The 57,185-nt window shown below is 71.8% G+C and carries 51 protein-coding genes and 1 riboswitch (2 of these 52 cut by a window edge); of the genes, 25 read left to right on the forward strand and 26 right to left on the reverse strand.

What is annotated here, in order from left to right:
• On the reverse strand, positions 1-1,332 hold the 5' portion of the coding sequence (gene glnA / locus KHP12_RS36045; RefSeq protein ID WP_086885880.1) for a type I glutamate--ammonia ligase. The gene continues 78 nt to the left of window position 1, outside the view; only the first 1,332 of its 1,410 coding nucleotides appear in the window; the start codon lies at positions 1,330-1,332; its stop codon lies beyond the left edge, outside the window.
• 255 nt (positions 1,333-1,587) lie between these two features.
• On the opposite strand from glnA, the gene KHP12_RS36050 reads away from it, so the two are divergent.
• Positions 1,588-2,055, forward strand: coding sequence for an RDD family protein (locus KHP12_RS36050; protein ID WP_086885879.1), 468 nt, complete (start codon positions 1,588-1,590; stop codon positions 2,053-2,055).
• A 120-nt stretch (positions 2,056-2,175) separates the two neighbouring features.
• Here KHP12_RS36050 and KHP12_RS36055 read toward each other — a convergent pair whose 3' ends face one another.
• The 4 genes from KHP12_RS36055 to lipB form a co-directional block, all read right to left on the reverse strand.
• A complete protein-coding gene (locus KHP12_RS36055) occupies positions 2,176-2,856 on the reverse strand; it encodes a DUF4191 domain-containing protein (RefSeq protein WP_037964028.1) in 681 nt (226 codons plus the stop codon).
• 10 nt (positions 2,857-2,866) lie between these two features.
• On the reverse strand, positions 2,867-3,064 hold the full coding sequence (locus KHP12_RS36060) for an SCO2195 family GlnR-regulated protein (protein ID WP_020871972.1): 198 nt from the start codon (positions 3,062-3,064) through the stop codon (positions 2,867-2,869).
• 254 nt (positions 3,065-3,318) lie between these two features.
• Entirely contained in the window at positions 3,319-4,269 is a 951-nt protein-coding gene (lipA, locus tag KHP12_RS36065; RefSeq protein WP_086885878.1) for a lipoyl synthase, read from the reverse strand.
• A gap of 177 nt (positions 4,270-4,446) precedes the next feature.
• Positions 4,447-5,271 (reverse strand): lipoyl(octanoyl) transferase LipB, encoded by an 825-nt coding sequence (gene lipB / locus KHP12_RS36070; RefSeq protein ID WP_171072326.1) that lies wholly within the window; start codon positions 5,269-5,271, stop codon positions 4,447-4,449.
• 205 nt (positions 5,272-5,476) lie between these two features.
• Between lipB and KHP12_RS36075 the strand changes: the two genes are divergently transcribed.
• On the forward strand, positions 5,477-7,144 hold the full coding sequence (locus KHP12_RS36075) for an NsdA family TPR-like regulatory protein (RefSeq protein ID WP_210609186.1): 1,668 nt from the start codon (positions 5,477-5,479) through the stop codon (positions 7,142-7,144).
• A 116-nt stretch (positions 7,145-7,260) separates the two neighbouring features.
• Here KHP12_RS36075 and KHP12_RS36080 read toward each other — a convergent pair whose 3' ends face one another.
• Complete coding sequence (locus KHP12_RS36080) at positions 7,261-8,022, reverse strand: ArsR/SmtB family transcription factor (protein ID WP_086886601.1); 762 nt, start codon at positions 8,020-8,022, stop codon at positions 7,261-7,263.
• Between the two features lie 350 nt (positions 8,023-8,372).
• Here KHP12_RS36080 and KHP12_RS36085 point away from each other — a divergent pair, with 350 nt between their 5' ends.
• Positions 8,373-9,923, forward strand: coding sequence for an MFS transporter (locus tag KHP12_RS36085; RefSeq protein ID WP_308016977.1), 1,551 nt, complete (start codon positions 8,373-8,375; stop codon positions 9,921-9,923).
• A gap of 99 nt (positions 9,924-10,022) precedes the next feature.
• Here the strand turns inward: KHP12_RS36085 and KHP12_RS36090 are convergent, their stop codons facing one another.
• A complete protein-coding gene (locus tag KHP12_RS36090; RefSeq protein WP_211834105.1) occupies positions 10,023-11,354 on the reverse strand; it encodes an NAD(P)/FAD-dependent oxidoreductase in 1,332 nt (443 codons plus the stop codon).
• Positions 11,355-11,610: 256 nt separating this feature from the next.
• Positions 11,611-12,501, reverse strand: coding sequence for a TIGR01777 family oxidoreductase (locus KHP12_RS36095; RefSeq protein ID WP_211834106.1), 891 nt, complete (start codon positions 12,499-12,501; stop codon positions 11,611-11,613).
• A gap of 67 nt (positions 12,502-12,568) precedes the next feature.
• On the opposite strand from KHP12_RS36095, the gene KHP12_RS36100 reads away from it, so the two are divergent.
• On the forward strand, positions 12,569-13,135 hold the full coding sequence (locus tag KHP12_RS36100; protein ID WP_211834107.1) for a GNAT family N-acetyltransferase: 567 nt from the start codon (positions 12,569-12,571) through the stop codon (positions 13,133-13,135).
• Positions 13,136-13,185: 50 nt separating this feature from the next.
• On the opposite strand, the gene KHP12_RS36105 is transcribed toward KHP12_RS36100, so the two are convergent.
• Positions 13,186-13,707: a DUF4240 domain-containing protein gene (locus tag KHP12_RS36105; RefSeq protein WP_086884045.1), complete on the reverse strand. Its 522-nt coding sequence runs from the start codon at positions 13,705-13,707 to the stop codon at positions 13,186-13,188.
• Positions 13,708-13,903: 196 nt separating this feature from the next.
• Between KHP12_RS36105 and KHP12_RS36110 the strand changes: the two genes are divergently transcribed.
• Positions 13,904-14,824, forward strand: a complete 921-nt coding sequence (locus tag KHP12_RS36110) for an SDR family oxidoreductase (RefSeq protein ID WP_211834108.1) — start codon at positions 13,904-13,906, stop codon at positions 14,822-14,824.
• A 26-nt stretch (positions 14,825-14,850) separates the two neighbouring features.
• Here the strand turns inward: KHP12_RS36110 and KHP12_RS36115 are convergent, their stop codons facing one another.
• From KHP12_RS36115 to KHP12_RS36140, 6 genes are all read right to left on the reverse strand, one after another.
• On the reverse strand, positions 14,851-15,825 hold the full coding sequence (locus KHP12_RS36115) for a helix-turn-helix transcriptional regulator (protein WP_086884043.1): 975 nt from the start codon (positions 15,823-15,825) through the stop codon (positions 14,851-14,853).
• Positions 15,826-16,162: 337 nt separating this feature from the next.
• A complete protein-coding gene (gene aceE, locus KHP12_RS36120; protein WP_086886244.1) occupies positions 16,163-18,838 on the reverse strand; it encodes a pyruvate dehydrogenase (acetyl-transferring), homodimeric type in 2,676 nt (891 codons plus the stop codon).
• Positions 18,839-18,930: 92 nt separating this feature from the next.
• Entirely contained in the window at positions 18,931-19,554 is a 624-nt protein-coding gene (locus tag KHP12_RS36125) for a GntR family transcriptional regulator (RefSeq protein ID WP_086886243.1), read from the reverse strand.
• A gap of 117 nt (positions 19,555-19,671) precedes the next feature.
• Positions 19,672-21,426: a 2-oxoglutarate dehydrogenase, E2 component, dihydrolipoamide succinyltransferase gene (gene sucB / locus KHP12_RS36130; RefSeq protein WP_210609185.1), complete on the reverse strand. Its 1,755-nt coding sequence runs from the start codon at positions 21,424-21,426 to the stop codon at positions 19,672-19,674.
• Positions 21,427-21,477: 51 nt separating this feature from the next.
• The gene (lpdA, locus tag KHP12_RS36135) at positions 21,478-22,866 is read right to left on the reverse strand and encodes a dihydrolipoyl dehydrogenase (protein ID WP_037965051.1); all 1,389 of its coding nucleotides are present in this window, start codon (positions 22,864-22,866) and stop codon (positions 21,478-21,480) included.
• A 299-nt stretch (positions 22,867-23,165) separates the two neighbouring features.
• Positions 23,166-24,704 carry a leucyl aminopeptidase gene (locus tag KHP12_RS36140; protein ID WP_211834109.1) on the reverse strand — a complete coding sequence of 513 codons (1,539 nt, stop codon included), beginning with the start codon at positions 24,702-24,704 and terminating at the stop codon, positions 23,166-23,168.
• A gap of 344 nt (positions 24,705-25,048) precedes the next feature.
• On the opposite strand from KHP12_RS36140, the gene KHP12_RS36145 reads away from it, so the two are divergent.
• A complete protein-coding gene (locus KHP12_RS36145) occupies positions 25,049-25,891 on the forward strand; it encodes an adenosylcobinamide-GDP ribazoletransferase (protein ID WP_308017059.1) in 843 nt (280 codons plus the stop codon).
• A gap of 233 nt (positions 25,892-26,124) precedes the next feature.
• Here KHP12_RS36145 and cobT read toward each other — a convergent pair whose 3' ends face one another.
• Together cobT and KHP12_RS36155 are read right to left on the reverse strand one after the other, a co-directional pair.
• Entirely contained in the window at positions 26,125-27,174 is a 1,050-nt protein-coding gene (gene cobT / locus KHP12_RS36150) for a nicotinate-nucleotide--dimethylbenzimidazole phosphoribosyltransferase (protein WP_086882519.1), read from the reverse strand.
• Positions 27,175-27,930: 756 nt separating this feature from the next.
• Positions 27,931-29,130: a bifunctional adenosylcobinamide kinase/adenosylcobinamide-phosphate guanylyltransferase gene (locus KHP12_RS36155; RefSeq protein ID WP_086882078.1), complete on the reverse strand. Its 1,200-nt coding sequence runs from the start codon at positions 29,128-29,130 to the stop codon at positions 27,931-27,933.
• 140 nt (positions 29,131-29,270) lie between these two features.
• Here KHP12_RS36155 and KHP12_RS36160 point away from each other — a divergent pair, with 140 nt between their 5' ends.
• The gene (locus tag KHP12_RS36160) at positions 29,271-29,474 is read left to right on the forward strand and encodes a hypothetical protein (protein WP_020871990.1); all 204 of its coding nucleotides are present in this window, start codon (positions 29,271-29,273) and stop codon (positions 29,472-29,474) included.
• Positions 29,475-29,657: 183 nt separating this feature from the next.
• Here the strand turns inward: KHP12_RS36160 and KHP12_RS36165 are convergent, their stop codons facing one another.
• Positions 29,658-30,392 carry a methyltransferase domain-containing protein gene (locus KHP12_RS36165; protein ID WP_372455321.1) on the reverse strand — a complete coding sequence of 245 codons (735 nt, stop codon included), beginning with the start codon at positions 30,390-30,392 and terminating at the stop codon, positions 29,658-29,660.
• A 59-nt stretch (positions 30,393-30,451) separates the two neighbouring features.
• The gene (locus KHP12_RS36170) at positions 30,452-31,048 is read right to left on the reverse strand and encodes a DUF3043 domain-containing protein (protein WP_086882079.1); all 597 of its coding nucleotides are present in this window, start codon (positions 31,046-31,048) and stop codon (positions 30,452-30,454) included.
• Positions 31,049-31,298: 250 nt separating this feature from the next.
• Between KHP12_RS36170 and KHP12_RS36175 the strand changes: the two genes are divergently transcribed.
• The 4 genes from KHP12_RS36175 (at position 31,299) to KHP12_RS36190 (ending at position 34,473) form a co-directional block, all read left to right on the forward strand.
• Positions 31,299-32,084, forward strand: a complete 786-nt coding sequence (locus tag KHP12_RS36175; RefSeq protein ID WP_171072328.1) for a PspA/IM30 family protein — start codon at positions 31,299-31,301, stop codon at positions 32,082-32,084.
• A gap of 40 nt (positions 32,085-32,124) precedes the next feature.
• Positions 32,125-32,403 (forward strand): PspA-associated protein PspAA, encoded by a 279-nt coding sequence (pspAA, locus tag KHP12_RS36180; protein WP_020871994.1) that lies wholly within the window; start codon positions 32,125-32,127, stop codon positions 32,401-32,403.
• 103 nt (positions 32,404-32,506) lie between these two features.
• Entirely contained in the window at positions 32,507-33,799 is a 1,293-nt protein-coding gene (locus KHP12_RS36185; protein WP_086886347.1) for a sensor histidine kinase, read from the forward strand.
• Positions 33,796-34,473 carry a response regulator transcription factor gene (locus KHP12_RS36190; RefSeq protein WP_086886346.1) on the forward strand — a complete coding sequence of 226 codons (678 nt, stop codon included), beginning with the start codon at positions 33,796-33,798 and terminating at the stop codon, positions 34,471-34,473. The genes KHP12_RS36185 and KHP12_RS36190 overlap by 4 nt, the downstream gene beginning before the upstream one ends.
• A gap of 644 nt (positions 34,474-35,117) precedes the next feature.
• Here KHP12_RS36190 and nadA read toward each other — a convergent pair.
• Positions 35,118-36,305: a quinolinate synthase NadA gene (gene nadA / locus KHP12_RS36195; RefSeq protein WP_037949154.1), complete on the reverse strand. Its 1,188-nt coding sequence runs from the start codon at positions 36,303-36,305 to the stop codon at positions 35,118-35,120.
• A 227-nt stretch (positions 36,306-36,532) separates the two neighbouring features.
• Here nadA and KHP12_RS36200 point away from each other — a divergent pair, with 227 nt between their 5' ends.
• Complete coding sequence (locus KHP12_RS36200) at positions 36,533-36,886, forward strand: HesB/IscA family protein (RefSeq protein ID WP_020871998.1); 354 nt, start codon at positions 36,533-36,535, stop codon at positions 36,884-36,886.
• A gap of 111 nt (positions 36,887-36,997) precedes the next feature.
• On the opposite strand, the gene KHP12_RS36205 is transcribed toward KHP12_RS36200, so the two are convergent.
• On the reverse strand, positions 36,998-38,470 hold the full coding sequence (locus KHP12_RS36205) for a hypothetical protein (protein WP_211834110.1): 1,473 nt from the start codon (positions 38,468-38,470) through the stop codon (positions 36,998-37,000).
• 91 nt (positions 38,471-38,561) lie between these two features.
• Positions 38,562-38,789 carry a hypothetical protein gene (locus KHP12_RS36210; protein WP_020872000.1) on the reverse strand — a complete coding sequence of 76 codons (228 nt, stop codon included), beginning with the start codon at positions 38,787-38,789 and terminating at the stop codon, positions 38,562-38,564.
• A 171-nt stretch (positions 38,790-38,960) separates the two neighbouring features.
• Here KHP12_RS36210 and KHP12_RS36215 point away from each other — a divergent pair, with 171 nt between their 5' ends.
• Entirely contained in the window at positions 38,961-39,935 is a 975-nt protein-coding gene (locus tag KHP12_RS36215) for a carbohydrate kinase family protein (RefSeq protein WP_086884096.1), read from the forward strand.
• A 276-nt stretch (positions 39,936-40,211) separates the two neighbouring features.
• On the opposite strand, the gene KHP12_RS36220 is transcribed toward KHP12_RS36215, so the two are convergent.
• Entirely contained in the window at positions 40,212-41,621 is a 1,410-nt protein-coding gene (locus KHP12_RS36220; RefSeq protein ID WP_211834111.1) for a cysteine desulfurase/sulfurtransferase TusA family protein, read from the reverse strand.
• 599 nt (positions 41,622-42,220) lie between these two features.
• On the opposite strand from KHP12_RS36220, the gene ctaC reads away from it, so the two are divergent.
• The 4 genes from ctaC to KHP12_RS36240 all read left to right on the forward strand — a co-directional run bounded on the left by ctaC (position 42,221) and on the right by KHP12_RS36240 (position 46,724).
• Entirely contained in the window at positions 42,221-43,183 is a 963-nt protein-coding gene (gene ctaC / locus KHP12_RS36225) for an aa3-type cytochrome oxidase subunit II (RefSeq protein WP_037949142.1), read from the forward strand.
• Positions 43,180-44,919 (forward strand): aa3-type cytochrome oxidase subunit I, encoded by a 1,740-nt coding sequence (gene ctaD / locus KHP12_RS36230; protein ID WP_086884098.1) that lies wholly within the window; start codon positions 43,180-43,182, stop codon positions 44,917-44,919. Before ctaC ends, ctaD begins: the two co-directional genes overlap by 4 nt.
• Positions 44,916-45,314 (forward strand): cytochrome c oxidase subunit 4, encoded by a 399-nt coding sequence (locus KHP12_RS36235; protein ID WP_086884099.1) that lies wholly within the window; start codon positions 44,916-44,918, stop codon positions 45,312-45,314. Before ctaD ends, KHP12_RS36235 begins: the two co-directional genes overlap by 4 nt.
• Before the next feature lie 156 nt (positions 45,315-45,470).
• Entirely contained in the window at positions 45,471-46,724 is a 1,254-nt protein-coding gene (locus KHP12_RS36240; protein ID WP_086884100.1) for a L,D-transpeptidase, read from the forward strand.
• A 22-nt stretch (positions 46,725-46,746) separates the two neighbouring features.
• Here KHP12_RS36240 and KHP12_RS36245 read toward each other — a convergent pair whose 3' ends face one another.
• A complete protein-coding gene (locus KHP12_RS36245; protein WP_086884105.1) occupies positions 46,747-47,148 on the reverse strand; it encodes a hypothetical protein in 402 nt (133 codons plus the stop codon).
• A gap of 211 nt (positions 47,149-47,359) precedes the next feature.
• Here KHP12_RS36245 and ctaE point away from each other — a divergent pair, with 211 nt between their 5' ends.
• The 6 genes from ctaE to KHP12_RS36275 all read left to right on the forward strand — a co-directional run bounded on the left by ctaE (position 47,360) and on the right by KHP12_RS36275 (position 54,741).
• Complete coding sequence (ctaE, locus tag KHP12_RS36250) at positions 47,360-47,980, forward strand: aa3-type cytochrome oxidase subunit III (protein WP_020872008.1); 621 nt, start codon at positions 47,360-47,362, stop codon at positions 47,978-47,980.
• 69 nt (positions 47,981-48,049) lie between these two features.
• Positions 48,050-48,859, forward strand: a complete 810-nt coding sequence (qcrC, locus tag KHP12_RS36255; RefSeq protein WP_086884101.1) for a cytochrome bc1 complex diheme cytochrome c subunit — start codon at positions 48,050-48,052, stop codon at positions 48,857-48,859.
• Positions 48,856-49,911, forward strand: coding sequence for a cytochrome bc1 complex Rieske iron-sulfur subunit (gene qcrA, locus KHP12_RS36260; protein ID WP_086884102.1), 1,056 nt, complete (start codon positions 48,856-48,858; stop codon positions 49,909-49,911). Before qcrC ends, qcrA begins: the two co-directional genes overlap by 4 nt.
• Complete coding sequence (qcrB, locus tag KHP12_RS36265; RefSeq protein WP_086884103.1) at positions 49,908-51,545, forward strand: cytochrome bc1 complex cytochrome b subunit; 1,638 nt, start codon at positions 49,908-49,910, stop codon at positions 51,543-51,545. The genes qcrA and qcrB overlap by 4 nt, the downstream gene beginning before the upstream one ends.
• A 177-nt stretch (positions 51,546-51,722) precedes the next feature.
• The gene (gene trpD / locus KHP12_RS36270; protein WP_086884104.1) at positions 51,723-52,796 is read left to right on the forward strand and encodes an anthranilate phosphoribosyltransferase; all 1,074 of its coding nucleotides are present in this window, start codon (positions 51,723-51,725) and stop codon (positions 52,794-52,796) included.
• A 193-nt stretch (positions 52,797-52,989) separates the two neighbouring features.
• Positions 52,990-53,108, forward strand: a riboswitch (SAM riboswitch).
• Between the two features lie 202 nt (positions 53,109-53,310).
• Positions 53,311-54,741, forward strand: coding sequence for an aminotransferase class V-fold PLP-dependent enzyme (locus tag KHP12_RS36275; protein ID WP_244203136.1), 1,431 nt, complete (start codon positions 53,311-53,313; stop codon positions 54,739-54,741).
• 542 nt (positions 54,742-55,283) lie between these two features.
• Here the strand turns inward: KHP12_RS36275 and KHP12_RS36280 are convergent.
• Positions 55,284-55,565 (reverse strand): Lrp/AsnC ligand binding domain-containing protein, encoded by a 282-nt coding sequence (locus KHP12_RS36280; RefSeq protein WP_020872014.1) that lies wholly within the window; start codon positions 55,563-55,565, stop codon positions 55,284-55,286.
• Positions 55,562-56,296 carry a rhomboid family intramembrane serine protease gene (locus tag KHP12_RS36285; protein ID WP_037949115.1) on the reverse strand — a complete coding sequence of 245 codons (735 nt, stop codon included), beginning with the start codon at positions 56,294-56,296 and terminating at the stop codon, positions 55,562-55,564. The genes KHP12_RS36280 and KHP12_RS36285 overlap by 4 nt, the downstream gene beginning before the upstream one ends.
• A gap of 154 nt (positions 56,297-56,450) precedes the next feature.
• Between KHP12_RS36285 and KHP12_RS36290 the strand changes: the two genes are divergently transcribed.
• Positions 56,451-56,696 carry a hypothetical protein gene (locus KHP12_RS36290; RefSeq protein ID WP_037949112.1) on the forward strand — a complete coding sequence of 82 codons (246 nt, stop codon included), beginning with the start codon at positions 56,451-56,453 and terminating at the stop codon, positions 56,694-56,696.
• 17 nt (positions 56,697-56,713) lie between these two features.
• Positions 56,714-57,185, forward strand: partial view of an NYN domain-containing protein gene (locus KHP12_RS36295; RefSeq protein WP_037949109.1) — the beginning only. It continues 890 nt past the right edge of the window; only the first 472 of its 1,362 coding nucleotides appear in the window; the start codon lies at positions 56,714-56,716; its stop codon lies off the right edge, out of view.

A 57,185-nucleotide genomic window follows, 5' to 3' on the forward strand; every position in this document is an offset into this window, starting at 1 on the left:
GTCGATCCAGGTCTCGATCAGGTCGGAGGTGAAGACACCGCCCTGGAGGAGGAACTCGTGGTCGGACTCGAGCGAGTCGAGGACGGCCGGGAGGGAGGTCGGGACCTGCGGGACGCCCGCGTGCTCCTCGGGGGCGAGCTCGTAGAGGTCCTTGTCGATCGGCTCGGCCGGCTCGATCTTGTTCTTGATGCCGTCCAGACCCGCGAGGAGCAGGGCGGAGAAGGCCAGGTACGGGTTGCCGGAGGAGTCCGGCGCGCGGAACTCGACGCGCTTGGCCTTCGGGTTGGAGCCGGTGATCGGGATACGCATCGCGGCGGAGCGGTTGCGCTGCGAGTACACCAGGTTGACCGGGGCCTCGAAGCCCGGGACCAGACGGTGGTAGGAGTTCACCGTCGGGTTGGTGAAGGCCAGCAGCGACGGGGCGTGCTTGAGGATGCCGCCGATGTAGTAGCGGGCGGTGTCCGACAGGCCCGCGTAGCCCTGCTCGTCGTAGAAGAGCGGGGAGCCGCCCTGCCACAGCGACTGGTGGACGTGCATGCCCGAGCCGTTGTCACCGAAGATCGGCTTCGGCATGAAGGTCGCGGTCTTGCCGTTCTGCCACGCCACGTTCTTGACGATGTACTTGAACAGCATCAGGTCGTCGGCCGCGGCCAGCAGCGTGTTGAACTTGTAGTTGATCTCGGCCTGGCCGGCGGTGCCCACCTCGTGGTGCTGGCGCTCGACCTGGAGACCGGCCTTGTTCAGCTCCAGGCTGATCTCGGCGCGCAGGTCGGCGAAATGGTCGACCGGCGGGGTCGGGAAGTAGCCGCCCTTGTAGCGGACCTTGTAGCCACGGTTGTCCTGGAGCGCACCGGTGTTCCAGGCGCCCGCCTCGGAGTCGATGTGGTAGAAGGACTCGTTCGCCTTGGTCTCGAAGCGCACGCTGTCGAAGACGTAGAACTCCGCCTCCGGACCGAAGTACGCGGTGTCGGCGATGCCGGTGGAGGCGAGGTACGCCTCGGCCTTCTTGGCGATGTTCCGCGGGTCACGGCTGTACTGCTCGCCCGTGATGGGGTCGTGGATGAAGAAGTTGATGTTGAGGGTCTTGTCCCGGCGGAACGGGTCGACACGGGCCGTGGAGAGGTCGGCACGCAGGGCCATGTCCGACTCGTGGATCGCCTGGAAGCCGCGGATCGACGAGCCGTCGAAGGCCAGCTCCTCGTGCGGGTCGAACGCCTCCGCCGGTACGGTGAAGTGCTGCATGACGCCGGGAAGGTCACAGAAACGGACGTCGACGAACTTCACGTCCTCGTCCGAAATGAACTTCCGAGCGTCGTCGGCGTTCTGGAACATCCAACTCCTCCTAGCCCGGCCGCGGTGGGACGGGGATATGTCCGGTGGCGCGATTCCATGTGCGGTGGCGCGCTCTCGCCGACCATAGGCAGACGGGATTTCCCGGGCATGACCCATTTGTTTCACCCAGGTTAACCGGCTCGAGGGTGCTTGCGGGTCCCTTGTGGCCTCGGAAAAGGCGCCGTAGGGGGGCGCGGGAATCACTCGGAAGGGGTCCGGCCGGGGGAACGTATGCGGTCGCAGTAACGTAGACGGGTGGACAAGAGGCAAGCAATCGGATCGTGGCTTTCCGGGCCCCGCGCGGCGGCCGAGGAGATGGGCGTCGACTTCGGCTACCGGGGCCAGGGCCTCGGTCTTCCCGAGAGCGGACCGGGCTCCATCGCGCCGCTGGGACGCCGTTTCGGGGCGCTCTTCATCGACTGGGGCCTGTGCCTGCTCGTCTCCTACGCGCTGCTGTCCGGCCGTAACGCCCAGGTCGCCGGGAACTGGGCGCTGCTGGTCTTCCTGGTGCTGAGCCTGGTCACCGTGGGCACCGTCGGCGCCACCCCCGGCAAGCTGCTGCTGAGGCTGCGGGTCGTCGGCGAGGGCGGGGTGCGGCTGAGCCTGCCGCGGGCCGTACTGCGCAGTGTGCTGCTGGTGGTGGTCATCCCGGCGGTGGTCTGGGACCGCGACACCCGAGGGCTGCACGACCGGCTCTCCCGCGCGGTGCAGATCAGGGTCTGAACCCGCCGTACGGATCAGGGCCTGACCCGCGGATTGCGTACAACCGCGTTACACACGAAACGGCGGCCCGGACTCTCCGTCCGGGCCGCCGTTTCGTATTCGTTTCGGTGAGGGAGGCGCTCAGCGCCCCTTCGGCATCCGCATCCCCTTGGGCATCGGGCCCTTGGGAATCGGCATGTTGCTCATCAGGTCGCCCAGCGCGCGCAGCCGGTCGTTCACCACCGTGACCTGTGCGCCCGGCAGCACCCGGGGAAGCTTCAGCAGCGTGGTGCGGAGCTTCTTGATCTCGACCTGGCCCTCGCCGGAGCCGACCATCACATCGTGGACCGGGACGTCCGCGACGATGCGCGCCATCTTCTTCTTCTCGGCGGCCAGCATGCCCTTGAGCCGGTTCGGGTTGCCCTCGGCGACCAGCACGACGCCCGCCTTGCCCACCGCGCGGTGGATGACGTCCTGGTTGCGGTTCATCGCCACCGCGGGGGTCACCGACCAGCCGCGGCCCACGTTCTCCAGCACCGCCGCCGCCGCGCCCGGCTGGCCCTCCATCTGTCCGAAGGCGGCCCGCTCGGCACGGCGGCCGAAAATGATGGCCATCGCGAGGAAGGCCAGGACGAAGCCCAGGATGCCCAGGAAGATCGGGTGGCCGATCCAGAAGCCGATCGCGAGAAGGACACCGAAGGTGACAATCCCCACGCCGGCGACGACAAGTGTGACCTTCGGGTCAACCCGTTTGGTCATCTTGTAGGTCAGGGCGATCTGCTTCAGCCGCCCGGGGTTCTCGGATGTTTCCTTCCTCGCCATACAGCGAAGTTTACGTGGCCTGGGAAGCCCCGGTGGACACGGCCTCCAGCACGTGTTCCGCCTCGTCCCGGTCCTTGGCCCGGCGCCGGTCCTCGAGGACGGCCGTCCAGGCGTTGCGGCGGGCGGTGCGCTGCCCGCCGCGCAGCAGCAGACCTTCCAGGACGAGGAGCGCGTCGGTGACGGACGGGCGTACGGGCGCAGCCGGCATGGATACCCCTCGGAAAGCGGCGGATGATCGCTCGCACAACGTATAAGCAGTGCGTGGCTCAATCGTTACCCAATGGTGTTACCAGTGCGTGACTGGCCGGTCAAACACCGATGAAGCTCCGCTGCGGCCCGTATTCCGCCCTTGACCTGCGGCGTTCTTCAAGCCCTCGAATCTGTGTGTGCTCGCAATCACACAGCGTGTTGCTCACACGGCCGACCGCCGACGGAACGTGACGGCGGAGCGACGACGGAGAGTCAGACGGCCGGAGAAGCCACCGCGACATTGCGCCGCTCGATGGCCTGCTGGTACAGACGGCCGGCGCGGTACGAGGAGCGGACCAGCGGGCCGGACATGACACCGGCGTAACCGATCTCGTCCGCCTCCTCCTTGAGCTCCACGAACTCCTGGGGCTTGACCCAGCGCTCCACGGGGTGGTGCCGGGGGGAGGGCCGCAGGTACTGGGTGATGGTGATCAGCTCGCAGCCCGCGTCATGGAGGTCCTGGAGCGCCTGGCTGATCTCCTCGCGCTCCTCGCCCATGCCCAGGATCAGGTTGGACTTGGTGACCAGACCCGCCTCGCGCGCCTTGGTGATCACCTCGAGCGAGCGCTCGTAACGGAAGCCGGGGCGGATGCGCTTGAAGATCCGCGGCACGGTCTCGACGTTGTGCGCGAGCACCTCGGGACGGGCCGAGAAGACCTCGGCGAGCTGCTCGGGGACCGCGTTGAAGTCCGGGATCAGCAGCTCCACACCGGTGTCCGGCATCAGGGAGTGGATCTGGCGCACGGTCTCCGCGTAGAGCCAGGCGCCGCCGTCCTCCAGGTCGTCACGGGCGACGCCGGTGATGGTCGCGTACTTCAGCTCCATGGTGCGTACGGATTCGGCCACCCGGCGCGGCTCGTCGCGGTCCAGCGCCTGCGGCTTGCCGGTGTCGATCTGGCAGAAGTCGCAGCGCCGGGTGCACTGGTCGCCGCCGATGAGGAAGGTCGCCTCGCGGTCCTCCCAGCACTCATAGATGTTCGGACAGCCCGCCTCCTGGCACACGGTGTGCAGGCCCTCCCGCTTCACCAGGCCGTGCAGCTCGGTGTACTCGGGGCCCATCTTCGCCCGGGTCTTGATCCACTCGGGCTTGCGCTCGATGGGGGTCTGGCTGTTCCGGACCTCCAGGCGCAGCATCTTGCGTCCGTCGGGTGCGACTGCGGACACGTCCGGCACTCCTCTTTGCTTGACTCTGCTTGGCGGCTCGGCGCGGCGAGTTTGCCGGCGGGCTTTGGAATCGTCGGCGGTCACCAGGGTACGCCCGTGGTTCGTACGGATTTACGTCAAGGGCAACCGAACGCTGCGAGGACGCATTCCCGCACGGGGTGGAGCGAGCCCAGGGGGTCAGACCGCGCGCGGCAGCGGGACGGACGCCTCCAGGACCTCCCGCAGATGCCGCTCGACCACCGGCAGCACCTCGGCGATCGGCACATCCCGGCCCAGCTCCTCCGAGAGCGAGGTCACACCCGCGTCCCGGATGCCGCACGGCACGATCCGGTCGAACCAGGTGTTGTCCGGATTGCAGTTGAGCGAGAAGCCGTGCATCGTCACGCCCTTGGCGATCCGCACCCCGATGGCGGCCAGCTTGCGGTCCTCGCGGCGCTGCCCGGCGTTGGACGGTGCGTACTCCGGCCCGTTCAGCCGTGCGTCGAACTCCTCGTCCTCCAGCCGCGGGTCGAAGTCCAGCTTCAGCCCGCCGAGCGCGGGGCGCTGGTCCACCGGGTCGCCCAGCACCCACACCCCGCTGCGGCCCTCGACCCGGGTGGTCTCCAGACCGAACTCCGCACAGGTGCGCAGCAGCGCCTCCTCCAGGCGGCGGACATGCGCGATGACGTCCACCGGGCGCGGCAGCTTGAGGATCGGATAGCCGACCAGCTGGCCCGGGCCATGCCAGGTGATCTTGCCGCCGCGGTCCACGTCCACCACCGGGGTGCCGTCCAGCGGGCGCTCGCTGTCGGCCGTGCGCCGCCCCGCCGTGTAGACCGGGGGGTGCTCCAGCAGCAGACAGGTGTCGGGGATCTCGTCCGCGAAGCGGGCGGCGTGCACCCGGCGCTGCTCCTGCCACGCCTCCTCGTAGTCCACGGCGTCCGCGCCGAAGCCCAGGTGGACGTAGGCAAGCGCCGGTGAACCGGGGGCCGACCCCGGGGAAGACGTGGTCACGGCGGTCACGGCAAGCTCCTTCTCGACCCGCGTCGGATGGGGTGGCGGAGCCTCGCGGCGGCGCCCCCGCCACTGTACGGCCGTGTCCCCTTACGTCCGCACCCGGCTCGTTCTCACACGATCGGATGAATGCCGCCGGACGGCCGCGATCAGCCCTCGAGCGGCGGTTACATTCGCGCCGTTCCACAGAGCGATCAGGGAGACCGGCAGGCTGATGACGGAACGACCCCCGCAGCGCATTCCCAATCGTCAGCTCGCCGCGCTCATCGCCGAGGCGGGCTTCTCCAACGCCGGGCTCGCCCGGCGGGTGGACCAGCTCGGACTGGAGCACGGCCTGGACCTGCGGTACGACAAGACATCGGTGACGCGGTGGCTGCGCGGACAGCAGCCACGCGGCACCACCCCGGCGCTGATCGCCGAGGTGTTCACCCGGCGGCTGGGACGCCGGCTGACCGCCCAGGACCTGGGCCTGGACGCGTGTGCGCCCGTCTACGCGGGGCTGGAGTTCGCCGCCACCCCGCAGGAGGCGGTGGACATCGTCAGCGGGCTGTGGCGCAAGGACTCCGGAAGCCATGCGGAGTTGCGGAAGATCGCGTTCACCCCGGCGGGTCTCGTCGTCCCCAGCCGCGACTGGCTGATCGGACGGCCCGACGACCGGGTGGCGCGCGGTGAGCCACCGGCGGGGGCCGCTCCGGCGGGGGCGGCGGTGGGAGCCGGGGCCGGGCCGGGGGCCGGTGCCGCCGGGGTGGCCGGGGCCGGGCGGCTGCCCGCGCAGGGCGGCCGAGTGGGCGGCCCGGTGGGCGGCCCCGCGGGGGCGGCGGCGGGGCGCGCGGTCGGTCAGGGGGCCCATGGCGCGCACGGCGCCCAGGGATCTCACGGCGCCCATGGCACCCATGGCCCGCACGGTGCCCATGGCCCGCACGGCCGGGCGCCGCTGCCCCGCCAGCGGCGCCACGACCGCGACCGGCGCGGCCCGGGCTACCGGGTGACCTCCGGCGACATCGCGGCCCTGCGCTCGGTCGGGGAGCTGTTCGCGGCGCTGGACCAGACGTACGGCGGCGGCCACGCCCGGCAGGCCCTGGTGCGCTATCTCGAGCACGAGGGCGAGCCGATGCTGCGCGGCTCGTACAACGAGGCGACCGGGCGGCGGCTGTTCGGCGCGATCGCCGATCTGACCCGGCTGGCCGGATGGACCTCGTTCGACATCGCGGCCCACGGTCTGGCGCAGCGCTACTTCGTCCAGGCGCTGCGGCTGGCGCAGGCGGCCGGGGACCGCACGTACGGCAGCTACGTACTGGTCACGATGAGCCGCCAGGCCGTCTACCTCGGCCATGGGCGGGAGGCCGTACAGCTGGCCCGGGTGGCCCAGCAGGGGGTGGGCGGCGGCGCCCCGCCGGTGCTCCAGTCGCTGCTGCACGCGATCGAGGCGCGCGGCCATGGCGTCCTGGGCGAGGTGCGCGCGTGCACCGCCTCGCTCGCCCGCGCCGAGCGGTCGCTGGAGGCGGCCCGGCCGGGGGACGAGGTGCCGTACTGGGCGCGGCTGTTCGACGAGGCGCAGCTGGCGGACGAATTCGGCCACTGCCACCGCGATCTTCAGCAGTACCGCGCCGCCGCCCAGCACGCGGAGCGCTCCCTCCAGCTCCACGGCGCCGGGTTCGCGCGCAGCCGGCTGTTCTGCCGGGTGGTGCTGGCGACGGCGCGGCTGGGCCTCGGCGAGCTGGAGCAGGCGTGCCAGCTGGGCGCGGAGGCGGCACAGCAGGCGTCCGAGATGCGGTCGGTGCGGGCGGCGGAGTACGTACGGGACTTCGAGCGCCGCCTGGAGCCGTACCGGGACGCGGCACCGGTACGGGGCTACCGGGAGCGGGTGGCGGCGCTGGGGTAGGTGGCCGCCGTCGCTCAGGCGGCGGGGGCCTGCCGTCGCTTGGGCATCGGGAGCCTGCCGTCGCTCGGGCGTCGGGGGCCTGCCGCCGCCGCTCAGACGTCGGGGTCTGCCGTCGCTCAGGCGTCCAGCACGACGCCGAAGGTGCGCTCCAGACCGGTGCGACCGGCATCGGTCAGGTTGATCACGCGGCGGCGGTTGCCACGGCGGATCCATTCCAGCGCGAAGAGCCGGTCCGTCAGGGCGGCCCCCAGCGCTCCGGCGAGGTGGTGGCGCTGCTCGGTCCAGTCCACGCAGTAGCGGATCAGCTGGCGGCGCCCCGCGAGTTCGTCCGCGTCCACGCCGAAGGCCGCCAGCTCCGCGCGCCCCGGGGCCGTCAGCCGGTACGTGGTGTCCTTGCCCGGGGCCGAGAGCCGGTCGCCCTCCGCCGCCTCGGGGTGGAAGCGCCCGTCGCCGCCCTCCAGGACCCCGCGCTCCAGCAGCGCCGCCATCAGGGCCACGCCGAGGGCGCCCGCGACATGGTCGTAGCAGGTGCGCGCCCGGCGCAGGGCGTGTGCGTGGGTGCTCTGCCGCAGCGAGGTGACGGGCAGCGGCGGGGCGATCCTGGCCAGCGCCTCGAGCGCCTCGCCGACGGCGGGACCGGTCAGCCGGTAGTACCGATGCCGCCCATGCCGCTCGACCCGCACCACCCCGGCCTCCAGCAACTTGGCCAGATGTCCACTCACCGTGGAAGCGCTGACCCCGGCCTCACCGGCCAGCACGCTGGCGGGGAGCGCACGCCCCTCCAGCAGCGCCCGCAGAACGCGAGCGCGGGACGGGTCGGCGATCGCCGCGGCGGCGCGAGCGATGTCGGCGTCACGGGCATCCGTGGTGGTGGCCATGCTTCCAGCGTAGGGCGGGGTCGCTTCGGCGCGGGCCGAAGTGTGGCGGGGCGGGCCGGGGCAGGGGGCGCCCTGGGCGCACCACGGTTCGGTCCGTACCGAAGCGATCAGGAGTGAGGGTGGAGGCATGAGGACGTGCCGCTCCACACACCGGCCTCCGCGATCCTCGGACCCGCCCGTGGCGGGTGCCGTGCGGAAGGGCCCGCTGCTCGCCATCTGCCTTGGCTACTTCCTGGTCATCCTCGACGTCACCGTCGTCAATGTGGCCGTGCCCCGCATCGGCGCCGGGCTGGGGGCCGGGCAGGGGGCGATGCAGGGGGCACCTCCCGGCCGAAGGCTGGGGGAGGGTTGTGGACGGGTACACGCTCGTCTTCGCCGGGCTGTTGCTGCTCTGCGGTGGGCTGGGGGACCGGCTGGGCCATCGGCGGGTGTTCCTCGCCGGGCTCGGGCTGTTCACGGTGGCCTCCGCCGCGTGCGCGCTCGCGCCGAGCGCCGGCTTTCTGGTCGGTGCCCGGCTGGCGCAGGGGGCCGGGGCGGCGACCATGGTGCCCGCCTCGCTCGCGCTGCTCGGGGCGCTGCATCCCGAACCCGGCGCGCGGGCACGGGCGTTCGGGGTGTGGGGCGGGATCGCGGGGGTCGCTGCCGCGGCCGGTCCGGTGCTCGGCGGGGTGCTGGTGTGGGGCGTGGGCTGGCGGACCGTGTTCCTCGTCAACGTCCCGCTGGGCGCGCTCGCCATCTGGCTCACCGTCCGCCATGTGCCCGCTACGCGCCCGCGCGGTGAGCGTCCGTCGCTGGATCTCGTCGCCCAGCTCACCGGCGTCGGCGCGGTGGCCGCCCTGACGACCGGGCTGAACGAGGCGGGCGGGCGCGGCTGGACCGATCCGCTGGTGCTCGGCGCGCTGGCGGCCGCGCCGGTCGCGGGGGCGCTCTTCCTGTGGCTGGAGCGGCGCGCGGCGGCGCCCGCGCTGCCGCCCCGCCTGCTGACCGGTTTCCGGTTCCCGGCCGCGTTGGCCGTGGGGGTGCTGCTCAACCTCGGCTTCTACGGGCTGCTCTTCCTCACCACCCTCTACTTCCAGCGCCACCGGGGCTGGGACCCGCTCGCCACCGGGCTGGCGCTGCTGCCGATGGGCGCGCTGGCCGTGGTCGCCTCGCCGCTGTCCGGGCGGGTCGCGGCGCGCGTCGGCACCCACATCCCGGCCGTGGCCGGGCTGCTGACCGGGGCCGTGGGGCTGCTCGGCTGGGCGGCCGTTGGACCGCACACGCCGTACGCGCTGCTGGTCGTGCCGCTGCTGCTGACCGGGTTCGGCACCTCGTTCACCATGCCGTCGGCGACGATCGCCGCGATGGAGGCCGCGCCGCACGAGGTGCGCGGCGCGGCGTCGGGCGCGTTCAACGCGGCGCGGCAGCTGGGCAGCGCCATCGGCGTGGCCCTGTTCGGAACCCTCGCGGCGGCGTCCGCGAGCTCCGCCTTCTACGCCGGGATGCGGCTGTCCGCCGTGATCGCGGCCGGGTGCTTCGTGTGCGGCGCGGCGCGATCCTGGCGGGGCTGTCCGGGCCCGCCGCCCGCACCACGCCCAACGTCGGATCTTGACGCCTGCGGCGGGCTGTTCCCCTCCCCGCCCCTTCCCACAACTGGGGCTCCGCCCCAGACCCCGCTCCTCGAACGCCGGAGGGGCTGGAAGGTGGGGCTCCGCCCCAGACCCCGCTCCTCGAACGCCGGAGGGGCTGGAAGGCCAAACGTCGGAGGGGCTGGAAGCCGTTGCTCCGCCCCGGACCCCGCTCCTCAAGCTCCCCCAGCTACCGCTGGGAGGTGCCCCCTGGAGGGGCTGGAAGGTGGGGCTCCGTCCCAGACCCCCGGGGGCCAGGGGCGAAGCCACTGCCACGCGGCGGCCGCCCCGTAAGCCCGGCCCGGGCGCCGCGCCGCGGGTGCTGGTCCTCCCCGGCCGCGAGCCGTAACGGGAGCCGGGGCCTCGGCGGTGAGCCCCCGCAAGGGCCTCGCGTCAGGCCGCCGCCGCGGGCAATGTGCCCGGGTCCGTGTCGGAGCCCGAGTCCGGTGGGGCGCCGAAGTCGCTGAGGACGGCTCGGGCGGCTCGGCGGCCGGAGGCCAGGGCGCCCTGGACCGTGCTGGAGTCGCGGTGGTCGCCGCAGACGTACAGCCCGGACAGCAGCCGCACCGGGCGGCGTGGGTCGTGGGGTGCGGGCATGGCCGGGACGGCGTACGGGTCGTGGTGGGCGGCCAGCAGCTCCCAGGCCGCCGTCGACGTCCCGTACACCGCCGCCAGTTGGGCCCGGACGGCCCGGTCGAGCTCGGCGGTCGGCAGCGCGGCGGAGGCGCCCAGCACCGTGGAGGTGATCAGCACCCGGCCGGGCGGGGTGCGCGAGGGGTCCACCTCGCTGGCCACCATGGTGTGGGCGACCGGGCCCCCGCCACTCGCGGCGAGTATCAGCGCGGGCTCGCGCAGCGGCGGCCGGTCGGCGGTGTGGTGCACCACCGTGATGGGGTGGAAGGCCGGCACCCGCAGCCCGGGCAGCAGCCCGGCCGCGTCGTGCGCCCCGGTGGCCACGAGCACCGCACGGCAGCCGAACTCGCCGTGTTCGGCGGTGGCCACGGCGGTGGTGGAGGCCGATACGGCCCGGACGCCCGTACGGACCGTCCCCGGCGGCAGCGCGGCCGCGAGCAGTTCGGGGACGGTGGACGCGCCGCCCGCCGGGAGGCAGAGGCGGCCGCGTGCGTAGCCGCGCAGCGCCAGGTCGGCGCAGCGGCTGGAAGTGGTGAGGTCCGGGTCGCTCAGCAGTGAGACGAGCAGCGGACGCAGCACCCCCTCGACCGTACGAGCAGGTAGGCCCCGCCCCCCCAGGGTCTCGGAGACCGGCCGGTCGGGGCGGGCGAGCAGGCGGTCCGCGGGCAGGGCGGCGAGCCTGCCGAGCGCGGCACCGAGTCGGGCCTGATCGAGCCCGCTGCCGAGTGGCGCGCGGGCGGCGTTCGCGAGGGCGCGTGCCGTAGTGAATGCGCCCCTCATGCTCCGGGGGGTGTCCACCCGGTGCGTACGGCCCTCGCTGTGGACCAGCACCCCCTGGGCGAAGGGGCGCAGGGCGAGGGCGCCGAGCCCCGGAGTGCGTCGCAACTCCGGGAACGAGGTGTTCATCAGATGGCCGGTGCGGTCCAGCCGGAAGCCGTCCACGGTCTCGGTGGTCATCCGTCCGCCCACGTGGGGCGCGGCCTCGAGCACCGTGACGGCGACTCCCGCGCCGGTCAGCCGATGGGCCGCGGCCAGCCCCGCGAGCCCGGCGCCGACGATGACGACGTCCGTGCGGTGCGCGCGCTTGAGCACGTGTCCTCCCCGAGGTCGGTGCGTCCGTCATGGGGGCTGCTGCCCCGACCGGCGGTCCGGATGCGTGGGTCCCGCGAGACGGCTCGGCGAGACGGTCTTGACAGTACGGACAAAAACGGCCGATGCCAGACGCGCATCGACCGGGCACGGGCGCACACCGGTCGCACACCAGTCGCAGACCGCCATCGAACGGTCCGCGACCGGGGAGGAGAGAGCGTGGGGGAGAGCGGGAGGGGGCGAGGAGCGCCCAACTCCCTTACCTGAGCGCCGCCTTGATCGCGTCTTCCACATGCGGGCAGGCGAAGGTGAAGCCGGAGTCCAGGAGGCGGCGGGGGACGGCCCGGACGCTGCCGAGGACGTCCCCGGACATCTCGCCCAGGGCGATCCGCAGCGCGGGCGCGGGCACCGAGAAGAGTGTGGGGCGGCCCAGCACCCGGCCCATGGCGGCCGTGATCTCGCGGTTGGTCACCGGCGTCGGCGCGGTGAGGTTGACCGGCCCGGTGAGCTCGGGCGTGTCGAGGATGTGGCGCAGCGCGGCGACATGGTCCCGCAGCGCGATAAAGCTCCAGTACTGCCGGCCGCTGCCCATCCGCCCGCCGAGCCCCAGCTTGAACAGGGGGAAGAGCTTCCCCCACGCCCCGCCCTCGGCGGAGACCACCAGACCGGTCCGGGCGAAGACCGTACGGACGCCCGCCTCCTGCGCCGCGGTCGCCGCCTCCTCCCAGTCCTGGCAGAGATCCGGAAGGAAACCGTGGCCGGGGGGCGCACTCTCATCGACCGCGCGCTCCCCGGTGTCACCGTAGAACCCCACCGCGCTCCCGCTCACCAGCACCCGCGGCGGGGTGTCCAGCGAGGCGATCGCCTCGGCGATGGCGGCGGTGCCCAGCACCCGGCTGTCCCGGATCTCCTTCTTGTACGCGTCGGTCCAGCGCCGGTCGCCGACGCCCGCGCCCGCGAGATGGACCACGGCCGCACAGCCCATCAGCCCGGAGGTGTCCACCCACTGCCGCCGCGGGTCCCACTCCACCTCGTCCTCCGCACGCGACGGACGCCGCACCAGACGCACCACCTGGTGGCCGTCCTCGCGCAGCGAGCGGACGAGTGCCGTGCCGATGAGCCCGGAGGAACCGGTGACCGCGATACGCATGGCCCCATCCTGCCCCCGATCACGGGAGGGATGTCGGACAACGGGCGGGCGTGGCACAGTGATCCGCATGCCCCAGCCCTACGACCTGCCCCAACCGGCCCAACCGGCCCAACCGGCCCAGCGGTCCCAACCGTCCCAGCGGTCCGAGCTGATCATCCGGCCCGCCGTGCTCGACGACGACACGGCGCTGGCCGAGCTCGACCGCCGTACCTGGTCGCCCCTGCATGCCGTACAGCCGAAGCCGCAGCCGCCGTACGACCCCTTCTTCACCCTCCACAACCGCGTCGAGCAGATCCTCGTGGCCGAGCTCGCCGGGTCTCCCGTCGGCTACATACGGCTCGTGCCGCCGACCCCGCTGGCCTGCAACGCCCATGTCCGCCAGATCCAGGGGCTCGCGGTGGACGAGCGGGTGCGGGGGCAGGGCGTGGCGCGGGCGCTGCTCGGCGCCGCGTACCAGGAGGCGCGGCGGCAGGGCGCGACCCGCATGACCCTGCGGGTACTGGGCCACAACACCCCCGCACGGCGGCTGTACGCGTCGGAGGGGTTCGCGGTGGAGGGCGTGCTGCCGGGGGAGTTCCTGCTGGAGGGGGAGTACGTGGACGACGTGATGATGGGGCGCCCGCTGGACCGCTGAGGCGCGAGCCCCGGGCAACCAGGCAGTCAGGCGGTCAGGCAGTCAGCCGGTCAGGCCCTGAAGCGCTCCCACAGCCGTGGATACCGCTCCGCCAGCACCGCCTCGCTCTCGAAGTCGAGGGGCTCCCCGATCGGTTCCCGGGGCGTGGGCGGGAGCCCCAGCTCCGGCAGGGGCGCGCCGGTCAGCCGCTCGTACGCCTCGTCCGCCGCGTACCCCAGGTCCTCGCAGTCGCCGTCCACCTGCTCGTCGAAGTCCTCGAGCAGCTCGGCGAGCGCGTCCGGATCGTGCAGCGCGCCCTCGAAGATCTCCCGGCCCTGGCCGATCAGCCAGTAGCGGAACGCCTCGAAGGCGTCGTCGCTGACCCCGCCGAGCAGCACCCAGGCGGCGCCCCACACATCCCAGCGGTACGCCCGGTCGGAGCGGGCCTCGAAGTGCCGGGCGAAGTCCAGCACCGCGTCGGGGTCGAGCCGTGACAGCTGCTCGACGAGCAGGTCGGACTGGTCCTCGGGGTCGCCGTCCGCGGCCTCCCGAGCGCTGTCGACCAGCCCCCAGAACTCCGTCTCGTCCATCATCACGGGACCAGGATCGGCCCTCCCGCGCACCCCCGCACGCGGAACGTGCCGGATGCGACCGCCTCGTAATACCGGACAGCGGATGTCGGATTTCCCTGCGAAGGTCGACCCGTGGCCGACCCGTGGCCGACCCGTGGCCGACCCGGGTCGACCACGTCACCCAACACGGCACCCACACCGAGAGGACGTATTGGACGTGAGCACACAGGGCGCACTGGCGGGACGGATCGCGCTCGTCGCGGGGGCGACGCGCGGCGCGGGCCGGGCGATGGCCGTCGAGCTGGGGGCGGCCGGGGCCACCGTCTACGCGACGGGGCGCACCACCCGGGATCGGATCAGCGAGGTGGGGCGGGCCACCGAGACCATCGAGGAGACGGCGGAGCTGATCACGGCCGCGGGCGGCACGGGCATCGCGGTGCCGACGGACCACCTCGAGCCCGAGCAGGTCCGGGCGCTGGTCGAGCGGATCGACCGGGAGCAGGGCCGGCTGGACGTCCTGGTCAATGACGTATGGGGCGGTGAGGCGCTGATCGAGTTCGGCAAGAAGACCTGGGAGACGAATCTGGCGGGCGGGCTGCGGATGCTCCGGCTCGGCGTCGAGACCCACCTCATCACCAGCTACTACGCGCTGCCGCTGCTGATCCGGCAGCCGGGCGGGCTGGTGGTCGAGGTGACCGACGGAAGCGAGGAGTTCAACCGGACGTACCGGCTGAACCTCTTCTACGACCTCGCCAAGAACGCCCCGATCCGCACCGCCTTCGGGCTCGCGGAGGAGCTGAAGGAGTTCGACGGCACGGCGGTCAGCGTCTCGCCGGGCTTTCTGCGCTCCGAGCAGATGCTGGACCACTTCGGGGTGACGGAGGAGACCTGGCGGGACGCGGTGGAGAAGGAGCCGCACTTCGCCATCGCCGAGTCACCGCACTACGTCGGGCGCGCGGTCGCCGCGCTCGCCGCCGACCCGGATCGGGCGCGGTGGAGCGGCAAGTCCGTCTTCAGCGGGGAGCTGGCCAAGGTCTACGGCTTCACCGATCTGGACGGTTCGCGGCCGGACGCCTTCGGCTACTTCCGGGACGTCGTCTTCGGCGGTAAGGAGGGCACGGCGGCCGACTACCGGTAGAACCGCGCGGTCACTGAACCGCGCGGTCACCGGTACAGCTCCGCCGTACGGCGAGCCGCCTCCGCGAAGAGCTCGCGCAGCTCCGGCGGCCCCAGCACCTCCGCGTCCGGGCCGAGCCCGAGCAGCTGGGCGAGTGCGACCTCGTACGACTCGACGGGCAGGGTGACGGTGAGCCGCCCCTGCCCGTCGGGCTCCCCGGCCTCGCGTGCCTCGCGTACGGCCTCCTCGGCCGCCACCCGGTCCGTGACATGCGGCAGCCGCCGGGCCCCGGCCGGGGTCAGCCGGACGACGGCCCGCTCCCGCAGGATCGAGCGGGCGAACTGCTCGGCCCGCTCCTCCCAGAAGGCGGGCAGGTCGAACTCCTCGTCCCGGACGAAGCGGACCCCGGTCGGCTCCACGGCGGCGAAACGATCCACCCGGTACACCCGGAAGCCGCCCTCCGCACGGGCCGCCAGGTACCAGACGCCCGCCTTGAGTACGAGCCCGTACGGTTCCAGCTCCCGCCGGACCTCGGCGTCCCGGCGCCGGTAGCGGACGGCGATCCGCAGATCGTCCCAGACCGCGTCGGCGATGCCCGGCAGCAGCTCCGGCGCCTCCGGCTCCCGCCACCAGCCCGGGGCGTCGAGGTGGAACCGCTGGGCCACCGTGTGGGAGGCGTCCCGCAGCTCCGGGAGCAGCGCGGCGGACACCTTCAGCCGGGCGGCGGAGGCGGCGTCCGCGAGCCCCATCTCGCGCAGCGCGGAGGGCACACCGGACAGGAACAGCGCCTCGGCCTCGGTCCGCCCGAGGCCGGTCAGCCGGGTGCGGTAGCCCCCGATGAGCCGGTAGCCCCCGGCCCGGCCCCGGTCCGCGTAGACCGGGATCCCCGCCTCGGACAGCGCGGCGGCGTCCCGCGTCACGGTGCGCTCGGAGACCTCCAGCTCCCGCGCCAGCTCGGCCCCCGTGATCGAGGGCCGAGCCTGGAGCAGAAGCACCATCTTGATGAGCCGGGCAGCGCGCACGGCCCCATGATGCCGTGCGCTCCGGACGAGCGCCGGACCATGGCGGGCGGCCCGTCGGCCGGATACCGCCGGGGAGCGGCGGCTCGGGCTACACGGGGTACCGGGCGGCTCTTTCCCCGCCCCGCCCCTTCCCGATACCAGGGGCTCCGCCCCTGGACCCCGGACGCCCTTCGGGCGTGTCCTCAATCGCCGGACGGGCTGAAATCAGCCCTCCGGCGCTTGAGGAGCGGGGTCTGGGGCGGAGCCCCCCACGCGGCGGAGCCGCATATCGTCAGGTGTCGGGAAGGGGCGGGGAGGGGAACAGCCCGCCGCAGGCGATCCCCGGCAACCGGCGGCGTCAGATGCCGTACCGCTCCGCGGCCTCCTTGGGGGCCGTGGCGCGGACCGCGCCTTGGCGGGCGAGGCGGGACAGCGCGGCCACCACGATGGCCGGGGCGTCCACGCCGAAGTGGCGGCGGGCGGCCTCGCGGGTGTCGGAGAGGCCGAAGCCGTCCGTGCCCAGGGAGTACCAGTCCTGCTCGACCCACTGGCTGATCTGGTCGGGGACGGCACGCATCCAGTCGCTGACGGCGAGGACCGGGCCCGGTGCGCCTGCCAGGGCACGGGTGACGTACGGGACCCGGTCTTCGCCCTTGAGCTGCGCCGCGTCACAGGACAGGGCGTCGCGGCGCAGCTCGCTCCAGGAGGTGGCGGACCACACGTCGGCGGCCACGCCCCAGTCGTCGGCGAGGAGTTTCTGGGCCTCCAGCGCCCAGTGGACGGCGGTGCCGGAGGCGAGGAGCTGGAGGCGGGGGGAGTCCGCGGCCGGGGCCGTGGCCTCCTGGTAGCGGTACAGGCCCTTGAGGATGCCCTCCTCGACGCCTTCGCCCTCAGGGAGGGCCGGCTGGACCTTGGGCTCGTTGTAGACCGTCAGGTAGTAGAAGACGTCCTCGGCCTCGGGGCCGTACATCCGCCGCAGACCCTCCCGCACGATCGCGCCCACCTCGTAGGCGAACGCCGGGTCGTAGGCGAGCGCCGCCGGGTTGGTGGAGGCGATCAGCGGGGAGTGGCCGTCGGCGTGCTGGAGGCCCTCGCCGGTCATCGTCGTACGGCCCGCCGTGGCGCCGATGAGGAAGCCGCGGCCGAGCTGGTCGGCCAGCGCCCACATCTGGTCGGCGGTGCGCTGCCAGCCGAACATCGAGTAGAAGATGTAGAAGGGGATCATCGGCTCGCCGTGGGTCGCGTACGACGTCGCGGCGGCGGTGAAGTCGGCCATCGAACCGGCCTCGGTGATCCCCTCGTTGAGGATCTGACCGTTCGCGGCCTCCTTGTAGTACAGGAGCTGATCGCGGTCGACCGGGTCATAGGTCTGGCCGAGCGGGGAGTAGATCCCGGCGGTGGGGAAGAGCGACTCCATGCCGAAGGTCCGCGCCTCGTCCGGCACGATCGGCACCCAGCGCTTCCCGGTCTCCTTCTCCCGCATCAGGTCCTTGACCAGCCGGACGAAGGCCATGGTGGTGGCGATCTCCTGGCTGCCGGAGCCCTTGGCGAGCGCCTGGAACGGCTTCGCGGACGGTTCGGGCAGGGCCACCGGGTGCACCCGGCGGGCCGGGGCCGGGCCGCCGAGGGCCGCGCGGCGCTCCTGGAGGTAGCGGACCTCGGGGGAGTCGGGGCCGGGGTGGACGTACGGCACGAGGGCGTCGTCCAGCTTGCTGTCCGGGATGGGGAGTTCGAGGAGGTCCCGCATGGCGCGGAACTCCTTGCCCGTCAGCTTCTTCATCTGGTGGTTGGCGTTGCGCGACTCGAAGCCGGGGCCCAGCGTCCAGCCCTTGACGGTCTGGGCGAGCACGACGGTCGGGGCGCCCTTGTGCGCCATGGCCGCGCGGTACGCCGCGTACACCTTGCGGGGCTCATGGCCCGCGCGCGAGGTGTGGAAGCACTCGGTGAGCTTGGCGTCGGTGAGCCCCTGGGCGAGGCGGGCCAGCTCGGGCTCGGCGCCGAAGAAGTGCTCACGGATGTAGGCCGCGTCGCGGGTCGCGTACGTCTGGAACTGGCCGTCCGGGACCTCGCGCAGCCGGCGGACCAGCGCGCCCGAGGTGTCCAGCGCGAACAGCTCGTCCCAGGCGGAGCCCCACAGCGACTTGACCACGTTCCAGCCCGCCGCGCGGAACTGGGCCTCCAGCTCCTGCACGATCTTGAAGTTGGCCCGCACCGGGCCGTCGAGGCGCTGGAGGTTGCAGTTGATGACGAAGGTGAGGTTGTCCAGGCCCTCGCGCCCGGCCAGGGCGAGCGCGGCCGTCGACTCCGGCTCGTCCATCTCGCCGTCGCCGAGGAAGGCCCATACGTGGGAGTTCGCGGTGTCCTTGATGCCGCGCGCCGCGAGATAGCGGTTGAAGCGGGCCTGGTAGATCGCGGAGATCGGGCCGAGCCCCATCGAGACGGTGGGGAACTCCCACAGCCACGGCAGCCGGCGCGGATGCGGATAGGACGGCAGGCCGTCGCCGCCCGCCTCGCGGCGGAAGTGGTCCAGGTGGTGCTCGGTCAGCCGCCCGTCGAGGAAGGCGCGGGCGTAGATGCCGGGGGAGGCGTGGCCCTGGATGTAGAGCTGGTCGCCGGACCCGTCCGCCTCCTTGCCCCGGAAGAAGTGCTGGAAGCCCGTCTCGTAGAGCCAGGCGGCGGAGGCGAAGGTGGCGATGTGACCACCGAGGCCGTCACGGCTGCCGCGGGTGACCATCGCCGCCGCGTTCCACCGGTTCCAGGCGGTGATGCGGCGCTCCATGGCCTCGTCGCCCGGGAACGCGGGCTCGGCGGCGGTCGGAATGGTGTTGAGGTAGTCCGACTCCAGCAGGGGCGGCAGCGCGAGCCCGGCGCTCTCGGCGCGCTCCAGGGTGCGGCGCATGAGGTACGAGGCGCGGTGCGACCCGGCGGCCCGGGTGACGGCGTCCAGGGAGGCGCCCCATTCGGCGGTCTCCTCCGGGTCACGGTCGGGAAGCTGGTCGAGCGCACTCGGCTGCGTGCGTGCGAGATCGGTCATGGACGTAACGGTAAGACTGATCGATGATCGATCAAAGTCCTGCCAAGGAAAAAGTGCTCCGTAAGCCGAAATTGGCATTCCGTGCCGCGAAACTAGGCACGCGGTGCACAGCCGAGGACATGCTCCTTGACCAGTTCGCCGACCCTCGGGTCCCGCCGCTTGAAGGCGTCCACCACCGCCTGGTGCTCCTCGGCGTACGACTGCTGGACGGTGCCCAGCCAGCGGATCGACAGCGTCGTCCAGATCTCGATGCCCAGCGACTCCCAGGTGTGCAGCAGCACGCTGTTGCCCGACGCCCGCACCAGCTCCCGGTGGAACGCCACGGTGTGCCGGACCTGCGCCTCCCCGTCGGCCGCGCGGTCCGCCTCGTACAGCGCCCGCACCTCGGGTTCCAGGGCGGAGGTGTCCTCGGCCAGCACGGCCGCGGCCAGCTCCGCCGCCATCTGCTCGAGCCCGGCCCGCACCGGATAGATCTCCTCCAGGTCGGCGGCGGTCAGATTCCGCACCCGGACGCCCTTGTTCGGCGCCGACTCGATCAGCCGCAGCGACTCCAGCTCCCGCAGCGCCTCCCGTACGGGCGTCTGGCTGACCTCCAGCTCCGTGGCGATCCGGCGCTCCACGATCCGCTCGCCCGGCTTCCAGCGGCCGCTGACGATGCCCTCCACGATGTGCTCGCGGATCTGCTCGCGCAGCGAGTGGACGACGGGCGCGGCCATGGGGGACTCCTTAGAAACAGCGGTGAACAGCTGCCATTATCCCGGCACTGCGGTAATGAAAACCGCGCCCCGCACGGGAAGCCCGTGCGGGGCGCGGCAGGGAAACCGAGCAGAGGATCAGAGACCGAGGTCCACCTCGAACTCGCCGGCCTCCAGGATCTCCTTGACGGCCGTCAGGTAGCGGGCCGCGTCGGCACCGTCCACCAGGCGGTGGTCGTAGGAGAGCGCCACGTAGGTCATGTCGCGCACCGCGATGGTCTCGCCCAGCTCCGGGTGGTCGATGACCACCGGGCGCTTGACGGTCGCGCCGATGCCCAGGATGGCGACCTGGTTCGGGGGCACGATGATCGTGTCGAACAGCGCACCGCGCGAGCCGGTGTTGCTGATCGTGAAGGTGGCGCCGGACACCTCGTCCGGGGTGATCTTGTTGGAGCGGACCTTGCCCGCCAGCTCCGCCGTCTTCTTGGACAGACCGGCGATGTTGAGGTCGCCGGCGTTCTTGATGACCGGGGTCATCAGGCCCTTCTCGGCGTCCACCGCGATACCGACGTTCTCCACGTCGAAGTACGTGATGGTGTTGTCGTCCTCGTTGATCCGGGCATTGATGGCCGGGTGGGCCTTCAGCGCCTGGACGGCGGCCTTCACGAAGAACGGCATCGGCGAGAGCTTGACGCCCTCGCGCTGGGCGAACGACTCCTTGGCGCGGGCGCGCAGCCGCATGACCTTGGTGACGTCCACCTCGACCACGCTGGTCAGCTGGGCCTGGCTGTGCAGGGCCTTCATCATGTTGTCGCCGATGACCTTGCGCATCCGCGGCATCTTGATGGTCTGGCCGCGCAGCGGGGACACCTCCTGCGCGGCGGCCTTCGGCGCGGCGGCGGCCGGAGCCTGGGCCTGGGCGGCGGCCTTGGCGGCCTCCGCGGCGGCGACGACGTCCTGCTTGCGGATGCGGCCGCCGACGCCGGTGCCCTTGACCGTGGACAGGTCCACGTTGTTCTCGGCGGCGAGCTTGCGCACCAGCGGGGTGACGTAGGCGCCCTCGGCCTCGGGGGCCGCGGGAGCCGGGATGGTGGCGGCCGGAGCCGGGGCGGGTGCCGGAGCGGCCGGGGCCGGCTCGGGGGCGACCGGCTCCGGGGTGACGGCCTGCGGCGCCGGGGCGCTCGGGGCCTGCGGGGCCGGGGCGGGCGCCGGGGCCTCCTGGACCGGCTCGGGAGCCGGGGCGGGGGCGGCCGGGGCCTCGGCGGGCGCGGCGGCCGGAGCGGCACCGGCGGCGCCGATCACGGCCAGCTTGGCGCCGACCTCGGCGGTCTCGTCCTCGCCGACCAGGATCTCCAGCAGGGTGCCCGCGGCCGGGGCCGGGATCTCGGTGTCGACCTTGTCGGTGGAGACCTCGAGCAGCGGCTCATCGGCCTCGACGGACTCGCCGACCTCCTTGAGCCACCGGGTCACGGTGCCCTCGGTCACGCTCTCGCCGAGCGCGGGAAGGACCACATCGGTGCCCTCGGCGCCACCGGCCGGAGCGGCGGCGGCAGGGGCAGGGGCGGGGGCCTCGGCGGCGGGCGCCGGGGCGGGCTCGGGCTGAGCCGCCGGAGCGGGCTCGGCCGCGGGGGCGGGCGCCTCGGCCGGAGCCGCGCCGCCGTCGTCGATGACGGCCAGCTCGGCGCCGACCTCCACCGTCTCGTCCTCGGCCACCTTGATGGACGTCAGCACACCGGCCGAGGGGGCCGGGATCTCGGTGTCGACCTTGTCGGTCGACACCTCGAGCAGGGGCTCGTCGGCCTCGACGCGCTCACCTTCGGCCTTGAGCCAGCGGGTGACGGTGCCCTCGGTCACGCTCTCGCCGAGCGCCGGCAGGGTTACGGAAACCGCCATGGTGTTCGGTTGCTCCTTAACGATCTTTGAATGGTTCGCGCTCGGGATGAGTCAGTCGTGGGAGTGCAGCGGCTTGCCGGCCAGGGCCAGGTGGGCCTCGCCGAGCGCCTCGTTCTGGGTCGGGTGGGCGTGGACGAGCTGCGCGACCTCGGCCGGCAGCGCCTCCCAGTTGTAGATCAGCTGAGCCTCGCCCACCTGCTCGCCCATCCGGTCACCGACCATGTGGACGCCGACGACGGCACCGTCTCGTACCTGCACGAGCTTGATCTCGCCCGCGGTCTTGAGGATCTTGCTCTTGCCGTTGCCCGCGAGGTTGTACTTCAGGGCGACGACCTTGTCCGCACCGTACAGCTCCTTGGCCTTGGCCTCGGTGATGCCGACGGAGGCGACCTCGGGGTGGCAGTAGGTCACCCGCGGCACGCCGTCGTAGTCGACCGGCACCGGGTTCAGACCGGCCAGCCGCTCGGCCACCAGCATGCCCTCGGCGAAGCCGACGTGGGCCAGCTGAAGGGTGGGGACCAGGTCGCCGACGGCGGAGATGGTCGGCACGTTGGTCCGCATGTACTCGTCGACGAGCACATAGCCGCGGTCCATGGCGACCCCGGCCTCCTCGTAACCGAGCCCCTGCGAGACCGGGCCGCGGCCGACGGCCACCAGCAGCAGCTCGGCCTCGAAGGTCTTGCCGTTCTCCAGCGAGACCTTGACGCCGTCGGCGGTGTACTCCACGCCCGAGAAGCGCGAGCCGAGGGAGAAGTTGATGCCGCGCTTGCGGAAGGCGCGCTCCAGCAGCTTGGAGCTGTTCTCGTCCTCGACCGGGACGAGGTGGGGAAGCGCCTCGACGATGGTGATGTCGGCCCCGAAGGACTTCCACGCGGAGGCGAACTCGACGCCGATGACGCCGCCGCCCAGCACGATCGCGGACTTCGGCACGCGGTCGAGCACCAGCGCGTGGTCGGAGGAGATGACGCGGTTGCCGTCGATCTCCAGGCCGGGCAGGGACTTCGGCACCGAACCGGTGGCCAGCAGGATGTGGCGGCCCGTGTAACGCTCGCCGTTCACATCGACAGAGGTCGGGGAGGACAGCCGGCCCTCGCCCGTCACATAGGTGACCTTGCGGGAGGCGATCAGACCCTGAAGACCCTTGTACAGGCCCGAGACCACGCCGTCCTTGTACTTGTGCACACCCTCGATGTCGATGCCCTCGAAGGTGGTCTTCACACCGAATTCCGAGCCCTCGCGGGCCTGGTCGGCGAGCTCACCGGCGTGCAGCAGCGCCTTGGTGGGGATGCAGCCACGGTGCAGACAGGTGCCGCCCAGCTTGTCCTTCTCGATCAGGGCGACGTCCAGACCCAGCTGCGCGGCGCGCAGGGCAGCGGCGTAACCGCCGCTACCGCCTCCGAGGATCACTAGGTCGAAAACGGTGCTGGCGTCGTTCGCCACGTCACGTCCTCCATGCATGGTGCGCCGGGGCCGGCCGGTGGTCGGCCGGGCGGCGGCGTGTGTTCGGCCGCTTCTTGCGTCGGCCCTGGTGTCGGGGGCCCTGTCCTGCCGGGACAACATCTTCGCACTTGTTGGGAGGAGGCGGGACGCGGGGCCGCTGTGTGAGAAATCTCCACACCCCAGTTCAGGGGTTACTCCTGCGTATCCGGAACGCGAAGCCCCGTCGATTTCGTTGAGGGCGAAATCGACGGGACTTCCGGCCTATGGCGGCGGCCGTTTCGTACGGTGCGGGGCCCGGCTCAGCCGAGGTCGCCGTCGGCGGTGCGCTCGGCCAGCCGCACCAGGGTGCGGACCGCGGCGCCCGTGCCGCCCTTGGGGGTGTAGCCGAACGGACCGGACTCGTTGAAGGCCGGACCCGCGATGTCCAGGTGGCCCCAGGTGATCCCGTCCGCCACGAACTCCTTCAGGAAGATGCCGGCCACCAGACCGCCACCCATGCGCTCGCCCATGTTCGCCAGATCGGCGACCGGCGAGTCGATGCCCTTACGGAGGTGGTCCGGCAGCGGCATGGGCCAGGACGGCTCGCCGACCTCCCCCGCGATCTCGTGGAGCGTGGTGCGGAACGCCTCGTCGTTCGTCATGATCCCGAACGTGCGGTTGCCCAGCGCGAGGACCATCGCACCGGTCAGCGTCGCCACGTCCACGATCGCGTCCGGCTTCTCCTCACCGGCGCGGGTGATCGCGTCGGCGAGCACCAGCCGGCCCTCGGCGTCGGTGTTCAGCACCTCGACGGTCTTGCCGCCGTACATCGACAGCACATCGCCGGGGCGGGTGGCCGAACCCGACGGCATGTTCTCGGCGAGCGCCAGCCAGCCCGTCAGATTGACCCGCAGGCCCAGCTTCGCGGCGGTGACGACCGTGGCGAACACGGCGGCGGCACCGCTCATGTCGCACTTCATCGTCTCGTTGTGACCGGCCGGCTTGAGGGAGATGCCGCCCGAGTCATAGGTGATGCCCTTGCCCACCAGGGCGAGCGTCTTCTCGGCCTTGGGGTGGGTGTACGCGATCCGGACCAGCCGCGGCGGGGCCTCCGAGCCCTGGCCGACGCCGAGGATGCCGCCGTACCCGCCCTTCTTGAGCGCCTTCTCGTCCAGCACCTCGGTCTTGAGGCCGTGCTCCTTGGCGGCCGCGACCGCCTCGGCCGCGAAGGAGGCCGGGTTGAGGAGGTTGGACGGGGTGTTGATCAGGTCGCGGGCGCGGTTGACCTCCGCGACGAGGGCGGTGGCGCGCTCGACGGCCGCCTTGTACGCCTTGTCGCGCGGCTTGCCGCCGACGAGGGCGACCTCGGCGAGCGGCCCGTTGTTCTTCTTGTCCTTGTTCTTGGCGCTGCCGCCGTTGCCGTTGCCGTTGCTCTTGTCGTACGTGTACGCCCCGAGCAGCGCGCCCTCGGCCACGGCGGTGGCGTCGGCCGGGTCCTCGATCGGCAGCGCGAACGCGCCCTTCTTCGAACCGGACAGCGCACGGGCGGCCGCGCCCGCGGCCCGGCGCAGCGTCTCGGCGTCATAGCCGTCGCCCTTGGCCGGGACCTCGCCCAGCCCAACCGCCAGCACGACCGGGGCCTTGAGGCCGGACGCGGAGGGCAGTTTGGTCACCTCGCCCTCGGCGCCTGTCGCGCCGAGCGTCTCCAGAACGGCGGCCAGCTTCCCGCCGAACGCCTTGTCCACGGCCTCGGCGCCGACAGCGACGACGGGGCCCTTGGCCCCCTTCGCCACACCGACGACGACGGCGTCCGCGCGCAGTGCCGCGGCGGACGAGGTGCTGAGAGTCAGAGCAGTCACAGTTGTCGGGTCCCTCTTCCGGTAGTTCGTCGGCCGTCATGGATTGGCAGGCCGCGCCCCTCCGCATCGTATGCCTAGGCCCGATTTAGGGCCGCCTAGGCCCGATTTAGGGCTCGACAGGGGCGTGCCCTGGGGCTTACCCGCTGCGGGTGGCCGGGATAGCCTTCCGCGCGATGGACACCACGCCGGAGCCGCCGCAGCCGCAGTCGCAGCCGTCCGCACGCCCGCCGGAGGCCGGGCCCGAGCCCGACGGGCCGGAGAGCTCCGCGCCCTCCGCGCCCTCCGCGCCCTCCGCGCCCGCCGAGCCGTCAGAGCCCTCCGAGCCGTCAGAGGGCGCGGAGCGGGTGCGAGCTGGCCGGCCGGAGCATCCGCCGCGGCCCGACTACGACCCGCCTCCCGCGCACGCCCCGCGTGCCCCCTGGAGTGACGGGGTCCGCTTCGCGTTCGGCACGCTCACGATGTTGCCCGTACGGGGCACGCGCTGGGACCGGGAGGCGGCGCACACGGGGATGCTGTGCGCTCCGCTGGCCGGGCTGGCCGTGGGGCTGTGCGCGGCCGCGGTGGGCGGGGTGTCGCTGTTCCTGGGCGGTGGCGCGCTGCTCGCGGCCGTGGCCACCGCCGCGATACCCGCCGTACTGACCCGCGGCCTCCACCTCGACGGGCTCGCCGACACCGCGGACGGGCTCGGCAGCGGGAAGCCCGCCGAGGACGCGCTGCGCATCATGAAGCGGTCGGACATCGGGCCGTTCGGCGTGATCACGCTGCTGTTCGTCCTGCTCGGGCAGGTGGCGGCCCTGGCCGAGCTGTACGGACAGGACTGGGCGCACGGCGCGGTCGGGGCGGCCGTGGCCGGTGTCGCCGCGCGCTGCGCCCTGACCCTCGCGGCCCGCGTGGGGGTTCCGGCGGCGCGCCCGGAGGGGCTGGGCGCGGCGGTCGCGGGCAGTGTGCCGTGGCGTTCCGCCGGTGTCGTGGCGGCGGTGACGGTGGTGGGCTGTGCGGTGGTGGCCGTCCCGTTCGGCCCGTACGACGTCGTCCGTAACGCCTTCGCCGCCCTGGCCGCCCTGGCGGCCGCCGAGCTCCTCCTGCACCACTGCCACCGTCGTCTCGGCGGGGTGACCGGCGATGTCTTCGGCGCGCTGGCGGAAACGGCCGCCACGACTGCCCTGGTGGTCCTGACCTTCGGCTGAGGGGGCCGGCGGATCTTGGGGACGCCTGCGGCGGGCTGCTCCCCTCCCCGCCCCTTCCCGAAACTGGGGCTCCGCCCCGGACCCCGCTCCTCAATCGCCGGAGGGGCTGGAAGGTGCCCCAGCTACCGCTGGGAGGTGCCCCCTGGAGGGGCCGGAAGGCGGGGCTCTGCCCCAGAGCCCGGGGTTCAGGGGCGGAGCCCTTGTCACGTGGCGGCACCCCGTAGGGCCGGGCCCTAGCCGTCGCGCTCCGGGAGCTCCGCGTGCAGGGCCGCGGCCGCCTGCACGAGCGGCAGGGCGAGCAGCGCGCCCGTGCCCTCGCCGACCGTGACGCCGTGGTCGAGCAGCGGGGTGAGGGCGATGCGGTCGAGGGCCTTCTCCTGCCCCGGTTCGCCGCTGGCCTGACCGGCCAGCCACCAGTCCGGGGCGCGGAACGCCACCCGCTGGGCGACCAGCGCGCAGGCCGCCGAGACGACGCCGTCGAGGATCACGGGGGTGCGGCGTACGGCGCTCTGGAGCAGGAAGCCGGTGATCGCGGCGAGATCGGCGCCGCCGACGGTGGCCAGCAGCTGGAGCTGATCGCCGAGCACCGGGCGGGCGCGGCGCAGCCCGTCACGGATGGCGGCGCACTTGCGCATCCAGGCGAGGTCGTCGATGGCGGCCCCGCCGCGGCCGGTGACCACGGACGCGTCCGTACCGCACAACGCGGCGATCAGCGTGGCCGCGGCGGTGGTGCCGCCGACGCTGAGGTCGCCGAGGACGAGGAGGTCCGTGCCGGAGTCCGCCTCCTCGTCGGCGATGGCCATCCCGGCGCGGAAGGCCCGCTCGGCCTCGTCCAGGGTGAGCGCGTCCTCGAGGTCGATCCGGCCGGACGCCCGGCGTACGCGGTGGCGGGTGACGTCGTCGGGGAGGTCCTCGGGGTCGCAGTCCAGGGCCATGTCGATGACGCGGACGCGCGCGCCGAGACGGGCGGCGAGGATGGCGGCCGGGCTCTCGCCGTCGAGCACGGCGCGGACCAGACGGTGGGCGCTCCTGGCGGGGCGGGCGGAGACACCGAGGTCGGAGACGCCGTGGTCGCCCGCGAACAGGACCACGCGGGGCTGCTCGATGGGCTTGACCGGCACCCGCTGCTGAGCGGCGGCCAGCCACTCGCCCAGTTCGTCCAGCCGCCCGAGCGCGCCCGGCGGCAACGCGAGCCGCTCGCGGCGCTCCTCGGCGTCACGCCGGATGCCCCCGTCGGGGCGCTCGATCAGGTCGACGAAGTCATCGAGATTGAGAGCACTCACCTGGCGAACCCTACCGGGCGCCCCGGGAACCGGTACGGCGTCCGCCCGTTGAGCCCCGGGCAGGCCCCGGGCAGGCCCCGGGCAGGCCCCGGGCAGGCCCCGGGCAGGCCCCGGGCGGGCGCAGGCACGGGCGCGGGCCGGGCGCGGGCTGGACACGGGCGCGCGGGCCGGGCGCGGGCCGGGGCCTGCGTCGGCCTACTCGGCTCGGTCGGCTGCGGCGCCGTCTCGCGCCTTCGGCGCAATTGAGCAGCGGGGCAGGGGGTGGGGGGCGCGGGCCGCGTCGCCGGGCGCCGGGCCGGTGGGGCGCGGGGACCGTGGCGGCTCGGGCCTACGGGGGCTGGGCCCGTTGCCGGACTGCGGGGTCGCCGGGGGTCGGGGTACCCCCTCCGAAAACGTTTGACAAATTAGTTGCGCCAGATCAAGTGTTTTCGAGAGGGGTACCCCGGAGGGGCCGCCGTTCGGGACCACCGGCCAGCAGCCCGGAGGGACCTCGGCCCCAGGGCCACGGAAGCCGCCACCGGCGCCCACCCCCGCCGACCCGGCGCCCGGCGGCGGCGCCGCGCCCCCCACCCCCCTGCCCCGCTGCTCAATTGCGCCGAAGGCGCGAGACGAAAGCCGCACCCAACCGAGCCGAGCAACCCCGCGCGCCCGGCACTCCGGCCCGGCACCCCCGTCCAGCGCCCCGCCCGGCACCCCCGTCCAGCGCCCCGCCCGGCACCCCCGCCCAGCGCCCCGGCCCAGCGCCCCGGTCCGCGATCAGCCGCGCAGCGGCAAGGGCTGACCCGCCACCACCAACAGCACCTGCTCGCACTCCCCGGCGAACGCCGCGTTCAGGCGGCCCAGTTCGTCGCGGAAGCGGCGGCCGGAAGCGGTCGCGGGGACGACGCCCGAACCGACCTCGTTGCTCACCGCGACGACCGTACGGGTCGTGGCGCGGACCGCCGCGACGAGGGCGGAGACGCGTTCGTGGAGGGCGCGTTCGCCGCCGTGCGCCCACTTCTCGTCGTCCCAGGCGCTCACGGAGTCCATCGCGTCGGTGAGCCACAGCGCCAGGCAGTCGATGAGCAGCGGTGGCCCGTCCTCGGCGAGCAGCGGGGGCAGGTCGCAGGTCTCGGTGGTGCGCCAGGATCCGGGACGGCGGTCGCGGTGAGCGGCGATGCGGGCCGCCCACTCGGGGTCACCCTCGCGGGTGCCGCTCGTCGCGACGTACAGGACGTCGGGGAACGCGGCCAGCCGCCGTTCCGCCTCGAGGGACTTGCCGGACCGGGCGCCGCCCAGCACCAGCGTGCGGCGCGGCAGGTCGGGCACCGCGTGGTACTCGCCGACGATCAGTGTCTGGCCGTCCGGCACCGCCCGCGCGCCCGCCGTGGCGAGGCGGCGGTGCAGCTCCCGGCCGGGCGGGGTGGTGTGGTCGACATGGACGGCCAGCACGTCGGTGGTGGCGCCCACGGCGCCCGAGGCGCGGAGGGCGGCCAGCGCGTCGGGGCGGCCCAGCACGTCGAGCAGCACCATGTCGTACGGCTCGGCCGGGTTCGGCAGCCCGGCGGCGGCCGCGCCCGGCGGGAGGTACAGCAGCCGGGTGCCGTCGGGCCCGGTGACCTCGTAGCCGGTGCCGGGGGAGTCCAGCGCGACCGCCCGCACCCGGTGGCCGCTGATCAGGGAGAGCGTGCGGCCGTCCGGCACCCGGCCCGGCGCCGGCAGCCCGGCCGGGAACTCGACGGCCGGACCCGCGTGCGGATGGGAGAGCAGCACCTGCCGGACGCCCACCAGCGAGTGCCCGGCCCGCGCGGCGGCGAAGGCGGCCCCCGGGGTGAGATCGATCAGCAGTGCGCCGTCGATCAGCAGCGAGGTGGCGGCCCGCGCCTCCTCGCCGACGGCGGCGGCACAGGCGGCGCAGGGGCAGCCGTGGCGTGGCAGCCCGTCGGGGGCCCCGGTGCCCAGAAGAGTGAGTTCCACGCCCCGATCGTCTCGCGTCCGTTCTCGCGGGTCGCGCGGGGTCACCCCGTACGGAGTGATCAGTCACCTAGGCTGCGGGCAGACATCAGCTGTGGACCGGCGGGTATCACCCGTGGGTCGGCGGGATGGAGGAGGCTGGAATGGCGTGGACATGGCGGTTCGAGAAGTCCGACGGGGCGGAGACGAAGCCCGCGGTGCAGCCGGAGGAGTTCCCGACCCAGGGGGACGCGGAGTCGTGGATCGGCGAGGAGTGGCGGGAGCTCCTCGAGGGAGGCGCTGAGCAGGTGACCCTCTTCGAGGACGGGAAGAAGATCTACGGCCCGATGAGCCTGCGCGCCGAATAGGCGAAAGCGCGGGGTGGCGGTCCTGACCGCCACCCCACCCCGGCCCCGGTTCAGCATCCGGGCCCCGGTTCAGCATCCGGGCCCCGGTTCAGCATCCGGGCCCCGGTTCAGCATCCGGGCCCCGGTTCAGCATCCGGGCCCCGGATCAGCATCCCGGCCCCGGATCGGCATCCGGGCCCTGGCTCAGCCGCGCACCCCGCACAGATGCAGCAGTGCCGCCACCGCCCGGTAGGGATCCGTGCGGCCGGCCCGCTCCTCGGCCGTCAGCAGCCGCTCCCACTCCGGGGAGCCCGGCGGCTCCGCGTCGTCCGGGGCGAGGTCGGTGAAGACCCGCACGCCGTACCAGGCGCGCAGCGGCGCGCCGATCGCGGTGAGGGTCTCGGCCAGCTCCTCGCGCCGGTCGGCGCGCACCGGCAGCCCGATCCGGTTGGTGTACGAGGGGGAGTCGAAGGCGGTCAGCGCGGTGTCGAAGTCCCCGGCAAGACCCGGCCGCATCGCCAGCGCGTCACCGTTGCGCACCAGCAGCGAGAGCAGACCGCCGGGGGCCAGCACCCGGGCCAGCCCGGCGAGCAGCGGATCGGGTTCGGACACGTACATCAGCACGCCGTGGCACAGCACCACATCGAAGGTGCCCGGCAGGAAGTGTGCCCCGGTCTCCCGGCCGTCGCCCTCGATCAGCCGCACCCGTCCCCGGATGCCCTCGGGCTCCTCGGCGAGCGCGGCGCGGGCCGCATCGAGCATGGCGGCATCGGACTCCAGCCCGGTCACCTCATGGCCCGCGCGGGCCAGCCGCAGGGCCTGGGTGCCCTGGCCGACGCCCACGTCGAGGATGCGCAGCCGCTGCCCCACCGGGAAGCGCGCGGTGATCTGCTCATCGAGCTGGTGGGCGACCAGCGCCTGCCGGACGGTGTTCCGCAGGCCCCCCAGGTGGCTCAGCCAGCCGGCCGCTCCGCCGGTGAAGCCGGAGGGTGGGCCGCTCAGGGCCGCTCTCCGCGCTTGACCTGCGGCTTGGGCAGCCGCAGCCGGCGCATCTGGAGGGTGCGCATCAGGGCGTACGCCACCGCGCCGCGCAGATTCTCGTCGGGGAAGCGCTTGCGCAGCTGCCGCTTGAGCTGGACGCCGAGGACGAGGGAGTTGACCACGATGAGGACGATCACGACCATCCACACCAGCAGCACATAGCTCTGCATGGCGCCGGCCCGGATCATGCTCAGGACCAGGATGACCACCGCGAGCGGCAGGAAGTACTCGGCGACGGAGAACCGCGAGTCCACGAAGTCGCGGGCGAACCGCCGCACCGGACCCTTGTCGCGGGCCGGCAGATACCGCTCGTCGCCCCCGGCCAGCGCCTGGCGCTGCTTGGCCAGATCGGCGCGGCGGGCCTCGCGCGCACGCTTGGAGGCGTCCTTACGGTTGGCCGGCGTCTTCGCCAGGCTGCGGCGCTGCGTCTGGGCCTCGCTCCGCTTGGGAGTGGGGCGGCCCTTGGGCGCCTGCGGGTCACGGGTCTGCTGCGGCTGGTCCGCGGTCACCTTGGTGGTAGCGGCCTGCTCATCCTTGGAACGGCTTCGGAACACAAAGCCCAAGGGTACGGGTTGCGGAGTGTGCGCCCCAGCCTCTGGGGGAACGATCAGGCAACGGAGTCCCGCCCCTCATCGGGACAAAGGGGGCGCACTCCTCCTTGCGCCGGAGACTCCCACCGCCTGATCGTCCTGTAGGAGGAGCGCGAGCGGGCTCGAACAGTGCGGTAATGGAAGCAGGGCCCGTAGGCTGGGTCTGTTGGAGTGCCGGAGTCACACGTCCGTCAGAAGGGGGCGCGCGAGGCCCATGAGCGGTGTCATGAAGCGTATGGGGATGATCTTCCGCGCGAAGGCCAACAAGGCCCTGGACCGGGCCGAGGACCCGCGCGAAACCCTTGACTACTCGTACCAGAAGCAGCTGGAGCTGCTCCAGAAGGTGCGCCGCGGTGTCGCCGACGTGGCGACCTCGCGCAAGCGCCTGGAGCTTCAGCTCAACCAGTTGCAGGGTCAGTCCACCAAGCTGGAGGACCAGGGCCGCAAGGCGCTCGCGCTCGGCCGGGAGGATCTGGCCCGCGAGGCGCTGTCCCGCCGGGCCGCGTTGCAGCAGCAGGTCACCGACCTGGAGACCCAGCACCAGACGCTCCAGGGCGAGGAGGAGAAGCTGACCCTGGCCGCCCAGCGGCTCCAGGCCAAGGTCGACGCCTTCCGTACGCGCAAGGAGACCATCAAGGCCACCTACACCGCGGCCCAGGCCCAGACCCGCATCGGCGAGGCGTTCTCCGGCATCTCCGAGGAGATGGGCGACGTCGGCATGGCGATCCAGCGTGCCGAGGACAAGACGGCGCAGCTCCAGGCGCGCGCCGGCGCGATCGACGAGCTGCTGGCCTCCGGCGCCCTGGACGACCAGTCCGGTATGGCCAAGGACGACATCGCGGCCGAGCTGGACCGGATCTCCGGCGGTACGGACGTGGAGCTGGAGCTTCAGCGGATGAAGGCCGAGCTGGCCGGCGGCAGCCCGCAGCAGGCGATCGAGGGCGGCACGACGGACGAGTCCCAGCAGTCCCGGACCCAGCACAAGTTCGACAAGCAGTAGCCCGCGCCCCCGCCTGGGCGAGGTCTCCAAGGAGGTCGTCATGATCGTACGGATCATGGGGGAGGGCCAGGTGCTGGTGGCCGAGAGCCATCTGCCAGGACTGAACCGGCTGGACGACGAGCTGCTCGCGGAGATCGAGGGCGGCGACCACGAGGGGTTCCGGAGGACCCTGGGCGCACTGCTGGACGCGGTGCGCTCGGCCGGTGAGCCCCTGCCCGACGACGCGCTCCAGCCGTCCGAACTGATCCTCCCCGCCGCCGACGCGACCCTCGAGGAAGTCAAGGCGATGCTCAAGGACGACGGCCTCATTCCGGGCTAGTGCGGCGCGCTCCCGGATCCACACTCCAGCACAGGTCGTACCTCCCCGCACCGGCCGGGTACGGGCCGCCCACGAAGCCGGGCGGCCCCCGCGGCCCTTACCGTTGGATTCCGTGACTCCCCTCGCCGTCGGGCCGGGCCTGGCCCGTCCGCACCGCTGGCTGTGCGCCCACCCCCGTGCCCTGGACACCCTGGTGGCGCTGGTGGTCCTCGCGCTGATCCTGATCGGCGCGGTGGCCGGTCCGCGCATGCGCCACCAGTCGCTGGGCCCCTTCTTCGTGCTGCTGGCCGTGCTCGCCGCCGCCTCGCTGGTGCTCCGCCGCGAGCTGCCCCGCGGGGTGCTCGCCTTCAACGTCGCCCTCACCCTCACCGAGCTCGTCACCAATGACGTGGGCCCGCCACGCACCTCGATCGTGTTCGGGGTGGTGGTGGCGCTCTACACCGTGGCGGCCCGCACCGACCGCCCCACCACCTGGCGGGTCGGCGCCGCCACGGCCGTACTGCTCACCGGCGCCGCAATGCTCTTCGCGCTCAACCCCTGGTACTCACAGGAGAACTGGGGCCTGTTCGCCTGGACCGGGCTGGCCGCGGCCGCCGGTGACGCGGTGCGCAGCCGGCGCGCCTATGTCGCCGCCATCGAGGAGCGGGCGGTCCGCGCCGAGCGCACCCGTGAGGAGGAGGCGCGCCGCCGGGTCGCCGAGGAGCGGCTGCGGATCGCCCGTGAGCTGCACGATGTCGTGGCGCATCACATCGCGCTGGTCAACGTCCAGGCCGGGGTCGCCTCCCATGTCATGGACAACCGCCCGGACCAGGCCAAGGAGGCGCTCGCGCACGTACGGCAGGCGAGCCGCTCGGCGCTGGAGGAGCTGCGGGCCACGGTCGGCCTGCTGCGGCAGTACGGCGACCCCGCCGCCCCGACCGAACCGGCCCCCGGCATCGCCGTGCTGGACCAGCTCGTGGACGGCTTCGTACGGGCCGGGATGCGGGTCCGGGTGCGGGCGGAGCCGCCGGAGAAACTGGGCCCGCTGCCGGGCTCGGTGGACCTCACGGCCTACCGGGTCGTCCAGGAGGCGCTGACCAATGTGCACAAGCACGCCGGGCCCGGGGCCACGGCCGAGATCCGTATCGCCCGGGTCGCGGACGTCCTGGAGGTCACGGTCGAGGACGACGGGGCGGGGACGCGGACCGAGGGCCCCGAGGAGGCGCCGGAGGGCGCGGACGGCTCCGGGACACCCCGGGCGGACGGGACGGAGCCCGGCGGCGGACACGGCTTGCTGGGGATGCGCGAGCGGGTGACCGCACTGCGCGGCAGCTGCGAGGCGGGACCCCTGCCCGAGGGCGGTTTCCGGGTGCGGGTGAGACTTCCTCTACAGCCGCGCAGGGGAGGGGAGTCATGACGATCAAGGTGCTGCTGGCGGACGATCAGGCGCTGCTGCGCAGCGCGTTCCGCGTCCTGGTGGCCTCCGAGCCGGACATGGAGGTGGTGGGCGAGGCGTCCGACGGCGCGGAGGCGGTGGAGATCGCCCGCGCCCGGGGCGCCGACGTCGTCCTGATGGACATCCGGATGCCCGGTACGGACGGGCTGGCCGCCACTCGCATGATCACCGAAGACCCGCAGCTCAAGGACGTACGGGTGGTCATGCTGACGACCTTCGAGGTGGACGAGTACGTGGTGGACTCGCTGCGGGCGGGGGCCAGCGGCTTCCTCGGCAAGGGCGCCGAACCCGATGAGCTGCTCGCGGCGATCCGTATCGCGGCGGCGGGCGAGGCACTGCTGTCCCCGGCCGCCACCAAGGGGCTGATCGCCCGCTTCCTGGCCCAGGGCGACGGAAGCGGCGGCGAGGACGCCTATGACTCCTCACGGCTGGACGCCCTGACCGTGCGCGAGCGGGAGGTCCTGGTCCAGGTGGGCGGCGGGCTGTCCAACGACGAGATCGCCGCCCGGCTGGAGGTCAGCCCGCTCACGGTCAAGACGCATGTCAACCGCGCGATGGCCAAACTGAGCGCCCGCGACCGCGCCCAGCTGGTGGTGATCGCCTACGAGACGGGCCTGGTCCGCGCAGGGTCGTAGGCGGGTGTTGTTTCCCCCTCCCCGCCCCTTCCCGAAACCGGGGCTCCGCCCCAGCCCCCGGGTCGGGGCTCTGCCCCAGCCCCCGGACCGGGGCACTGCCTCAAATCTCGAAACCAGGGCTCCGCCCCAGGCCCCGGATCGGGGCTCTGCCCCAGACCTGATCGGGGCTCTGCCCCTGGCCCTGGCCCGGGGTTCTGCCCCAGGGCTCGGATCGGGGCTCTGCCTCAGACCTCGAAACCAGGGCTCCGCCCCAGGCCCCGGATCGGGGCTCTGCCCCAGACCTGATCGGGGCTCTGCCCCTGGCCCTGGCCCGGGGTTCTGCCCCAGGGCTCGGATCGGGGCTCTGCCTCAGACCTCGAAACCAGGGCTCCGCCCCAGGCCCCGGATCGGGGCTCTGCCCCAGACCTGATCGGGGCTCTGCCCCTGGCCCTGGCCCGGGGTTCTGCCCCAGGGCTCGGATCGGGGCTCTGCCTCAGACCTCGAAACCAGGGCTCCGCCCCAGGCCCCGGATCGGGGCTCTGCCCCAAACGCCGGGGGCTGGGGCGGAGCCCCAGTTGTGGGAAGGGGCGGGGAGGGGAACAGCCCGCCGCAGGCGCCACGATCGCGCGCCCCGCCCCCATGCCCCCATCACCGGACGACACCGCCTACGGCAGCGCCAACATCCGCTCCAGCGCCAGCTTGGCGAAGTGCTCGGTCTCCTTGTCGACCTGGATGCGGTTGACCACCTTGCCGGCCACCAGCGACTCCAGCGCCCACACCAGATGCGGCAGATCGATCCGGTTCATGGTCGAGCAGAAGCACACCGTCTTGTCGAGGAAGACAATCTCCTTGCCCTGGTCGGCGAAACGATTGGCCAGGCGCCGTACGAGGTTCAGCTCGGTGCCGATCGCCCACTTCGAACCGGCGGGGGCGGCCTCCAGGGCCTTGATGATGTACTCGGTCGAGCCCACGTAGTCCGCCGCCGCCACGACCTCGTGCTTGCACTCGGGGTGCACCAGCACGTTCACACCCGGTATGCGCTCGCGCACATCGTTGACCGAGTCCAGCGAGAAGCGACCGTGCACCGAGCAGTGGCCGCGCCACAGGATCATCGTGGCGGCGCGCAGCTCCTCGGGGGTGAGCCCGCCGTTCGGCTTGTGCGGGTTGTAGACGACGCAGTCCTCCAGCGACATGCCCATGTCGCGGACCGCCGTATTGCGCCCCAGATGCTGATCGGGCAGGAACAGCACCTTCTGGCCCTGCTGGAACGCCCACTCCAGCGCCCGCTGGGCATTGGAGGAGGTGCAGATCGTGCCGCCGTGGCGACCGGTGAACGCCTTGATGTCGGCGGAGGAGTTCATGTACGAGACGGGCACCGTCACATCCGCCACACCGGCCTCGGTGAGCACCTCCCAGCACTCGGCGACCTGCTCGGCCGTGGCCATGTCGGCCATCGAGCAGCCGGCCGCCAGATCGGGGAGGACGACCTGCTGGGCATCGGTGGTGAGGATGTCGGCGGACTCGGCCATGAAGTGCACACCGCAGAAGACGATGTACTCGGCGTCCGGCCGCGCGGCCGCGTCCCGGGCGAGCTTGAACGAGTCTCCGGTGACATCAGCGAACTCGATGACCTCGTCGCGCTGGTAGTGGTGGCCGAGCACGAAGACCTTGTCCCCGAGCTTCTCCTTGGCCGCGCGGGCGCGTGCCACCAGGTCCGGGTCGGAGGGCGCCGGGAGGTCTCCCGGGCACTCCACACCGCGCTCGCTCCGGGGGTCGGCCTCCCGGCCGAGAAGCAGCAGAGCGAGCGGGGTCGGCTGCACGTCGAGGGGTTGGGCGGTGGTCACGTCACGCACCCTTCTTTCTTCGCTGGGAACCCTAATCGTCAGAATGACGCTATCTATCATAGCTGCTTCACGTCACGTTGACGAGAGGCATTGTGTCGATGTGACGCATTCCGGTGTGTCCGCCCGTATGCGAGCATGAAGGGCAACAGGAGATAGGCGCTGGACCCGGAATGAATCCGGGACGCCGTTGGTTTGTGCCAACGGCAAGCAGTCCGTACGACCCGGGAGAGAAGCAGATGACCGTTCAGGACGAGACCACCGCGAGCGAGGGCATCATCCTGTCCGACGCCGCCGCGTCGAAGGTCAAGAGCCTGCTGGAGCAGGAGGGCCGCGATGACCTCGCGCTGCGCGTCGCCGTCCAGCCCGGCGGCTGCTCCGGCCTGCGCTACCAGCTCTTCTTCGACGAGCGCTCGCTCGACGGCGACGTCGTCAAGGACTTCGGCGGTGTGAAGGTCGTGACCGACCGCATGAGCGCCCCGTACCTGGGCGGTGCCTCGATCGACTTCGTCGACACCATCGAGAAGCAGGGCTTCACCATCGACAACCCGAACGCCACGGGCTCCTGCGCCTGCGGCGACTCCTTCAGCTGAGCCCCCGGGCGCGGCGGAGTAAACAGCGCGACGGAAGGGGGCGGGCCCCGTGGGCCCGCCCCCTTCCGGCTGTCTGGCTGTCTGGAATTCCGGCTGCCCTGAGCCGTTCGCTCACTTCCGCAGCGGCACCGTCTCACCGGTGGACCCGTCCACGACCTTCCGGCCGTCCAGCGGCTCCTTCAGCGTCACCTTCCGCTCCAGCTGCTTGGCGATGAGGATGCAGGCCCGCCCCGGATGCTTCGGCTCGCTCTTGAGGTCCAGCGTCACCTTGTCGGAGGTCTCCTTCGCGGAGACCGAGTAGGTGTTGCAGACCCCGCCCCAGAAGCGCAGCGTCAGGGTCTTGCCGTCCACGCTGTACGAGGTGAGGTGATCCGGCTTGGAGGTGCCGTCCCCCTTGCCCGGCGAGGGGGAGTGGCCCGGCTCCTTCGCCTTCTTGATGAACTCCGGCTTCACCGCGGGGTAGGGCAGGGTGACCGCCACCCGGTTGGTCCCGGTCGGCTTGGTCTCGAAGATCCACGACGGCACCAGCGCCCGCCGGCCGTCCACCATGTGCGAGGCGAGGCCGAACGTCACCTTGCGCACGGTCACCTTGCCCGAGGGGCCGTCGCTCCTGCCCGACGTCGAGTTCAGCCGCTGGAGCGCCTGCTCCGCGCTGAGCACCGGATAGCTGTCGTCCCCCTTGGGCTTCGACAGCGTTCCGCTGCCGCCGACCAGCTGGCCGTCGGCGCCGACCTGGAGATTGGTGCCCCAGCCGTAGGTGGGCAGATCGCCCACCTTCGGGTCCGCGTTCACCATCCGCACGGCGCCGTAGAGGCCGCTCGCGTCCAGCTTGGCGTCCGACAGCCCGAGCGCCTTGAGCACCGGCTCGGCGGCGCTCTGGGCCTTCTCCTCGGAGACGGCCTTGTCGCGGCCCTCGGCGGCGCCGTTGTCACCGCGCTTGTCGCCGTCGCGGTAGGTGGGGCAGCTCTCGTCGGCCTTGTCCGCCCCGTCGCCCTTGTCGGTCCGGGTGCTCTGGGGCGCCTTCTTCCCGTCCGGGTGGACGCAGGAGGTGTCGCCCGGCGCCCCGTAGCGGGAGTACGACCAGCTGCCCGGCCCGGTCCGGCTCACCCGCAGCGTCGGGCCGCTCGCGTCCGGGGTGCCGCCCACCTTCCAGTACCCGTGGTCGGCACGGGGGCTGCCGGAGACGTCCAGGGCCTTCGCCAGCCGCGCCACATCGGCCTTGGTGACCTTCGGGTCGGTCAGATACACCGGGGCCTTGTCGGGCCCGTCCGGCAGCTTGCCCGTCATCACATAGCGGCCGCCGTGCGGGTCGGGCTCACCGGGCGCGATGCCCTCGTTCCCGCCCCGCTCCCCGCCCGGGGAGGCGTAGGCGTCCAGTGCGAGGGGTTTCGGCGATCCGTTCTCGCCCGACGCGCCCGGACCCCGGGTGCCGCCGTCCGCCGCGGTGGACGCCCAGTAGGCGCCGCCACCACCGGCGACCAGCACCGCTGCCGCCACCGAAACGACGGCCAGCGGCGAGCGCCGGCGCGGCCGGGAAGTGTCGTCGTCGGGGGTCTGCGGGGTGTCGGTGTCCTCGGTGCTCACCGTTTCGCTCCTTCGGCTCCGCTCACGTTCTACGGTCCCATCCCTCGCGAGGAGATGCCGATGAGACGGCGCCGGGGCGCGGCCGGTTCCTTCAATCGCCGTAGTCGGACATGCCGGCCAGCAGATCGGCCGATGTGGCGGGCACCGTGATCCCCCGGATGCGGGAGGCGGCGACCGGGGAAACGGGCCTGGTGGGAGCGGCCGATACGGTGACCGTCCAGTGCGGCGCCATCCGCGCACCGTCGCCGCGCAGCTCCTCCAGATATTCGGGCTCGATGGCCCCGGTGGCGGGAAACGCGGGGGTGAGGTGCTGGGGCATGATGCCTCCCGGTCCTTGGGTGTCGCCGACGCGTCCCCCGTCTCCACGCACCGTATTCAGCAGGTGTCGGTGAAAAAAGACCTACTATTGGGTAGTTTCTTCCGTTCGTATGGACCGGGCCGAGCAGATAGCGTGAGGCATCCGACCTCTCCGCCCCGCAGGAGCGACTCAGTGCGTATCGCCGTAACCGGCTCCATCGCCACCGACCATCTGATGTCCTTCCCCGGCCGTTTCGCCGATCAGCTGGTCGCCGATCAGCTGCATACGGTCTCCCTCTCCTTCCTTGTCGACACCCTCGACGTCCGCCGCGGCGGAGTCGGCCCCAACATCTGTTTCGGCATGGGCCTGCTGGGTCTGCGCCCGATCCTGGTCGGCGCGGCCGGCGAGGACTTCGCCGACTACCGCGCCTGGCTGGACCGGCACGGTGTGGACACCGCGTCCGTCCATATCTCCGAGGTCCAGCACACCGCGCGCTTCGTGTGCACCACCGACGCGGACCACAACCAGATCGCGTCCTTCTACACCGGCGCCATGAGCGAGGCCCGTCAGATCGAGCTCCAGCCGGTCGCGGAGCGCGTCGGCGGTCTCGACCTGGTGCTGATCAGCGCGGACGACCCGGAGGCCATGGTCCGCCACACCGAGGAGTGCCGCTCGCGCGGCATCGCCTTCGCCGCCGACCCCTCCCAGCAGCTCGCCCGCATGGAAGGGGAGGACATCCGGCTGCTGATCGGCGGCGCGGAGTACCTGTTCACCAATGAGTACGAGGCCGCGCTGATCGAGACCAAGACCGGCTGGACCGCGGACCAGATCCTCGCCAAGGTCGGCACCCGCGTCACCACGCTCGGCGCGCAGGGCGTGCGGATCGACCGCGAGGGCGAGGAGCCCGTGGTCGTCGGCTGCCCGGAGGAGGAGCAGAAGGCCGACCCGACCGGCGTCGGCGACGCCTTCCGCGCGGGCTTCCTCTCCGGTCTGTCCTGGAACCTCTCGCTGGAGCGGGCCGCCCAGGTGGGCTGCATGCTGGCGACGCTGGTCATCGAGACGGTCGGCACCCAGGAGTACGAGCTGCGCCGCGGCCACTTCATGGAGCGCCTCGCCAAGGCGTACGGCCATGACGCGGCGGGCGAGATCGCGGCCCACCTCCCCTGAACCCGTGGGGCGCCCAGGGGGCCGATGGCCCCCTGGGCGCCCCTGAAGGGGCGCGGGGCTGTGTCGATGTGCGGCTCCGCCGCGTGGGCGCGACCGGCCACGACGGTGCCGCAGACGATCCACGGCAGGTCAGGGCACGTCCAGCGGAGTTATGCGGCTCCGCCGCGTGGCAGGGCCTTCGCTCCCAGGCCCCGGGGTCTGGGGCGGAGCCCCAGTTGTGGGAAGGGGCGGGGAGGGGGCAGCCCGCCGCAGGCGTCATGATCCGCCGGACACCCCCTAGGCGCGGCGGCGCACTCGGTACGCCACGCCCCGCTCGGCCGGGCGCTCGCCCTCGTAGGTCTGGCCGCGCATCTCGCACCAGGCCGGGATGTCCAGCCGGGCCGCCTCGTCGTCGGCGAGGACCGTCACCACCCCGCCCACCGGCACCTCGCCGATCACCTTGGCCAGCTCGATCACCGGGATCGGGCACCGCTTGCCCAGCGAGTCGACCACCAGCTCGGGCTCGGGCTCGGGGTCCGGATCGGCCGCGGCTTCGGCTTCGGCCGGTTTCGGGGCGCCCAGGCGCTCCCGTACGCCCGCCACCACCCCCGGCAGCGCCTCCAGGAACCGGTCCACGTCCGCCTCGGCCGTACCGCGCGGGAGCGAGACCCGGACATTGCCCTCGGACAGCACCCCCATGGCCCGCAGCACATGGCTCGGGGTCAGCGTGGAGGAGGTGCAGGAGGAGCCGGACGAGACCGAGAACTCCGCCCGGTCCAGCTCATGGAGGAGCGCCTCTCCGTCGACATAGAGACAGGAGAAGGTCACCAGGTGCGGCAGCCGCCGCTCCGGGTCGCCGACCACCTCGACGTCCGGCACCAGCTCCGGCACCCGCGCCCGGATCCGCTCCACCAGCCCCCGCAGCCGCTCCGCCTCGGCGGCGGCCTCCGCCCGGACGGCCCGCAGCGAGGCGGCCGCGGCGACGATGGCGGGGAGGTTCTCGAACCCGGGGGAGCGCCCCGACTCCCTTTCATCGGCGGGCTGAACCGTACGGAAGCGCACCCCCTTGCGCACCGCGAGCAGGCCCACCCCGGCAGGACCGCCCCATTTATGGGCACTTGCGGTCAGAAGCGACCAATTGCCCTCCACGGGGCCCCAGCCGAGCGACTGCGCCGCGTCCACCAGCAGCGGTACGTCCGCCGCCGCGCACTCCTCGGCCGCCTCGGCCACCGGCTGCACCGTGCCGACCTCATGGTTGGCGGACTGTAGACAGGCCAGCGCCACCCCGCCCGGGGCCTCCCGCAGGGCCGCCGCGTACGCACCGGGCGCGACCCGTCCCGTACGGTCCACCGGGACCTCGGTGACCGTGCCGCCGTCCGCCTCGTGCGCGGCCGCCGTGTGCAGCACCGAGGAGTGCTCCACGGCGGAGACGATCAGATGGCGACCGGCGCGCCGCCGTCCCCCGAGCGCCCCCGCGATGCCGTCGTGCACCGCGCGGGTCCCCGAAGAGGTGAAGACGAGCTCGTCCGGGCGGCACCCCACGGCCTCGGCGGCCGCCTCCCGCGCCGCGTCCAGCAGCAGCCGGGCCCGCCGCCCCTCCCGGTACAGGCGCGAGGGGTCGGCCCACCCCTCGTCGAGTGCGGCGAGGAGCGCCTGCCGGGCGACGGGGTGCAGGGGAGCGGATGAGGCCGCGTCGAAGTAGGGCACGTAAGAAACGCTAAGCGTTCCGGGGGGAGTGGCGCGAGGTGCGGTCGTTCGTCCCCGGCTGCGTCGTGGCTGGTCGCGCCCACGCGGCGGAGCCGCACATTGACACAGCCCGCGCCCCTTCGGGGCGCGACCGAACCGCAGCGGACTTCAGCGAGGCCGCTTAGTCGCCGCGACCGGCGAACGGACGGGCACGGCCCCGCCGAGGATCGCACCGGCACCGGCACCGGCACCGGCACCGGCACCGGAACCGGAACCGCGATCGCACCGGCTCCGGAACCGCGATCGCATCGTCCCCGGAACCAGGGTCGCACCTGCCCGGAGCCGGGCCCGGACCGGGGCCGGAACCCGTGCCGCGCCCGGCGCGAAAAGGCCGTCGGAACCCGTGCCGCGCCCGGGCGGAAAAGCCCGCCGGAGCCCGGGATTCCACCCCTTCGTGGAGCGCCCCGGCGCGTTGGGCACCCTCCCCGCGCGACCCCAAATGGCGTCCAGTAGGGTTTGGTCCGCATAAACATCCAAACCCCTGCCCGCACCGGGCCGGCGACCGACCAGACAGACGGCCGCGGCCGACCGCGCGGGCGAGACTCTCGGGAAGGCGCTACGTGAGTCCCAACGGCTCCGACCGCTCGTCGCGGCGCCCGGTGCGGCGGAAGCTGCTGCAGGCGCTGGCCGCGGGCTTGGTCCTGGCGACCGCCACCGGTTGCACATCCAAGGACTTCCCCCGCCTCGGAATGCCTACCCCCGTCACGGAGGAGGCGCCGCGGATCCTCTCCCTGTGGCAGGGCTCGTGGGCGGCGGCGCTCGCCACGGGCGTCCTGGTCTGGGGCCTGATCATCTGGGCGGTTATCTTCCACCGCCGCAGCAGGACCAAGATCGAGGTTCCCGCGCAGACCCGGTACAACATGCCGATCGAGGCGCTGTACACCGTGGTCCCGATCATCATCGTCTCGGTGTTGTTCTACTTCACCGCACGCGATGAGAACGCGCTCCTCAAGACCTCCAAGAAGCCCGACCACGTGGTCAACGTGGTGGGCTACCAGTGGAGCTGGGGCTTCAACTACATGGAGAACGTGGACGGTTCCACCGCCACGCCCAAGCAGGAAGCCAAGGAGATCTCCGCGATCCCCAAGCGCATGCTGAACGCGGTCCCCAAGGGCGCCGAGGGCGTCTACGAGGCGGGTACCCCCGGTGAGCGGAACCCGCAGACCGGCAACCCGGGTCCGACCCTGTGGCTGCCGAAGGGCGAGTCGGTCCAGTTCATCCTGACGTCCCGCGATGTCATCCACTCGTTCTGGGTGGTCCCCTTCCTGATGAAGATGGACGTCATCCCGGGTCACACCAACCGCTTCGAGGTCACTCCGAACCGCGAGGGCACCTTCAAGGGCAAGTGCGCCGAGCTGTGCGGCGTCGACCACTCCCGGATGCTCTTCAACGTCAAGGTGGTGTCGCCGGAGCGTTACCAGCAGCACCTCAAGGAGCTGGCGAAGAAGGGCCAGACCGGCTACATCCCGGCGGGCATTGAGCAGACGGACGCCGCCAAGAACGCGGAGACCAGGACATCGTGAGCATCCTCAACGAACCCCAGGGTGCCGGCACCGCCGCCTCGCAAGAGCGGCAAGCGCCGGTACGTCGGAAGCAGCCGGGCAATGTCGTCGTCAAGTGGCTGACCACCACGGACCACAAGACGATCGGCACGCTCTACCTCGTCACGTCGTTCGCGTTCTTCTGCATCGGCGGCCTGATGGCGCTCCTCATGCGCGCCGAGCTGGCCCGTCCGGGTACGCAGATCATGTCGAACGAGCAGTTCAACCAGGCGTTCACCATGCATGGCACGATCATGCTGCTGATGTTCGCCACCCCGCTGTTCGCGGGCTTCACGAACTGGATCATGCCGCTCCAGATCGGTGCGCCCGATGTGGCGTTCCCGCGGCTGAACATGTTCGCGTACTGGCTGTACCTCTTCGGCTCGCTGATCGCGGTGGGCGGGTTCCTGACCCCGCAGGGCGCGGCCGACTTCGGCTGGTTCGCCTACTCCCCGCTGTCGGACGCGGTCCGTTCGCCGGGTATCGGCGCGGACATGTGGATCATGGGTCTGGCCCTCTCCGGCTTCGGCACGATCCTCGGTGCGGTCAACTTCATCACCACGATCATCTGCATGCGCGCTCCGGGCATGACGATGTTCCGGATGCCGATCTTCACCTGGAACGTGCTGCTGACCGCGGTGCTGGTCCTGCTCGCCTTCCCGGTGCTGGCCGCCGCGCTGTTCGCCCTGGAGGCGGACCGTAAATTCGGGGCGCATGTCTTCGACGCGGCCAATGGCGGAGCGTTGCTCTGGCAACACCTCTTCTGGTTCTTCGGCCATCCAGAGGTGTACATCATCGCGCTGCCGTTCTTCGGCATCATCTCCGAGGTCATTCCGGTCTTCTCCCGGAAGCCGATGTTCGGTTACATCTCCCTGATCGCCGCGACCATTTCGATCGCCGGTCTCTCGGTGACGGTGTGGGCCCACCACATGTATGTCACCGGCGGAGTGCTACTGCCGTTCTTCTCGTTCATGACGTTCCTCATCGCGGTGCCGACCGGTATCAAGTTCTTCAACTGGATCGGCACGATGTGGAAGGGGTCGCTGAGCTTCGAGACCCCGATGCTCTGGGCGGTCGGCTTCCTGATCACCTTCACCTTCGGTGGTCTGACCGGTGTGATCCTGGCGTCGCCGCCGATGGACTTCCACGTCTCCGACTCGTACTTCGTGGTGGCCCACTTCCACTACGTGGTCTTCGGCACCGTGGTCTTCGCGATGTTCGCCGGATTCCACTTCTGGTGGCCGAAGATGACCGGCAAGATGCTGGACGAGCGGCTCGGCAAGATCACCTTCTGGACGCTGTTCGTGGGCTTCCACGGCACGTTCCTGGTGCAGCACTGGCTGGGCGCCGAGGGCATGCCCCGCCGGTACGCCGACTACCTGGCGGCCGACGGCATCACCACGCTGAACACCATCTCGACCATCAGCTCCTTCCTGCTGGGCCTGTCGATCCTGCCGTTCCTCTACAACGTCTGGAAGACCGCCAAGTACGGCAAGAAGGTCGAGGTCGACGACCCCTGGGGCTACGGCCGTTCGCTGGAGTGGGCGACCTCCTGCCCGCCCCCGCGGCACAACTTCCTCACCCTGCCGCGGATCCGCTCCGAATCCCCGGCGTTCGACCTGCACCACCCGGAGATCGCGGCGCTCGACCAGCTCGAGAACCACGGTGCGCCTGACGATGACAAGGCCCTCGCGGGTGGTAAGGAGGCCGGCAAGTGAAGGTCCAAGGCCGGATGTTCATCTGGCTGGCCGTCTTCATCCTCGTCATGGCGATCGTCTATGGCGTGTGGTCGAAGGAGCCGGCCGGCACCACGGCGCTCTTCCTGGCCTTCGGGCTGAGCATCATGATCGGCTACTACCTGGCCTTCACGGCCCGCCGGGTGGATGTCGGTGCGCAGGACAACAAGGACGCGGATGTCGCGGACGACGCCGGCGAGCTGGGATTCTTCTCCCCGCACAGCTGGCAGCCGCTCTCCCTCGGCGTCGGCGGCGCCATGGCGTTCCTGGGCGTGATCTTCGGCTGGTGGCTGCTCTTCTTCTCGGCCCCGGTCATCATGGTCGGTCTCTTCGGCTGGGTCTTCGAGTACTACCGCGGCGAGAACGCCAACCAGTAGCCCTGACCGGCTGATACGAGCGGGGCCCGGACACCTCCCCAGGTGTCCGGGCCCCGCTCGGCGTTACGGGCCCGGACGGCCCCGCCGATCCGTTCGGTTCACTCCGGTGCCTCACTCCGCGCGCCGTTCCCGGACGGCGTTCCTAACGTTGGCTCCATGAGCCACACACCTCGATCACTCAGAAGCCGGGCGGTGCTGACCTGCGCCCTGCTGGTGGCGCCGCTGATAGCGGGTCTGAGCGGATGCGGGGGATCCCCCGACCCCCTGTCCGCCAAGCCGTACGACGCCGCCGATCAGATCTCGTTCAGCGGTGACGGTGACGGCGACGGCCGCAAGGCCAATCCGGACGAGCCGCTCGAAGTGACGGCCAAGGGCGACGACAGCCGGATCACGGATGTCACGGCCACCGACGCCGCGGGCCGCTACGTCCGGGGTGAGCTGACCGACGACGGCAGGCACTGGCGCAGCACCGTGCCGCTGGCCGCGGGCGCCCACTACACGCTGAAGGTGTCCACGGAGGACTCCAATGGCGCTCCGGGCCGTCGTACGGTCGACTTCACCACCAGCTCCGCCCACCGGCTGCTGAAGGTCACCTTCGGCCCCAAGGCGGGGGAGTACGGGGTGGGGCAGCCCGTCACGGCCAAGCTGAGCCGGCCCGTCAAGGACCCCTCGGCCCGCGCCGTGATCGAGCGTGCCCTGAAGGTGGACGCACGGCCCGCGGTGGAGGGCGTCTGGCACTGGGTGGACAGCCGGAACCTGCACTACCGCCCGCAGGAGTACTGGCCCGCCCACGCCACCATCACGGTGCACTCCAACCTCAAGGGCATCCGGATCGGCGGCGGGCTCTACGGCGGCGAGGCCAAGTCGCTGCGGCTGACCACCGGCGACCGCCTCGAGGCCCTCACCGACTCCGGCACCCACCAGATGACGGTGAAGCGCAACGGAGTGCCGATCCGGACCATCCCGATCACCACCGGTATGCCCGGATTCGACACCCGGAACGGCATCAAGGTCATCCTGGCCAAGGAATCCGCCGTACGGATGACGGGCGCCAGCATCGGGCTCGGCGCGGGCTCCTACAACCTGATGGTCTACTGGGCCGCCCGGGTCACCGAGAGCGGTGAATACGTCCATGCCGCGCCCTGGTCCACCGGCTCACAGGGCTACGCCAACGTCAGCCACGGCTGCACGGGCATGAGCACGGCGAACGCCCAGTGGTTCTTCAACACCGTGCGCCTCGGGGACATCGTCCAGGTGGTGCACAGCAATGGAGAGGACATGCCGACATTCGACAACGGCTACGGCGACTGGAACATGGCCTGGGCGGACTGGCGCAAGGGCAGCGCCATCGCCTCCGGCCAGTCCGACGCCGCCCCCGCCGACTCCGCCCGGCTCCGGCCCCAGGTCTGAGCGGACGGTGCGGACGGTGAGGTCAGGCGCCCACGGCGAGCCGCTTGCGGAGCAGCCCGGCCAGCGCGTCCGCCAGGGCCACCGGGTCCACCGGATGCGTGACCGCGGCCTCCGCGCGGCTCCAGGTGGCCAGCCAGGCGTCCTGCGGGCGGCCGATGAGCAGCAGCACCGGCGGGCACTGGAAGATCTCGTCCTTGATCTGCCGGCAGACGCCCATCCCGCCCGCGGGCGCCGACTCGCCGTCCAGCACACAGGCGTCGATGCCGCCCTCCTCCAGCGCCGAGAGAACGGCCGGGAAGGTGGCGCACTCCAGGAACTCCACCGGGGGCACATCGGCGGCGGGCCGGCGCCCGGCCGCCAGGCGCACCTGCTCGCGGGTGCTCACGTCATCGCTGTAGACCAGCACCGTTGCGGTGGGCCGCATCATGACCTCCGGGCGAAGTAAGTGATCTGCCGGGCTCCTGAGGCGGATGCTACTCCCGTACAGCCGTCCGGAGGAGGGGGTGTACGGATCTCTCCCTCCTTCGGGGGACTGTCCGGAACAGCCCCGACGAGCAGGGTCGATGTCCTTGACGCGGCCCTTGACACTCCGAACGGGACCCCCGGGAGTGAGCGCTGGATAAGCGACCGACATAATGTCGGTCGTGGCGACAGCAACAGCAGTAGAAACCGGGCACGCGCACCCGTCGGTCAACCGGCCGAACCTCACCAGCGTCGGAACCATCATCTGGCTGAGTTCCGAGCTGATGTTCTTCGCGGCCCTCTTCGCGATGTACTTCACCCTGCGATCGGTGACCGGAGCCGAGCACTGGAAGGAAATGGCGTCCTCGCTGAACTTCCCGTTCTCGGCGACGAACACCACGATCCTGGTGCTCTCCTCCCTCACCTGCCAGCTCGGCGTCTTCGCCGCCGAGCGCGGCGACGTGAAGAAGCTGCGCTCCTGGTTCGTGATCACCTTCATCATGGGCGCGATCTTCATCGGCGGTCAGATCTTCGAATACACCGAGCTGGTCAAGAAGGACGGGCTTTCGCTCTCCTCTGACCCCTACGGCTCGGTGTTCTACCTGACCACCGGCTTCCACGGCATGCATGTGACGGGCGGCCTGATCGCCTTCCTGCTTGTCCTGGGCAGGACGTACGCGGCCAAGAGGTTCACCCACCAGCAGGCGACGGCGGCCATCGTCGTGTCCTATTACTGGCACTTCGTCGATGTCGTCTGGATCGGCCTCTTCGCCACGATCTACATGATCAAGTAAGCCGGTCACCGCACCGGAACCACGTCCTTAACAGCATCGACGCAGAAGATCCTGACACCGGGGTAATCCGTGAAAAAGCTCTCCGCACGACGGCGCCATCCGCTGGCTGCGCTCGTCGTCCTACTCTTCGCGCTGGCGGTCACTGGGGGGCTGTACGCCGCGTTTTCGCCGAGCGAGGCGAAGGCCGACGACAGCTCCGCCCAGTCCCTCGCCATCGAGGAGGGCAAGAAGCTCTATGCCGTCGGCTGCGCCAGCTGCCATGGCACGGGCGGTCAGGGGACCTCTGACGGCCCGAGCCTGGTCGGCGTCGGCTCCGCCGCCGTGGACTTCCAGGTCGGCACCGGCCGCATGCCGGCGCAGCAGCCGGGCGCCCAGGTGCCGAAGAAGAAGAAGATCTACTCGGACGCCGAGATCGAGCAGCTCGCGGCCTACATCGCGTCGCTCGGTGCGGGTCCGGTGACGCCCACCAAGAGCGAGTACAGCCCGGACAACGCGGACGTCGCGAAGGGCGGGGAGCTCTTCCGTACGAACTGCGCGCAGTGCCACAACTTCGCCGGTAAGGGTGGTGCCCTCACCAACGGCAAGTTCGCGCCGGCTCTCGACGGGGTCAGCCCCAAGCATCTCTACGAGGCCATGCAGACCGGCCCGCAGAACATGCCCTCCTTCCCCGACACCGTGATGCCGGAGAAGAACAAGCAGGACATCATCGCCTACCTCGACACGGTCAACAGCGACAAGAGCAAGACCCCCGGGGGTCTTGAGCTCGGCGGGCTCGGCCCGGTGAGCGAGGGTCTGTTCGGCTGGGTCTTCGGCATGGGCGCGATGATCGTCCTCACCATCTGGGTCGCCGCCCGGACCGCAAAGGCCAAGAAGTCATGAGTAGCCACGAGATTTCAGAAGCAGAAGACAAGCTGCCGGAAGCGCGGGGGGCCGAGAGTGCCGTAAGGCCGGCCGAGGACCCGTTCGCCGACCCGGGGCTGCCCCCGCACGAGCACCGTAAGCAGGACATCGACGAGCGGGCCGCGAGGCGCTCCGAGCGCACCGTCGCCCTGCTCTTCACGGTCTCGATGCTGGCCACGATCGCCTTCATCGCCGCGTATGTGGCACTCCCGGTCGACAGGTACATCTACGTCTTCCCGATCGGGCACATCAGCGCGCTGAACTTCGCGCTGGGGCTGACGCTCGGCATCGCGCTGTTCACCATCGGCGCGGGCGCGGTCCACTGGGCCCGCACCCTGATGTCCGATGTGGAGGTCGCCGACGAGCGCCACCCCATCGAGGCCAGCCCCGAGGTCAAGTCGAAGGTCCTCGAGGACTTCGCCACCGGCGCCAAGGAGTCCGGCTTCGGCCGGCGCAAGCTGGCCCGCAACACCCTCTTCGGCGCGCTCGCGCTGGTGCCGCTCTCCGGCATCGTGCTGCTGCGGGACCTCGGTCCGTTGCCGGGCACCAAGCTCCGGCACACCAAGTGGGCCAAGGGCAAGCGGCTGATGAACTACAACACCATGCAGCCGCTGCGCCCCGAGGACATCGCCGTCGGCTCGCTCACCTTCGCCATGCCCGAGGGCATGAGCGAGGAGCAGCACGACTTCCAGACGGAGATCGCCAAGGCCGCCCTGATGCTGGTCCGGCTCCAGCCGGAGAACATCAAGGACAAGCGCGAACTGGACTGGTCGCACGAGGGCATCGTCGCGTTCTCCAAGATCTGCACCCACGTCGGCTGCCCGATCAACCTCTATGAGCAGCAGACCCACCACGTCCTGTGCCCCTGCCACCAGTCGACCTTCGACCTCTCCGACGGTGGCCGAGTGATCTTCGGTCCGGCCGGTCACGCGCTGCCGCAGCTGCGGATCAAGGCCAACGACCAGGGGTACCTCGAAGCCATGGGCGACTTCTCGGAGCCCGTCGGTCCTGCTTACTGGGAGCGCGGATGAGTACTACAAGCGACAGCGCCGCGCAGCGCCGGGGCAAAGCGCCCGCCGGTGAGCGCGTCGCGGACTGGGCCGATGGCCGGCTGGGCATCTACAGCCTGGCCAGGGCCAATATGCGCAAGATCTTCCCGGACCACTGGTCCTTCATGCTGGGCGAGGTCTGCCTCTACAGCTTCATCGTCATCATCCTCACGGGTGTGTACCTGACGCTGTTCTTCCACCCCAGCATGTCCGAGGTCGTCTACGAGGGCCCGTACGTCCCGATGCAGGGCGTGCGGATGTCCGACGCGTTCAAGTCGACCCTCGACATCAGCTTCGAGGTGCGCGGCGGTCTGCTGATCCGGCAGATCCACCACTGGGCCGCGCTGGTCTTCCTCGCCGGCATGTTCACGCACATGATGCGCGTGTTCTTCACCGGCGCGTTCCGCAAGCCGCGTGAGATCAACTGGCTGTTCGGCTTCCTGTTGTTCTTCCTCGGCATGCTGACCGGCTTCACCGGCTACTCGCTCCCCGACGACCTGCTCTCCGGCACCGGTCTGCGGTTCATCGAGGGTGTGTTCCTGTCGATCCCGGTGGTCGGCACCTACATCTCGATGTTCGTCTTCGGCGGCGAGTTCCCGGGGACGGACCTCATCGCGAGGCTCTACCCGGTCCACGTCCTGCTGCTGCCGGGCATCATGCTCGGCCTGCTGGTGGCGCACCTGATCCTGGTCTTCTACCACAAGCACACGCAGTACCCCGGGGCCGGAAAGACCGAGAAGAACGTCGTCGGCATGCCTCTGCTGCCGGTCTACATGGCCAAGGCGGGCGGCTTCTTCTTCCTGGTCTTCGGTGTGATCGCGGTCCTCTCCGCGGTCGCGACCATAAACCCGATCTGGACCATCGGTCCCTACCGGCCCGACCAGGTGTCCACCGGTGCCCAGCCCGACTGGTACATGGGCTTCGCCGAGGGTCTGGTCCGTGTGATGCCCGGCTGGGAGATCAACGCCTGGGGCCACACGCTCGTCCTGGGCGTGTTCATCCCGATCGTGCTCTTCCCGCTGGTCCTGTTCGCGATCGGGCTCTACCCGTTCATCGAGTCCTGGATCACCGGCGACAAGCGTGAGCACCACATCCTGGACCGCCCGCGCAACGCCCCGACGCGTACCGCGTTCGGTGTCGCCTGGATCACCGCGTACTTCGTGATGCTGGTCGGTGGCGGTAACGACCTGTGGGCCACCCACTTCCACCTGTCGATCAACTCGATCACGTGGTTCGTGCGGATCGCCTTCTTCGTCGGCCCGGTCCTGGCGTTCATCGCCACCAAGCGGATCTGCCTCGGCCTCCAGCGGCGCGACAAGGACAAGGTGCTGCACGGCCGTGAGACCGGCATCATCAAGCGGCTGCCGCACGGTGAGTTCATCGAGGTCCACGAGCCGCTCGCGCAGGAGCAGCTGCACATTCTCACCCAGCATGACCAGCCCGAGCCCTACGAGATCGGCCCGGAGGTCGACGAGAACGGGGTCAAGCGGAAGATAAAGCGTTCCCAGAAGCTCCGTTCGAAGCTCTCCAAGGGCTACTACGGCGGGGACAACGTCATTCCGAAGCCGACCCGCGAGGAGTACCACGAGATCACCAGCGGCCACGGCCACCACTGATCTCCCGGTAACCCTTCAGCGACCGGTTTCTTCATACAGCTACGCCACAGACCAGGGCCCCGGCCCGGACCGCACGGTCCGGCCGGGGCCCCGGCCGTGCGGCCGATAGGCTTGCGACGGGCCGCTGAAGTGCGCGGACCCCTTCCCTGCCCACCCCCACGGATCCAGGAGCGGACCATGGACGTTGTGACCCCCGCCGGAGGCGACAGCACCGCGACGGCCCGCACCTGGCCGGACGTACTGAGCTCGCTGATCGCCGGCCGGGACCTCGACGCCGAGGACACCGCCTGGGCCATGGACCGGATCATGCGGGGCGAGGCCACCGACGCCCAGATCGCCGGTTTCGCGATCGCGCTGCGCGCCAAGGGCGAGACGGTCTCCGAGGTGGTCGGTCTGGTGCGCGCCATGTACGAGCACGCCCGGGTGATCGAGGTGCCCGGGGCGACCGTGGACATCGTGGGCACCGGCGGCGACCGCGCCAAGACCGTCAACATCTCCACCATGTCCGCGCTGGTCGTCGCCGGTACCGGCGCGCGGGTGGTCAAGCACGGCAACCGTGCCGCGTCCTCCGCCAGCGGCGCCTCCGACGTGCTGGAGAAGCTCGGCGTCAATCTGGATATCACCCCCGAGCGGGTGGTCGAGGTCGCCGAGGAGGCGGGGATCACCTTCTGCTTCGCGGTGAAGTTCCACCCGTCGCTGCGGCATGTCGCCTCGGCCCGCCGCGAGCTGGGCGTCGCCACCCCGTTCAACCTGCTCGGCCCGCTGACCAACCCGGCGAAGGTCACCTCCCAGGCGACCGGGGTCGCCGACGCCCGTATGGCGCCCATCATCGCCGGGGTGCTGGCCGAGCGCGGATCCTCCGCGCTGGTCGTCCGGGGCGACGACGGGCTGGACGAGCTCACGGTGACCACGACCTCCCAGGTGTGGGAGGTCCGGGACGGCGCCGTGCGCCAGGAGACCTTCGACCCCCGGGACGTGGGCGTCGAGCGGGCCCCCGTGGAGGCCCTGCGGGGCGCGGATGCCTCGTACAACGCCGATGTGGCCCGCCGGCTGCTGGCGGGCGAGCGGGGCCCGGTCCGGGACGCGGTGCTGCTGAACTCGGCGGCGGCGCTGGTGGCGCTCGAGCGGGAGCCGGGGGACAAGCCGCTGACGGACCGGATCGGGGCGGGCGTGGCGCGGGCCGCCGAGTCGATCGACTCGGGCGCGGCGCGTGACGTCCTGGAGCGATGGGTCCGGGCCACCCACGCGTAGTGGGGCCCGGCGGGCCCTGGCGCCTGCGGCGGGCTGCTTTCCCCTCCCCGCCCCTTCCCACAACTGGGGCTCCGCCCCAGACCCCGGATCGGGGCTCTGCCTCTGTTTGCGCGGGTCCCTACGGCGCTCATGTCCTGTCCGGGATGCGGACAGGACATGAGCGCCGGCGTCTGACATGGCATACTCCTGCCCAGGTCACGAGCGACAGCGACTACGGCCCCGGCCCGCTGTCCGGCAACCCTCCGTCCGTGGCGGGGTGCCCCGGGTGATGACCAGGCCGCCAGGCAGCGAGGCCGGCGGCAAGCGCGGACCCCTCGCACTAGGGGTCCTGGTGGTCGAGGGAGTTCTTCCGTGATGCAGCGAATGCGCTAGGGCCGAGCGGCCCGTCTCTCCTCAATGTGCTCCGCGCGGTACAGCCGTGCGTCGAGCGATTTTCCGCGCCCTTACGGCCGGCCCGCCGCCGCCGTTTCCGTGCGCGTCACGCATTCCTCCGACCCCTTCGGGAGACCTCGCCATGTCCGCGCGCCCTGCTGCCACCGCCTCCGCACCTGCTTCCGTCTCCGCACCCGCTTCCGCCTCCGCACCTGCTTCCGTCTCCGCTGCCGCCGCCTGTGAGCCGCTGCCCGTGCTGGGCAGCGATGTCCTGGTGCCCCTGGTCACCGGCGGTGAGGTGACCTACGCGGCGCTCGACTACGCCGCCAGCGCCCCCGCGCTGCGGCGGGTCTGGGACGACATCGCCGCCTACGCGCCGTACTACGGCAGCGTGCACCGCGGGGCGGGCTACCTCTCGCAGCTGTCCACCGACCTCTTCGAGAACAGCCGTAAGGATGTCGCCGCCTTCCTGGGCTGCCGCGAGGACGACCAGGTCGTCTTCACCCGCTCCACCACCGATTCGCTCAATCTCCTGGCCGCCGTGGCGCCCCGGGGCACCGAGGTCTTCGTCTTCGAGACCGAGCACCACGCCTCGCTGCTGCCGTGGGAGCAGCGGGAAGACGTCACCGTCCGCTACCTCAGCGCCCCGCGCTCCCCGCGGCAGGCGGTGGAGACGCTGGAGAAGGCGCTCGCGGGGCGCGCCGGGGGCCCGGCGCTGGTGTGCGTGACCGGCGCGTCCAATGTGACGGGTGAGCTGTGGCCGGTGCGGGAGCTGGCCGCGGCCGCGCACGCCCACGGCGCCCGTATCGTCCTGGACGCCGCACAGCTGGCCCCGCACCACCCCGTGGACATCGCCGAGGCGGACATCGACTGGGTGGCCTTCTCCGGGCACAAGCTGTACGCGCCCTTCGGGGCCGGGGTGCTGGCCGGGCGGGCGGACTGGCTGCGGGAGGCCCGGCCGTATCTGGCGGGCGGCGGCGCCAGCCGTAAGGTCACGCGCAAGGAGGACGGCGGCGTCGACGTCGAGTGGCACACCACCGCCGCCCGGCACGAGGCGGGCTCGCCGAACGTCATCGGGGTCTACGCGATCGCGTCGGCGTGCAAGGCGCTGACCGAGGCCGGTTTCGAGGGCCTGGTCGCCCGTGAGCGGCAGCTGATCGAGAAGGTGCGGGCCGGGCTGGCCGAGGTGCCCGAGGTACGGGTGCTCTCGCTGTTCGGCGACGACGCGCCCCGGGTCGGTGTGCTGTCGTTCGTGGTGGAGGGCTGGAACAGCTCCCACTTCGCGGCGGCGCTCTCCGCGGAGTACGGCATCGGCGTGCGCGACGGTCTGTTCTGCGCCCATCCGCTGGTCCGCACCCTGCTGGACAGCGAGCCCGACGAGCCGGGCGAGTGCGGCGCGCCCGAGGCCGCGCCGGGGGAGCGGTCGCTGAACGCGATCCGGGTCAGCTTCGGGGCGGGCACCCCGGACGAGCATGTGGAGCGGTTCGTGGGCGCCGTGAAGGAGCTGGTGCGCGACGGCGCCCGGTGGAGCTACCGCACGGAGGACGGCCGCTGCGTCCCGGACCGCGGCTGAGGCCCAACGGGCCTCGTGGGGCCTTGGGCCCCTGGGCCCCCTGGGCCCCCTGGGCCCCCTGGGCCCCCTGGGCCCCCTGGGCCCCCTGGGCCCCCTGGGCCCCCTGGGCCCCCTGGGCTAAGAGTTCGGGAGCGCCGGGCCCTGCGGGGTGTCCGGGGGTTCTTCCCCTCCCCGCCCCTTCCCGCAACCAGGGGCTCCGCCCCTGGACCCCGCGATCAGCTGACCGCCTTGTGAGGGCAGGGGCCAGGGTGCCCGCGGGGCGGGCGGTGAGGGCGCGAACGCCCGCACCGGCGGGCTGATCGCGGTCGATTCGCCGACGCGGCGGATGACTGGGAGGGCGCCCGTGCGCTTCCGGGTCGTCCGGCTGGGGCCTGGGGCGGAGTCCCGGTTCCGCGGGGGTAAGGGGGCGGTCGCTGTCGTGGGTGGCGCGGGCGTCCGCGCGCATCCAGATGTCCGGCCGGGGTCTGGGGCGGAGCCCCAGTTGTGGGAAGGGGCGGGGAGGGGAGCAGCCCGCCGCAGGCGTCACGCGCCGCCGGACGCCCTCAGCCGTCCAGCCCGATCGCGAACGCCGCCTCCAGGTCGTGCTGCGAGTACGTCCGGAAGGCGATGTGAGTCTCGGTCGAGGCCACCCCCGGGAGCTTGCTGATCTGGCCCGTGATGATGTCCGCGAGGTCGTCGTGCCGCGCCACCCGCACCATCGCGATCAGATCGTGCGCGCCGGTGACCGAGTAGACCTCGCTCACACCCTCCAGCGCGGCGATCTTCTCGGCGGTCTCCGGGATCTGGTCCACGTTGGTCTTGATGAGCACGATCGAAGTGATCACGGCTGGCTTTCTCCCTCACTGGGCCTGGCTGCGCCGCCCACTCTAGCCGTCCGCCCGAACCGGGCCCACGCGTAGAGAAACCCGAGCGTGAAGCCCACGAGATGGGCGAGATAGGCGACGCCGGGGCGGTCGTCGGCCTGCCGGGCGGCCAGCCACTGGAGGGCCACCCAGAAGATCAGCACTGCCCAGGCGGGAAACCGCAGCGGGAGGAAGAGCAGGAACGGGAAGAGGCTGGTCACCCGGGCCCGGGGGAACAGCCACAGAAAGGCGCCGAGCACCCCGGAGATGGCCCCGGAGGCGCCCACCAGGGACTGGGCGGAGTCGGCGTGCGCGGCGGCGTAGCCGAGCAGCGCCAGATAGCCGGTGGCGAGGTAGAAGACGGCGAACTGGAAACGGCCCATCCGCTCCTCGGTCATCGCCCCGAAGACATAGAGGAACAGCATGTTGCCGAGCAGATGCAGCCAGTTGCCGTGCACGAACAGCGCGGTCAGCGGGGCGAGCGGCTGATCGGGGTCGCCGCTCCACAGCGCGGTGGGCACCACCCCCCAGCGCTCGAAGTACGTGGACTGGGCCTCCATGAGCCGCCCGCCCGAGCCATAGCCGGGGTTGAGCCCCGAGGCCGGTCCGAGGACGAAGATCAGGCAGCAGCTGACGATCAGGCCGTACGTCATCCAGGGGCGGCCGGGCCCCGCCATCCAGGGGCGGTGGCGCCCCGACGACGTCTCGATCATGGGCAGATCATTCCGTACCGGGCACAACCTCCACAGAGCGCCTCGCCGCGCTCCGTCGGCTCATGGGGGGCCGGACGGGCCCGGCACGGGCCAGGGCTCAGGCCGTAGGGTTACAGGACGCCGCCGACGAGCCGACAAGCGAGGAACCGCAACCATGGCCGTGCCCCTGCCGACCGCCCAGACCCGCTGGCGTTGCACACTGTGCGGCAATCTCACCCGGTTCGATGTGACCCGCTCGACCAGGGCCGTGGAGTATGTGCATCTCGACTTGGCGGGGGAACCCAGAGTCGAAGAACGCGAGGTGCTCGGTGAGACCATTGAGTCAGTGCGTTGTCGCTGGTGCAACGCGGTTGACCAGGTCGAACTCGTGGATCGTCCGAGCACCGGCCAGAGCGCCTGAGAACGGAGCGGTGACAGGTGGTGGAGCGGACCGGTGACCCCGGGGCGGCCGGTGACGCCGAGGGCGTCCCCGAGGCGCTGGACCGCCCCCTGCCGGAAGGGGTGCGACGGCGCGTGGTGGCGCTGGTCGCGGATGCCTTCGGCGGGCTGACGGTCACCGAGCTGCCCACCCAGCTGCGGCAGTACGCCCGTTTCACCCCGACCCGCCGCGCCAAGTTCGCGGGCAACGCGATGGCCGCCGCGGTGGAGAGCGACCCCGTCTTCCGGCAGCGGATCGCGGGACGGCTGCGGGAGACCCAGCGGGAGCTGGCCGAGGCGATCGAGGGCGGTTCGCCGCCCGCCGCGGCCGATCCGGTGGATGTCGCGGCGGTGGCGTATGTGCTGCGCCCGGTGGGCTGGGTCAAGCTGGTCGAGGCGGCGGGCGAGGAGGCCCAGCGGGCCTCCGCCGAACGGGCCGGTGAGGAGGCGGCACGCGAGCTCCAGCGGCTGC

Source organism: Streptomyces asiaticus (assembly GCF_018138715.1).
GTDB lineage: Bacteria > Actinomycetota > Actinomycetes > Streptomycetales > Streptomycetaceae > Streptomyces > Streptomyces asiaticus.

Coding starts and splice junctions, on each gene's coding strand:
- KHP12_RS36125 (WP_086886243.1), bottom strand. CDS start 19,554: ATGGCCGCGCCCGTCGTCCACTCGCTGCGCGAGCAGATCCGCGAGCAC.
- KHP12_RS36105 (WP_086884045.1), bottom strand. CDS start 13,707: ATGATGGACGAGACGGAGTTCTGGGGGCTGGTCGACAGCGCTCGGGAG.
- KHP12_RS36245 (WP_086884105.1), bottom strand. CDS start 47,148: ATGCGGCCCACCGCAACGGTGCTGGTCTACAGCGATGACGTGAGCACC.
- sucB (WP_210609185.1), bottom strand. CDS start 21,426: ATGGCGGTTTCCGTAACCCTGCCGGCGCTCGGCGAGAGCGTGACCGAG.
- aceE (WP_086886244.1), bottom strand. CDS start 18,838: ATGACCGATCTCGCACGCACGCAGCCGAGTGCGCTCGACCAGCTTCCC.
- KHP12_RS36190 (WP_086886346.1), top strand. CDS start 33,796: ATGACGATCAAGGTGCTGCTGGCGGACGATCAGGCGCTGCTGCGCAGC.
- KHP12_RS36290 (WP_037949112.1), top strand. CDS start 56,451: ATGGCCGTGCCCCTGCCGACCGCCCAGACCCGCTGGCGTTGCACACTG.
- qcrA (WP_086884102.1), top strand. CDS start 48,856: ATGAGTAGCCACGAGATTTCAGAAGCAGAAGACAAGCTGCCGGAAGCG.
- KHP12_RS36175 (WP_171072328.1), top strand. CDS start 31,299: ATGAGCGGTGTCATGAAGCGTATGGGGATGATCTTCCGCGCGAAGGCC.
- trpD (WP_086884104.1), top strand. CDS start 51,723: ATGGACGTTGTGACCCCCGCCGGAGGCGACAGCACCGCGACGGCCCGC.
- ctaE (WP_020872008.1), top strand. CDS start 47,360: ATGTCGGTCGTGGCGACAGCAACAGCAGTAGAAACCGGGCACGCGCAC.
- KHP12_RS36075 (WP_210609186.1), top strand. CDS start 5,477: ATGACGGAACGACCCCCGCAGCGCATTCCCAATCGTCAGCTCGCCGCG.
- KHP12_RS36275 (WP_244203136.1), top strand. CDS start 53,311: ATGTCCGCGCGCCCTGCTGCCACCGCCTCCGCACCTGCTTCCGTCTCC.
- KHP12_RS36240 (WP_086884100.1), top strand. CDS start 45,471: ATGAGCCACACACCTCGATCACTCAGAAGCCGGGCGGTGCTGACCTGC.
- KHP12_RS36055 (WP_037964028.1), bottom strand. CDS start 2,856: ATGGCGAGGAAGGAAACATCCGAGAACCCCGGGCGGCTGAAGCAGATC.
- KHP12_RS36080 (WP_086886601.1), bottom strand. CDS start 8,022: ATGGCCACCACCACGGATGCCCGTGACGCCGACATCGCTCGCGCCGCC.
- KHP12_RS36100 (WP_211834107.1), top strand. CDS start 12,569: ATGCCCCAGCCCTACGACCTGCCCCAACCGGCCCAACCGGCCCAACCG.
- KHP12_RS36160 (WP_020871990.1), top strand. CDS start 29,271: ATGGCGTGGACATGGCGGTTCGAGAAGTCCGACGGGGCGGAGACGAAG.
- KHP12_RS36200 (WP_020871998.1), top strand. CDS start 36,533: ATGACCGTTCAGGACGAGACCACCGCGAGCGAGGGCATCATCCTGTCC.
- KHP12_RS36285 (WP_037949115.1), bottom strand. CDS start 56,296: ATGATCGAGACGTCGTCGGGGCGCCACCGCCCCTGGATGGCGGGGCCC.
- KHP12_RS36210 (WP_020872000.1), bottom strand. CDS start 38,789: ATGCCCCAGCACCTCACCCCCGCGTTTCCCGCCACCGGGGCCATCGAG.
- qcrB (WP_086884103.1), top strand. CDS start 49,908: ATGAGTACTACAAGCGACAGCGCCGCGCAGCGCCGGGGCAAAGCGCCC.
- KHP12_RS36060 (WP_020871972.1), bottom strand. CDS start 3,064: ATGCCGGCTGCGCCCGTACGCCCGTCCGTCACCGACGCGCTCCTCGTC.
- KHP12_RS36095 (WP_211834106.1), bottom strand. CDS start 12,501: ATGCGTATCGCGGTCACCGGTTCCTCCGGGCTCATCGGCACGGCACTC.
- pspAA (WP_020871994.1), top strand. CDS start 32,125: ATGATCGTACGGATCATGGGGGAGGGCCAGGTGCTGGTGGCCGAGAGC.